The 56,762-nt window shown below is 62.2% G+C and carries 50 protein-coding genes and 1 pseudogene (1 of these 51 running past the window's edge); 23 read left to right on the top strand and 28 right to left on the bottom strand.

The genetic code is table 11. The features are described 5' to 3' along the window. The 6 genes from ACFC3J_RS06275 to ACFC3J_RS06250 all read right to left on the bottom strand — a co-directional run. Positions 1–1,248, bottom strand: the 5' portion of a protein-coding gene (locus tag ACFC3J_RS06275) for a von Willebrand factor type A domain-containing protein (protein ID WP_375195344.1). It extends 462 nt beyond the left edge of the window; only the first 1,248 of its 1,710 coding nucleotides appear in the window; its start codon is at positions 1,246–1,248; its stop codon lies beyond the left edge, outside the window. Between the two features lie 97 nt (positions 1,249–1,345). After that, positions 1,346–1,879 carry an RNA polymerase sigma factor gene (locus ACFC3J_RS06270; RefSeq protein WP_375195343.1) on the bottom strand — a complete coding sequence of 178 codons (534 nt, stop codon included), beginning with the start codon at positions 1,877–1,879 and terminating at the stop codon, positions 1,346–1,348. 156 nt (positions 1,880–2,035) lie between these two features. Beyond that, a complete protein-coding gene (locus ACFC3J_RS06265; RefSeq protein ID WP_375195342.1) occupies positions 2,036–4,048 on the bottom strand; it encodes an ATP-binding protein in 2,013 nt (670 codons plus the stop codon). Further along, positions 4,045–5,535 (bottom strand): ATPase domain-containing protein, encoded by a 1,491-nt coding sequence (locus ACFC3J_RS06260; RefSeq protein ID WP_375195341.1) that lies wholly within the window; start codon positions 5,533–5,535, stop codon positions 4,045–4,047. Before ACFC3J_RS06260 ends, ACFC3J_RS06265 begins: the two co-directional genes overlap by 4 nt. An 87-nt stretch (positions 5,536–5,622) precedes the next feature. Continuing rightward, positions 5,623–5,820 (bottom strand): hypothetical protein, encoded by a 198-nt coding sequence (locus ACFC3J_RS06255; RefSeq protein WP_375195340.1) that lies wholly within the window; start codon positions 5,818–5,820, stop codon positions 5,623–5,625. A 59-nt stretch (positions 5,821–5,879) separates the two neighbouring features. Beyond that, a complete protein-coding gene (locus tag ACFC3J_RS06250) occupies positions 5,880–6,479 on the bottom strand; it encodes a Crp/Fnr family transcriptional regulator (protein ID WP_375195339.1) in 600 nt (199 codons plus the stop codon). Here ACFC3J_RS06250 and ACFC3J_RS06245 point away from each other — a divergent pair. From ACFC3J_RS06245 to ACFC3J_RS06225, 5 genes are all read left to right on the top strand, one after another. Continuing rightward, positions 6,468–6,839, top strand: coding sequence for a hypothetical protein (locus ACFC3J_RS06245; RefSeq protein WP_375195338.1), 372 nt, complete (start codon positions 6,468–6,470; stop codon positions 6,837–6,839). The two genes, ACFC3J_RS06250 and ACFC3J_RS06245, sit on opposite strands and share 12 nt — an antisense overlap. Further along, complete coding sequence (locus ACFC3J_RS06240; RefSeq protein WP_375195337.1) at positions 6,839–7,330, top strand: Lrp/AsnC family transcriptional regulator; 492 nt, start codon at positions 6,839–6,841, stop codon at positions 7,328–7,330. The genes ACFC3J_RS06245 and ACFC3J_RS06240 overlap by 1 nt, the downstream gene beginning before the upstream one ends. A 320-nt stretch (positions 7,331–7,650) precedes the next feature. Beyond that, positions 7,651–10,545 (top strand): TonB-dependent receptor domain-containing protein, encoded by a 2,895-nt coding sequence (locus ACFC3J_RS06235; protein WP_375195336.1) that lies wholly within the window; start codon positions 7,651–7,653, stop codon positions 10,543–10,545. 29 nt (positions 10,546–10,574) lie between these two features. Then, on the top strand, positions 10,575–12,149 hold the full coding sequence (locus tag ACFC3J_RS06230; RefSeq protein ID WP_375195335.1) for an amidohydrolase: 1,575 nt from the start codon (positions 10,575–10,577) through the stop codon (positions 12,147–12,149). 81 nt (positions 12,150–12,230) lie between these two features. Beyond that, complete coding sequence (locus ACFC3J_RS06225) at positions 12,231–13,766, top strand: amidohydrolase (RefSeq protein WP_375195355.1); 1,536 nt, start codon at positions 12,231–12,233, stop codon at positions 13,764–13,766. Positions 13,767–13,770: 4 nt separating this feature from the next. Here the strand turns inward: ACFC3J_RS06225 and ACFC3J_RS06220 are convergent, their stop codons facing one another. The 4 genes from ACFC3J_RS06220 to ACFC3J_RS06205 are packed head-to-tail and all read right to left on the bottom strand — an operon-like array spanning position 13,771 to position 19,855. Next, entirely contained in the window at positions 13,771–14,619 is an 849-nt protein-coding gene (locus ACFC3J_RS06220) for a metallophosphoesterase (protein ID WP_375195334.1), read from the bottom strand. Between the two features lie 7 nt (positions 14,620–14,626). Next, positions 14,627–16,444 (bottom strand): cytochrome c3 family protein, encoded by a 1,818-nt coding sequence (locus tag ACFC3J_RS06215; RefSeq protein WP_375195333.1) that lies wholly within the window; start codon positions 16,442–16,444, stop codon positions 14,627–14,629. A 4-nt stretch (positions 16,445–16,448) separates the two neighbouring features. Beyond that, the gene (locus ACFC3J_RS06210) at positions 16,449–17,330 is read right to left on the bottom strand and encodes a hypothetical protein (RefSeq protein WP_375195332.1); all 882 of its coding nucleotides are present in this window, start codon (positions 17,328–17,330) and stop codon (positions 16,449–16,451) included. After that, positions 17,330–19,855, bottom strand: coding sequence for a cyclic nucleotide-binding domain-containing protein (locus ACFC3J_RS06205; RefSeq protein WP_375195331.1), 2,526 nt, complete (start codon positions 19,853–19,855; stop codon positions 17,330–17,332). Before ACFC3J_RS06205 ends, ACFC3J_RS06210 begins: the two co-directional genes overlap by 1 nt. Positions 19,856–20,022: 167 nt before the next feature. On the opposite strand from ACFC3J_RS06205, the gene ACFC3J_RS06200 reads away from it, so the two are divergent. Continuing rightward, on the top strand, positions 20,023–20,934 hold the full coding sequence (locus tag ACFC3J_RS06200) for a tetratricopeptide repeat protein (protein ID WP_375195354.1): 912 nt from the start codon (positions 20,023–20,025) through the stop codon (positions 20,932–20,934). On the opposite strand, the gene ACFC3J_RS06195 is transcribed toward ACFC3J_RS06200, so the two are convergent. Together ACFC3J_RS06195 and ACFC3J_RS06190 are read right to left on the bottom strand one after the other, a co-directional pair. After that, entirely contained in the window at positions 20,931–21,536 is a 606-nt protein-coding gene (locus ACFC3J_RS06195) for a class GN sortase (RefSeq protein ID WP_375195330.1), read from the bottom strand. The two genes, ACFC3J_RS06200 and ACFC3J_RS06195, sit on opposite strands and share 4 nt — an antisense overlap. Further along, positions 21,533–23,653 (bottom strand): marine proteobacterial sortase target protein, encoded by a 2,121-nt coding sequence (locus ACFC3J_RS06190; protein WP_375195329.1) that lies wholly within the window; start codon positions 23,651–23,653, stop codon positions 21,533–21,535. Before ACFC3J_RS06190 ends, ACFC3J_RS06195 begins: the two co-directional genes overlap by 4 nt. Before the next feature lie 179 nt (positions 23,654–23,832). Between ACFC3J_RS06190 and ACFC3J_RS06185 the strand changes: the two genes are divergently transcribed. Beyond that, a complete protein-coding gene (locus ACFC3J_RS06185; protein WP_375195328.1) occupies positions 23,833–24,555 on the top strand; it encodes a helix-turn-helix domain-containing protein in 723 nt (240 codons plus the stop codon). Here ACFC3J_RS06185 and ACFC3J_RS06180 read toward each other — a convergent pair whose 3' ends face one another. Beyond that, positions 24,556–25,356: a ThuA domain-containing protein gene (locus tag ACFC3J_RS06180; protein WP_375195327.1), complete on the bottom strand. Its 801-nt coding sequence runs from the start codon at positions 25,354–25,356 to the stop codon at positions 24,556–24,558. Positions 25,357–25,587: 231 nt separating this feature from the next. Then, a complete protein-coding gene (locus ACFC3J_RS06175) occupies positions 25,588–25,854 on the bottom strand; it encodes a hypothetical protein (RefSeq protein WP_375195326.1) in 267 nt (88 codons plus the stop codon). Between the two features lie 517 nt (positions 25,855–26,371). Here ACFC3J_RS06175 and ACFC3J_RS06170 point away from each other — a divergent pair. After that, positions 26,372–26,851, top strand: a complete 480-nt coding sequence (locus ACFC3J_RS06170) for a class I SAM-dependent methyltransferase (protein ID WP_375195325.1) — start codon at positions 26,372–26,374, stop codon at positions 26,849–26,851. Here ACFC3J_RS06170 and ACFC3J_RS06165 read toward each other — a convergent pair. From ACFC3J_RS06165 to cysD, 3 genes are read right to left on the bottom strand one after another with little or no spacing between them, the layout of a single operon-like run. Further along, positions 26,844–27,596 (bottom strand): 3'(2'),5'-bisphosphate nucleotidase CysQ, encoded by a 753-nt coding sequence (locus ACFC3J_RS06165; RefSeq protein ID WP_375195353.1) that lies wholly within the window; start codon positions 27,594–27,596, stop codon positions 26,844–26,846. The two genes, ACFC3J_RS06170 and ACFC3J_RS06165, sit on opposite strands and share 8 nt — an antisense overlap. A 44-nt stretch (positions 27,597–27,640) precedes the next feature. Next, the gene (gene cysN / locus ACFC3J_RS06160) at positions 27,641–29,548 is read right to left on the bottom strand and encodes a sulfate adenylyltransferase subunit CysN (RefSeq protein WP_375195324.1); all 1,908 of its coding nucleotides are present in this window, start codon (positions 29,546–29,548) and stop codon (positions 27,641–27,643) included. Continuing rightward, positions 29,548–30,459 (bottom strand): sulfate adenylyltransferase subunit CysD, encoded by a 912-nt coding sequence (gene cysD / locus ACFC3J_RS06155; RefSeq protein WP_375195323.1) that lies wholly within the window; start codon positions 30,457–30,459, stop codon positions 29,548–29,550. Before cysD ends, cysN begins: the two co-directional genes overlap by 1 nt. 131 nt (positions 30,460–30,590) lie before the next feature. Between cysD and ACFC3J_RS06150 the strand changes: the two genes are divergently transcribed. Further along, entirely contained in the window at positions 30,591–31,634 is a 1,044-nt protein-coding gene (locus ACFC3J_RS06150) for a helix-turn-helix transcriptional regulator (protein WP_375195322.1), read from the top strand. A 23-nt stretch (positions 31,635–31,657) separates the two neighbouring features. On the opposite strand, the pseudogene ACFC3J_RS06145 reads toward ACFC3J_RS06150, so the two are convergent. Further along, a pseudogene (locus ACFC3J_RS06145) lies at positions 31,658–31,973 on the bottom strand (IS21 family transposase); the annotation flags it as partial. A gap of 134 nt (positions 31,974–32,107) precedes the next feature. On the opposite strand from ACFC3J_RS06145, the gene ACFC3J_RS06140 reads away from it, so the two are divergent. Together ACFC3J_RS06140 and ACFC3J_RS06135 are read left to right on the top strand one after the other, a co-directional pair. After that, positions 32,108–33,331, top strand: a complete 1,224-nt coding sequence (locus ACFC3J_RS06140; protein WP_375195321.1) for a dipeptidase — start codon at positions 32,108–32,110, stop codon at positions 33,329–33,331. A gap of 78 nt (positions 33,332–33,409) precedes the next feature. Beyond that, positions 33,410–34,387, top strand: coding sequence for a site-specific integrase (locus ACFC3J_RS06135; protein WP_375195320.1), 978 nt, complete (start codon positions 33,410–33,412; stop codon positions 34,385–34,387). A 7-nt stretch (positions 34,388–34,394) separates the two neighbouring features. Here ACFC3J_RS06135 and ACFC3J_RS06130 read toward each other — a convergent pair whose 3' ends face one another. Further along, positions 34,395–35,030, bottom strand: a complete 636-nt coding sequence (locus ACFC3J_RS06130; RefSeq protein WP_375195319.1) for a TetR/AcrR family transcriptional regulator — start codon at positions 35,028–35,030, stop codon at positions 34,395–34,397. Between the two features lie 296 nt (positions 35,031–35,326). Here ACFC3J_RS06130 and ACFC3J_RS06125 point away from each other — a divergent pair, with 296 nt between their 5' ends. Continuing rightward, the gene (locus ACFC3J_RS06125) at positions 35,327–36,307 is read left to right on the top strand and encodes a sugar phosphate isomerase/epimerase family protein (RefSeq protein ID WP_375195318.1); all 981 of its coding nucleotides are present in this window, start codon (positions 35,327–35,329) and stop codon (positions 36,305–36,307) included. A gap of 12 nt (positions 36,308–36,319) precedes the next feature. Next, a complete protein-coding gene (locus tag ACFC3J_RS06120) occupies positions 36,320–36,694 on the top strand; it encodes a DUF6379 domain-containing protein (protein ID WP_375195317.1) in 375 nt (124 codons plus the stop codon). Between the two features lie 35 nt (positions 36,695–36,729). Here the strand turns inward: ACFC3J_RS06120 and ACFC3J_RS06115 are convergent, their stop codons facing one another. Genes ACFC3J_RS06115 through ACFC3J_RS06100 form a run of 4 tightly spaced genes read right to left on the bottom strand, consistent with a single transcriptional unit; the run spans position 36,730 to position 42,696 of the window. After that, complete coding sequence (locus ACFC3J_RS06115; protein ID WP_375195316.1) at positions 36,730–39,906, bottom strand: efflux RND transporter permease subunit; 3,177 nt, start codon at positions 39,904–39,906, stop codon at positions 36,730–36,732. Between the two features lie 3 nt (positions 39,907–39,909). Next, a complete protein-coding gene (locus ACFC3J_RS06110) occupies positions 39,910–41,055 on the bottom strand; it encodes an efflux RND transporter periplasmic adaptor subunit (protein ID WP_375195315.1) in 1,146 nt (381 codons plus the stop codon). 3 nt (positions 41,056–41,058) lie between these two features. Beyond that, positions 41,059–42,306: a TolC family protein gene (locus tag ACFC3J_RS06105; RefSeq protein ID WP_375195314.1), complete on the bottom strand. Its 1,248-nt coding sequence runs from the start codon at positions 42,304–42,306 to the stop codon at positions 41,059–41,061. Positions 42,307–42,366: 60 nt separating this feature from the next. Next, the gene (locus tag ACFC3J_RS06100; RefSeq protein ID WP_375195313.1) at positions 42,367–42,696 is read right to left on the bottom strand and encodes a hypothetical protein; all 330 of its coding nucleotides are present in this window, start codon (positions 42,694–42,696) and stop codon (positions 42,367–42,369) included. Positions 42,697–42,782: 86 nt separating this feature from the next. Here ACFC3J_RS06100 and ACFC3J_RS06095 point away from each other — a divergent pair, with 86 nt between their 5' ends. Further along, on the top strand, positions 42,783–43,379 hold the full coding sequence (locus ACFC3J_RS06095) for a GNAT family N-acetyltransferase (protein WP_375195312.1): 597 nt from the start codon (positions 42,783–42,785) through the stop codon (positions 43,377–43,379). A gap of 199 nt (positions 43,380–43,578) precedes the next feature. On the opposite strand, the gene ACFC3J_RS06090 is transcribed toward ACFC3J_RS06095, so the two are convergent. The 4 genes from ACFC3J_RS06090 to ACFC3J_RS06075 all read right to left on the bottom strand — a co-directional run bounded on the left by ACFC3J_RS06090 (position 43,579) and on the right by ACFC3J_RS06075 (position 48,275). Continuing rightward, positions 43,579–44,403: a nuclear transport factor 2 family protein gene (locus tag ACFC3J_RS06090; protein ID WP_375195311.1), complete on the bottom strand. Its 825-nt coding sequence runs from the start codon at positions 44,401–44,403 to the stop codon at positions 43,579–43,581. Beyond that, positions 44,400–46,079 (bottom strand): GMC oxidoreductase, encoded by a 1,680-nt coding sequence (locus ACFC3J_RS06085; RefSeq protein WP_375195310.1) that lies wholly within the window; start codon positions 46,077–46,079, stop codon positions 44,400–44,402. The genes ACFC3J_RS06090 and ACFC3J_RS06085 overlap by 4 nt, the downstream gene beginning before the upstream one ends. Then, the gene (locus ACFC3J_RS06080) at positions 46,076–46,723 is read right to left on the bottom strand and encodes a gluconate 2-dehydrogenase subunit 3 family protein (RefSeq protein ID WP_375195309.1); all 648 of its coding nucleotides are present in this window, start codon (positions 46,721–46,723) and stop codon (positions 46,076–46,078) included. Before ACFC3J_RS06080 ends, ACFC3J_RS06085 begins: the two co-directional genes overlap by 4 nt. Positions 46,724–46,790: 67 nt before the next feature. Continuing rightward, complete coding sequence (locus ACFC3J_RS06075) at positions 46,791–48,275, bottom strand: MFS transporter (RefSeq protein WP_375195308.1); 1,485 nt, start codon at positions 48,273–48,275, stop codon at positions 46,791–46,793. A 234-nt stretch (positions 48,276–48,509) separates the two neighbouring features. Between ACFC3J_RS06075 and ACFC3J_RS06070 the strand changes: the two genes are divergently transcribed. The 6 genes from ACFC3J_RS06070 to ACFC3J_RS06045 all read left to right on the top strand — a co-directional run bounded on the left by ACFC3J_RS06070 (position 48,510) and on the right by ACFC3J_RS06045 (position 53,621). Next, on the top strand, positions 48,510–49,493 hold the full coding sequence (locus ACFC3J_RS06070) for a ThuA domain-containing protein (RefSeq protein ID WP_375195307.1): 984 nt from the start codon (positions 48,510–48,512) through the stop codon (positions 49,491–49,493). A 150-nt stretch (positions 49,494–49,643) separates the two neighbouring features. After that, positions 49,644–50,870, top strand: coding sequence for an MFS transporter (locus tag ACFC3J_RS06065; protein WP_375195306.1), 1,227 nt, complete (start codon positions 49,644–49,646; stop codon positions 50,868–50,870). Positions 50,871–50,873: 3 nt separating this feature from the next. After that, positions 50,874–51,884, top strand: coding sequence for a sugar phosphate isomerase/epimerase family protein (locus tag ACFC3J_RS06060; protein WP_375195305.1), 1,011 nt, complete (start codon positions 50,874–50,876; stop codon positions 51,882–51,884). Between the two features lie 12 nt (positions 51,885–51,896). Continuing rightward, positions 51,897–52,289, top strand: coding sequence for a DUF6379 domain-containing protein (locus ACFC3J_RS06055; protein ID WP_375195304.1), 393 nt, complete (start codon positions 51,897–51,899; stop codon positions 52,287–52,289). Between the two features lie 229 nt (positions 52,290–52,518). Further along, positions 52,519–53,130, top strand: a complete 612-nt coding sequence (locus tag ACFC3J_RS06050) for a thioredoxin family protein (protein WP_375195303.1) — start codon at positions 52,519–52,521, stop codon at positions 53,128–53,130. Beyond that, a complete protein-coding gene (locus ACFC3J_RS06045) occupies positions 53,130–53,621 on the top strand; it encodes a hypothetical protein (protein WP_375195302.1) in 492 nt (163 codons plus the stop codon). Before ACFC3J_RS06050 ends, ACFC3J_RS06045 begins: the two co-directional genes overlap by 1 nt. Here the strand turns inward: ACFC3J_RS06045 and ACFC3J_RS06040 are convergent. Then, positions 53,618–54,454 (bottom strand): TetR/AcrR family transcriptional regulator, encoded by an 837-nt coding sequence (locus ACFC3J_RS06040; protein WP_375195301.1) that lies wholly within the window; start codon positions 54,452–54,454, stop codon positions 53,618–53,620. The two genes, ACFC3J_RS06045 and ACFC3J_RS06040, sit on opposite strands and share 4 nt — an antisense overlap. Here ACFC3J_RS06040 and ACFC3J_RS06035 point away from each other — a divergent pair. From ACFC3J_RS06035 to ACFC3J_RS06025, 3 genes are all read left to right on the top strand, one after another. After that, the gene (locus tag ACFC3J_RS06035; RefSeq protein WP_375195300.1) at positions 54,453–55,532 is read left to right on the top strand and encodes an LLM class flavin-dependent oxidoreductase; all 1,080 of its coding nucleotides are present in this window, start codon (positions 54,453–54,455) and stop codon (positions 55,530–55,532) included. The two genes, ACFC3J_RS06040 and ACFC3J_RS06035, sit on opposite strands and share 2 nt — an antisense overlap. Before the next feature lie 61 nt (positions 55,533–55,593). After that, positions 55,594–56,190, top strand: a complete 597-nt coding sequence (locus ACFC3J_RS06030; protein WP_234792110.1) for an NADPH-dependent FMN reductase — start codon at positions 55,594–55,596, stop codon at positions 56,188–56,190. Further along, positions 56,178–56,762, top strand: a 585-nt coding sequence (locus tag ACFC3J_RS06025; protein WP_375195299.1) for a glycoside hydrolase family 3 N-terminal domain-containing protein, incomplete at its 3' end; no start/stop codon positions are given. The genes ACFC3J_RS06030 and ACFC3J_RS06025, both read left to right, overlap by 13 nt.

Here is a 56,762-nt window from a genome sequence, read left to right as displayed (position 1 = left end):
GCGATTGAGCATTCGGGTTTCATAGCCGATCAGGCGATATTCAGCGACGGCGGCGGGGTTGAATTCGACCTGGATCTTCACATCCCTGGCGATCGGAAACAGGGTGGAGCCAGCCTCTTCCACCAGCGTCTTTCGCGCTTCGTTGATCGTGTCGATATAGGCGGCGGCGCCATTGCCGTTCTGCGCCAGCGTCTGCATCAACGCATCATTGTAATTGCCCATGCCGAAACCCAGGACGGAGAGGAAAATGCCCTTGCCCCGTTCCCGTTCGACAAAGCCCTTGAGTTCATCGCTGTTGGTGATGCCGACGTTGAAGTCCCCGTCGGTCGCCAGCATCACGCGATTGACCCCCTGCGGATCCAGATTGGCGGCGGCCAGCGCATAGGCCTGCCGGATGCCTTCCGCGCCCGCCGTGCTGCCGCCCGCGCCGAGCCGCTCGATGACGCTCAAAATCTTCTGCTTCTGACTGGCGGGCGTGGGTTCGAGCGCCGTGCCCGCGCTGCCCGCATAGGTGACGATGGCGACATGGTCATTGGCGTCCAGCTGGTTCACCAGCATGGCGAGCGACTGCTTCACCAGCGGCAGCTTGTTGGGTTCGTTCATCGACCCCGACGTGTCGATCAGAAAGACCAGATTGGCGCGGGGGCGGGCGGCGCGCTGGATCGTGAAGCCGCGAATACCGATGCGGACGAGCTTGCGGCCGGCCGTCCATGGGCTGGGGAACACCGCTATATGAGTGGTGAAGGGTTGGGCGATGCTGCGCGGGGCGGCATAGTCATAGGGGAAATAGTTGATCATCTCCTCGGGCCGGACGGCGGCCGGTTGGGGCAGCACATTGCGATTGAGCGACGCCCGGACAAAGGCATAGGAGGCCGTGTCGACATCGATGGAGAAAGTGGAAACCGGCTGCTCCCTGACGATCTGGAAGCGGTTCTCCTCCTTGTTGGCGAATTTGTCGCGGCCCACGTCATGATAATAGGGCGGCCAGGGCCGCCGCTCGGCGGCAATGATGGACGGCGGCGGCGGAGCGGGCATCGCATAGGCGGGTGCGGCCGGTTCGGCGTAGAACCGCGCGCCGTTCGCGGCTTTGCGCGTGCGGACGTCCTGACTGTCCGCACGCTGGCTGGTGACGACGATCTCCTGCGCGGGCGCATTGGCGGTCGCCATCTCTTGCGTGGCCTGCCCAGCGCAGCCGGCCAGGGCCATGCTCATCAGCCCGGCGGCGATGAAAGGAAGGAAGCGAGGCATAAAAGTCTCCCTATGATGCGACGGTCCGGATCGTCCGTCATTCACTGGGACGCGGCTCGAACGGAAAAGCTTGGGAGGGTCGCGAAATATTTTTAGATCATCCTTCGGCCGAGAGGATGCGACGGATTTCATGCATCCGCCATGCGACGGTGGATTCGCTGACGCCCAGTAAAATGGCAGCCTCGGCATGGGAGAGCTGTTGGCCGACGACCAGGATGGCGGCATCGCGATAGGCCGGTTTCAGTCGCGCAATGGCGCTTTTCAGCCAGATGGCGTCGTGCAGGTCGCGGCCGTCGGGCCGGGGCGTCAATCCGGCAATCACACCCAGCCGCTCGACAAAGCCAGAGAAAGTCCGCTTGCGGCGGCGCAGGTCGCGGCAGGCATTATAGACGATGCCGCAGAGCCAGGTGGTGAACCGGGCCTCCCCGCGAAAGCCGCCGATCTTTTCGACCAGCGCGCAGCATACGTCCTGCGCGATATCGTCGGCGTCCGCGCGCGAGCCGGTCAACTGCCAGGCGAGACCGTGGATTCGGTCATAATGGCGCCGGAGCAAGACCTCCAACGCCTTGCGGTCGCCTGCCTTGGCGGCGGCGACGAGGGCGCTGTCCGGGCTTTGGACGAGATCATCCATGGCTCAGACAGGTCCGCCGGCAACGGAACAAGGCCGCTTTGCGCTCCAGTCGATGCGGACCACCCCCAACATTCCGGCAGAGCTAGCAAACATGGCGCCCATGTGCCACTCGCTCCGCGCAGGATGGTCAGCGGCTTGCGTTTCTCCTCCTCGCGCTCAAAGCGCGGCGAGGCTTTTGGCAAGGTCGATCTGTTTGAACGGCTTGGTCAGCCTTGGCAGGTCCGCCGGAATGCCCGCATTTTCGGCATAGCCCGATATCAGCAGCGTCCGGATTTCCGGTTTCAGCCGCTTGGCCTGCTCGATGAGATCAGTGCCGGTGGTTCCGGGCATGAGATGGTCGGTCACCAGCACATCGACCTTCGGCTCGACCCTGATGATGGCCAGGGCGCGCTCGGCCGAACTGGCCTCCAGCACATTATAGCCCAGTTCGCGCAGCATGTGGACCGTGCTGGCCCGGACCAGATCTTCGTCATCGACCACCAGCGCCGTGCCATGATCGAGCGTGATTGGCACCGCATCCGTGCCCGCCGCGATCTGTCCCGCTTCGCTTTCGCTTGTGGGCAGCCAGAGCGTGATCGTCGTGCCTTCGCCGACCGTGCTTTCGATCGTCAGTCCACCACCCAACTGGGCAGCGAGTCCATGGACCATCGAAAGTCCCAGACCCGTTCCCTGGCCCACCCCCTTGGTCGTGAAAAAGGGTTCGATCGCCTGCCTGATCGTCTCCTTGTCCATGCCGATGCCCGTATCGGCGATCGACAGCCTGATATATTGCCCCGGCTTGAGCTGCCGGTCATCATTCTGCCTCACCATTTCGCAGGCGACGCAAATCTTCAGCGAACCGCCGTCCGGCATGGCATCACGCGCGTTCACCGCCAGATTGAGCAGGGCCATTTCCATCTGATTGGCATCGGCCCTGCCAGCAGGCAGGCCGTCGGCAATCGTCAGTTCGACCTGCACACGCGGCCCTACGGTGCTGACGATAAGTTCGCGCATATCTTCCACAAGTGATCCGATGTCGATCGCCGTCGCCTGAAGCGGTTGTCGCCTCGCAAAGGCCAGCAGACGCTGCACCAATGTCTTGGCCCTGTCGGCAGACTGCATCGCGCCTTCGATGAGGCGCCGTTCCCGTTCGGTTCCCAGACCACGCCGATGTAAAAGATCGAGGCTGCCGACGATCGGTGTCAGCAGATTGTTGAAATCATGGGCAACGCCGCCCGTAAGCTGACCCATGGACTCCAGTTTTTGCGACTGGCGCAAGGCCTCCTGCGCCAGTTCCAGTTCCCGCGATCGCTGTTGAACCCGTTCCTCCAGCGTTTCATTGAGCCGCCGCAACCTGTCCTCGCTCTGACGCAGGGCTGCTTCCATCCGGCGCCGTCCGGTGATGTCATTGAACAGCACCGCGACCTGACGTGCGGCAGGATCACCCACGCGAAAGGCGTAAACCTCATACCAGTAGCCACCCAGAGCGGCGGCCTGATCTTCGAACCGGATAGCCTCGCCGGTCATGGCCACGCGGCCGTAGATATCAAACCAATGCTGTTCATGTGCGGGTACGATGGAACGGATGGTCTTGCCGACGGCATCATTCAGTCCCGTCTGCTGTGCGAAGGCCGGATTGGCTTCAAGGAAAAGATAATCGATCGGTCGGCCGCCCTCATCGAAAATCATCTCGATGATGCAAAATCCGGCCTCGATCGATTCGAACAGCGAGCGGTATTTCTCCGCGCCCCGATGCAGTTCCTCCAGCCTTGAACGTGCCTCATATTGTCGCCGCCTGCCGCGCAGGGCCGACTGGGCTAGGCTGATGAGCGTTGTGGGGTGGAAAGGGCGTTCGAGAAAGGTAACGTTCCCCAGCGTCTCCAGATAGCGGGATGCCGCCGGGTTGCGTTCCAGACCGCCTCCGCGCCGGGTCAGCAGAACGAAGGGAAAATCCGACCATTCCGGCTGGTTCGAAAGCCACTGCGCAAGCGGATGCAAATCGCGATTGTGCAGTGCCTCCTCCGTCACGACCGCAAAGCCCGCCCCATCATCGATACCGCTCAACAGCGCCGGAATATCGCGGCAGATGAGGGATCGCAGTCCGGCCTCTGCCAGCATAGCGGCCGCAATATCCGCATCACGTCCTGTCGGCGCAAGGATCAGCGCCCGTTCGGAAAGGTGCGGGATCACGCTTTGTCATCTTCGAGCAATGCAGGGGCGCTGCCAACGAAGTTGGGAACGCCGCGCAGCACGCCCTGGAAACCGGCAAGCGGTTCGCCCAGCCGGATGCCGTAATGACCGATGCGGAATTCGCGGATCGTGTCTTCATGCATTCCGGTGCGCTTTTTGATGATCGAAATGGCGCGCCGGACCCGGCCCAGCGCTTCGAAATAGCGCAGGAGGATAACCGTATCCGCAAGATAGGTGAGGTCCACGGGCGTCTTCATGTCACCCACCAGCCCGTGCTGGGCTACGGTCAGGAATGTGGTGGCGCCTTGCCGGTTAAGATATTGCAGCAGCTCATGCATGTGCAGCACCAGCGCATTTTCTTCGGGCATGGCCGATTGATAACCGTTCAGGCTGTCGATGACGACCGTCCGGACCTCATGACGTTCGACGCAATTGCGCACGCGCTGGGAAAACTCCCCCGGCGACAATTCGGCCGCGTCGACCTGCTCGACCACCAGCTTTCCCGCATCCGACATGGCCTGCATGTCGATGCCAAGTCCCTTGGCGCGATTGAACAACAGACCGATTTCCTCATCAAAGACGAACATCGCCGCCTTTTCGCCGCGCGCGACGGCCGCGAATATGAAGGTCAACGCCAACAGCGATTTGCCGGTGCCCGCCGGTCCCAGGACGAGTACGCTTGAACCGCGCTCGATGCCGCCGCCCAGCAGCGCATCCAACTCAGCGGACTCGCTTTTGACGACTTCGCGTTTGAAGTCGGATTTATGTTCGGCGGAAACCAGCCGGGGAAATATGCGAACGCCGCCCGTATCGATCACAAAGTCGTGAAATCCGCCGCGGAAACGGCGGCCGCGATATTTGATCACGCGCAGCCGGCGGCGTTCCGGCCCATAGCCGGGGGAAAGCTCCTCAAGGCGAATGACCCCATGGGCGACGCTGTGAACCGTCTTGTCCGCGACCTCCGCGGTCAGATCGTCCAGCATCAGCACCGTAGTCTTCTGCGTAGAGAAGAAATGCTTGAGCGCCAGTATCTGACGCCGGTAGCGCAATGAACTCTGGGCCAGAAGCCGAATTTCCGACAGGCTGTCCAGCACGACCCGATCGGGCTTCACCCTCTCGAACGCTTCGAAGATTCTGCGCGTGGTTTCCCCCAGTTCCAGATCGGAGGAATAAAGCAGGCTTTGCTGTTGCTGCTCGTCCAGCAGGCTTTCGGGCGGGACGAGTTCGAACAGGTCGATGCCGGCCAGGTTCCAGCCATGGGATTGCGCACTTTCACGCAGTTCGTCTTCGGTTTCGGACAGGGTGATGTAGAGGCATCGTTCGCCCTGCGCTGCACCTTCAATCAGGAACTGCGTCGCCACCGTCGTCTTCCCGGTGCCCGGACTTCCTTCGAGCAGGAAGACCCGCCCCCGAGTAAGCCCGCCCGCAAGAACATCGTCCAGACCATCGACGCCGGCAAGTGCTTGTTCGGTCGAATAAGTCGGCACGTCATTCTCCTCTCATGGTACGAACGGGGCGATTTACCATGGGAGAGGGGCAGCCAAAAGCAGTGTCAGACTGACTTCGATCAAGGATCATCGGGCGCCGGGCGGCATGCCCTGATGCTGATTTATCTGCGAACGGGCGTCTGCGGCTGCGCGCAAAAGGGAATAGGCGGTCTTTTCCGCAGCATCCGGCGTCATGCTGATGGCTACCCCGTCCGGTCCATCCAGCATGACCTGCCCCTCTTCGGCATAGGCATCTCCCGCTTCGTCAAACACGCCTTTGGGCATAAGTATTTTTTCTCCTCTTGCCGGTACAAGGACGCGCTATCTTCGATGAGGTTCCCCGGTCATTGATCGATGAAGAGATAGGAGGGGTCAAACTCGCTCAGACGACGCAGGGCGGCCAGATCATGGATCGTCACCTTTCCGCGTTGCACCTGCAACAGCTTTCTCTCCCGCAATTCCCTCAACATGCGGTTGATGTGCACGGAGGTCATGCCGCAGGCTTCACCCAGATCCGCCTGGGTCAGGGGGAAATGATAATGATGGCCGTCGCTCAGACCCACGGCCCGCAATTTCGCTTCGATCTCGCAGAAAAAATGCCCCACTCGCGCAACGGCATCGAGACGGCCGAGACGGAATATCCACTCCCGGTGCATGGCCGCGTCCAGAAGCGTGCTGAACCAAAGCAATTTCGTCAGATTGGGTCGTTCCTTCACCAGCCTGTCCAGCGCCTGATGAGGAACCAGCGCGATCTTGCACGCACCCAGAGTCGCCACGTCGTGGTCAAGCCGACCGAGCGGATAGCCATGAAGATCGACGAAATCTCCTGCCACATGGACCGCCACCAACTGGCGAATGCCGTTGCGATCGTCCATGTAACGGCAGATGAAGCCCTCCATCAAATAGGTGCTCATGCTGATCGGCGCACCGGCATGCGCGATCATCTGCCGGGCAGGCGTTTTCCGGACGTCACTGACGCTCTCTTCGAGCGTGGCAAGGTCGGCGTCGGACAATTGCTCGCGGCGGCGTTGACGAAGGAAGTCGGCAAAGATCATCAGCTTGCTCACCTCCACCACATGGCAAGCTTATGGAAGCTAGCCCGCAATACCGTCCTGTTGCCGGGCTTATCAGCAGTCCGCGACCACGGCCAGACACTTCTTGCCTTCTTTCAACCCGATCATCTCCTGCAAATGCGGCGGGATGAATGGCGGATCGCGCTGCGCGATCCGTTGGGCGTTTTGATCCATTCGGAAGATCGCCGGATCAGCTTTGATGTTTTTCAACAGGATGGAGGTTTTTCTTGATGGATTCCGACCCTCATCAACTGGATCGGACTGACCTGCGCCTGTTGCGGGAAATCGTCGAGGATGGCCGCATTTCCGATGTGGCGCTGGGCGAAAAGGTGCATTTGTCGAGCACGGCCGCCGCCCGCCGCCGCAAGATGCTGGAAGAGCGGGGCATGGTTCCCCGCTATGCCGCCAGTCCCGACCTGATGCGTCTTGGCTATGGGATCGTCGTCCATGTGTCGATCGAACTGGTTTCGCAGACCGAGCAGGTGCTGACCGAGTTTGAGCAGGCCGTCGTCAGATGCCCGTCGATGAGCTATTGCAGCTTTGTTTCCGGCGACACGGACTTCATGATGACCGTCCACGTCCGATCCTTCGATGACTATGACCGGGTCTATCGGAAGGAATTGTCCATCCTTCCTCATGTGGCGAAAATCCGCAGCAGCTTCGTCATGCGGCCGGTAGCGCAGCGAACCGTGCCGCCGGTGCTGTTCGAGGGACTGAAATGAAGGAAACGAATCGCGATGCCGATGGAGCAGCGATGCGCAGGATTCCGGTCCCGAAATGGAGATCCGCGCAGATATCCTCCAATATGAAGCTCTTTCCGTGCCGAGTTTCGTGGGAAGCGGCAGCGTCAACTGTGTAACATCGCATGCAGAGGGTAGGTGAGGCACCCGGAAAGCCGGGGCCGCATACAGGGTAAGTTTCGGGATAAGGACCGCTTTTCGCCGGCATCCGGCGATACCGTGCCGTTGAAGCGCGAACCCTGACTCACGCCCGGAGAGGATGGCGGACGGACCGAGAAGAACGCGCAAACAGGGGACATAAGATGAAGGTTGCAGTTCCGGGAGAAGCAAGTCGCCGTTACAAACAGCGCCGGAGCAGGCTGCTCGCCACGGCCGGCGGTGTTCTGCTGGGGCTTTCGGTCACCGCCGCTGCCGCGCAGGAAGCGGCGGGCGTTCCGCAGCAGGACAGCGGATCCGGCGAAATTGTCGTGACCGGCACCCGCATCGTGCGCGACGGCTATAGCGCGCCAACGCCGGTAGCGGTGATGAGCAGGGCCGACATCGCCGCCCAGGCGCCCGCCAATATCTCGGATTTCGTAAATCAGCTTCCTTCCATTGCCGGCAGCGGCACATCGGGCACGGCATCGGGCGGCCTTTCCAACGCGGCGGCGGGGATCAACTCGATCAGTTTGCGCGGCCTTGGCGTCGGCCGCACGCTCGTTCTGCTGGACGGCCAGCGTTCCGTGGCATCGACCGTGGGCGGCGTAGTCGATATCAACACCATTCCTCAGGATCTGGTCGAACGGGTCGAAGTCGTTACAGGCGGCGCTTCGGCAGCCTATGGCTCCGACGCCGTTGGCGGCGTCGTCAACTTCGTACTCGACAAGGATTATAAGGGTTTTCGCGTCGGGCTGGATCAAGGTATCACCACTTACGGCGACGGCCGGAATTACAAGATCACCGCCAGCGCGGGCCTGTCTCTTCTCGACGACCGGCTGCACATGCTGTTCAACGGCGAATATTTTCATCAGAATGGCGTGGACACGATCGACCGCGACTGGAACGACAGCGGCTATTTCATGATCAACAATCCCGCCTATGACGGGGCGAACGGTCAGCCGCAGCGTCTCGTTGGGTCAGGTTTCGGGCCTTCGGGCTACACGGCCGGCGGGCTGATCGGTTCCGGACCGCTCAGGGGCACCTATTTTCTGGGGGCGGGGCAGACCGGCCAGCTCACTTATGGATCGACGCTCAGCCCATGGATGATCGGCGGCGACACGGATGTGACGCTGGCGGGGCATCTGGGCAGCAACTCGCTGATCCCGCATGATGAGCGGCTGAGCTTCTTCAACCGGACGGCCTTCGATCTGACACCGGATATTACGGTCTTCGGCCAATTTTCCTATAATCGCTCGACCAGCCTCAGCTATTATCAGCAGACGCCCAGCACCGGCGTCGTCATTCAACGCGACAATGCCTATCTCCAGACCTATTATCCCCAGGTTGCAGCGCAGATGGCGACGCAGGGACTGAGCTCTTTCACCATGGGAACCAGCAATGCAGGATTCCCGGTGCCAGGCAGCAATATCAAGCGCGAAGTCTATCGCTTCGTCGGTGGTGCGGAGGGCAAATTCGGCCTGTTCGACCGCAATTGGGAATGGAATGCCTATTATCAGCATGGCGTGACCAAGGCGCATGAGGAACTGATCAACACCTGGAACAATGGCCGCATGGCGATGGCTCAGGATGCCGTGTTCGCGCCCGACGGCAGTATCGTTTGCCGCTCGACCCTTGCCAGCCCCGGCAATGGCTGCGTGCCCATCAACCGGCTTGGGACATCGGGGCCGTCGCAGGCCGCGCTGGATTATATTTACGGTGATGAGCAGCCCCAACGCGACCAGACCATCAGGCAGAATGTCGCCGCCGCAAGCATCAGCGGCGAAGTGTTCGACCTGCCCGGAGGCTCCGCCGCGGTCGCCTTCGGCGCGGAATGGCGCAAGGAACAGATCAGCGGCAAGGTCGATCCACAGTTCAACTCCGGCTGGCTTTACGGCAATTTTCTGGTCAACCGCGGCGAATATAATGTGAAGGAAGCCTTTCTTGAGGTCGACCTGCCGGTGGTAAAGGGCCTCAACGTCAATGCGGCAGGCCGTTTCACCGATTATTCCACGTCCGGTTCGGTGCAGACATGGAAGGTCGGCGCGACATTCCAGCCGATCCCCGACATCCGGTTTCGCGGCAACATCAGTCATGACATCCGGGCGCCCAATCTTCAGGAACTGTTCGCGGCCGGGACTGCACGCACCAACACTGTCATCATCCCGTCCGGCGCCAATGCCCCTGCCACCGGATCGCTCCAGTTCGTGCAGAACCAGATCGGCAACCCCAATCTGAAGCCCGAAGTGGCCGATAGCTGGACGTTGGGCACGGTGCTGACTCCCGGCTTCCTGCCGGGCTTTACCGCATCCTTCGATTATTATTCGATCAAAATCGACAAGGCCATCGGCAATGTCACCGCTCAGGACACAGTGGATCTTTGCTATGCAGATGGCGTGTCATCCTATTGCAGTAACATCATCTTCAACGGGAACACGCTGACCAGCATCGTCCTCCAGCCGATCAATTTTGCCAAGCAGACTGCCAAGGGCTTTGACATAGAGGCAAGCTACCGCCTGCCACTGTCGAATATCGCTGATAATCTGCCGGGGACTTTCTCGATCCATGGTGCGCTGACGCATTATATCAAGAATGTCATCGACAACGGCATCAGCTTCCCGATCGATTATGCCGGAGTGAATGGCGGATCGCTTGCAGGCACCTATTCCTCGCCAAGCTGGGTCTATCGCATCAGCGCCTTCTACGAAGCCGATCCCGTCACCTTCAATCTGGTGGCGCGGGGATTCAGCGACGGTGTCTATGGCAATGACTATATTGAATGTACGACCAATTGCCCGGCATCGACGACGCAATATCGGACGATCAATAATAATCATATCGACGGCGCCACCTATTTCGACGCCTCGGTCGGCTTCAAATTCAATGCTTATGGCGGCAAGGGTACGCTGACCTTCATCGTCAACAACCTGTTCAACAAGGACCCGGTGCTGATCGGCAATGGTCCAGACGGCAACAACGTGCCAGCCTATGCCCAAACCAGCCGAAGCCTCTACGATGTGATTGGCCGCGTCTTCCGCGTCTCCGCGAAGATGCAATTCTGAAAACCCCGAAAGAAGGACTTATGACCGCCATGAAGAAAGTCGCAGCCGCCCTTGCTCTTGCCTCCACCCTGCTCACGCCGGTCGCTCAGGCGGCAGCGCCCAAGGCAATGAAGACCGCCGCAGCCGCCGCAGTCGATGCGCAGGCCAAACAGGTCCAGGTGATGGTCGATCAGGTCTTCAGCTATGCCGAGCCGGGCTTTCAGGAGGTGAAGACGTCCGAATATCTGACGAAGATACTGGAAGAGAATGGTTTTACCGTGAATCGCGGGGTGGCGGGCATCCCGACCGCCTTCACCGCAAGCTGGGGCAGCGGTGGCCCGCTGATCGCCCTGGGGAGTGACATCGACGATGTTCTGGGCGTGTCGCAAATTCCCGGCATTCCGAATATCAAGCCGCTGCTGGAAGGCGCGCCGGGCCATGGCGAGGGGCATAATGCCGGTATGCCGCTGGTCATCGCTGCCGCCATTGCGGTCAAACAGGTGATGGAAAAGAACAGGATTCCTGGCCGCCTGATGCTCTGGCCGGGCGTGGCGGAAGAATTGCTGGCGACCAAGGCCTATTATGTCCGCGACGGGCTGTTCAAGGATGTCGATGCCTGCATTTTCACTCATGTCAGCAGCGACTTTTCAACCGGCTATGGCGAAATGGGCAATAATGGCATGGTGTCGGTGGAATATACCTTCCACGGCAAGACCGCCCATGCCGGCGGCATGCCGTGGGAAGGGCGCAGCGCGCTGGATGGCGTGGAACTGATGGATGTGGCATGGAACTTCCGGCGCGAACATCTTCCGCTGACGCAACGCTCGCACTCGGTCATCACCAATGGCGGCGGCCAGCCCAATGTAGTGCCCGACACGGCATCGGTCTGGTATTATTTCCGCGAGCGCAGCTTCAAGTCGATCCGTGACCTTTACGGCACCGGCAATGAGATTGCGGATGCCGCCGCCAAAGCGACCGGCACGACGGTCACGAAACAGATATTGGGCTATGCTGCACCGAATTTCGGCAACAAGCCGATGGCCGAGGCAGCCTATGCCAATATCGTCGCCGTCGGCATGCCAAAATGGAGCGCTGATGATCAGGCCTTTGCCAAGGCAGTGCAGGAAACCAACAAGCGCAAGGTCGAGCCGCTGAAGGACAAGGTCGCCGAACTGTCGACGCCGGAGAACCGCAAGCCTTCCATGGGCGGCGGGTCGGACGATATCGGCGACATCATGTGGACGGTGCCGACCATCACCATTCGCTTCCCCTCCAACATTCCCAATATGATCGGCCATAACGTCACTTCCGCCATCGCCATGGCGACGCCGATCGCCCACAAGGGCGCGGTGGCCGGGGCAAAGGCGCTGGCGATGACGGTGCTGGATCTGATGACCACGCCAAAGCTGCTTGCCGACGCCAAGGCCTATTTCAAGGACGTGCAGCTCAAGACCGACAGCTATGATCCGGTCATAACCGCGTCGGACAGGCCCGCCATCTGGCTCAATGAAAAGACAATGACGCTGCTGCGGCCGCAGATGGAAAAATATTATTACGATCCGGCCAAATATCCGACCTATCTGGATCAGCTGGGCATCAAATATCCGACCGTCACGCCGCAATAAGCCGCTCTCCATCATCATAAAAGGATAAAGCCTTTGGGTCGCCCCCTTGTTCTCATCGCGGCATTGTTGTCGAGCGCCACGATGCCTTCCGTCGCTGTCGCGGCAACGCCCAAGGCCCTGAAGGCCGAGGCGGCCGCAGGCGTCGAGGCGCAAGCCAAACAGGTCCAGGTCATGGTGGATCAGGTTTTCAGCTTCGCCGAGCCGGGCTTTCAGGAAGTCCGCACCTCCGACTATCTGGCGAAGATATTGGAGCAGAACGGTTTCACCGTGACGCGCGGGGTGGCGGGCATTCCGACCGCCTTCACCGCGACCTGGGGCAGCGGCGGCCCGCTGATCGCGCTCGGCAGCGACATTGACGGACTGTTGGGCGTGTCGCAGACGCCGGGAACGGCCGCCGTCAAACCGATGATCGAAGGCGCGCCGGGGCATGGCGAGGGTCATAATAGCGGCATGCCAATGATGATCGCAGCGGCGATCGCGGTCAAACAGGTGATGGAGAAGAACCATATTCCCGGCCGCCTGATGCTCTGGCCCGGCGTGGCGGAGGAGTTGCTGGCGACCAAGGCCTTCTATGTGCGCTCGGGCATGTTCAGGGACGTCGATGCCTGCATTTTCGGCCATGTGAATACCGGCTTCGGCACGGCCTATGGCGACCTGGGCCTTAACGGAATGGTATCGGTCGAATATGCGTTCACCGGCAAGACCGCTCATGCAGGGGCCATGCCGTGGGAAGGCCGTAGCGCCCTGGATGCCGTCGAGTTCATGGATGTCGCCTGGAGTTTCCGCCGCGAACATCTGCCGCTCAGTCAACGGTCGCATGACGTCATCACCAATGGCGGCGGCCAGCCCAACGTCGTGCCGGACAAGGCGTCGGTCTGGTATTATTTCCGCGAAAGGGATTTCGCCTCCGTCCGCGCGCTGTTCGAAACGGGGAATGAGATTGCGGAGGCGGCCGCGCAGGCCACCGGCACCCAGGTTACGCGCCACCTGCTGGGCTATGCCGCGCCCAATTTCGGCAACAGGCCGATGGCTGAGGCCGCCCAGGCCAATATCGCCGCCGTCGGTATGCCCAAATGGACCGAGGCCGACCAGAGCTTTGCCCGGTCGGTGCAGCAGGCCAACAGGCTCAAGGTCCAGCCGCTGGGAACGACGGTGACGCCGCTATCCACCCCCGAAACGCGCGGATCGGCCAATTTCGGCGGATCGGACGATATTGGCGATGTGATGTGGGCGGTGCCGACCATCACCATCGGTTATCCGGCGAACATTCCCAATGTCATTTTCCATCACGCGACGGCGGCCATGGCGATGGCGACGCCCATCGCGCACAAGGGCACGGTCGCGGGAGCCAAAGCGGTGGCGATGACGGTGCTGGATCTGATGACCAGCCCGAAGCTGATGGCCGACGCCAAGGCCTATTTCCGCGACGTCCAGCTCAAGACGCAAAGCTACGATCCCGTCCTCAGCCCGACCGACCAGCCGGCCATCCACCTCAATGAAAAGGCGATGAAGCAGATGCGGCCGGCGCAGGAGAAATATTATTATGATCCGGCCAGATATGGCAGCTATCTCGAACAGCTCGGCATAGCCTGGCCGGGCACGGGCGCGCCGCAATAGCTTTTCAGGCAGGCCGCTCGTCGATCAACATGCGGACGAGCGGCTGCATCGTTGCATCGAACTTCGCCAGCATGACATGATCGTCCGCCGTTTCGAAATGCGTGATCAGGCCATGTTCGGTCCAGCGATGCAGCGCATAAGCGGGCGGATCGGCGACGATCATCGGGCGGTTGTCGGGCGTCTCCGGGTCCATCGGGCGTAGATCCAGTCCCAGTTGCGGCGCCGTGGAGGAGCAGATCGCAATCGTCGTGCCATGCCAGGGCGCGGTGACGGCGCGATGGATATGGCCGCACAGGATCGCTTCGATATTGGGCCGGTTCACAATGGTTGCGGCGAAACGCTGGACCCAGGGTTCTTCCGGATGGGTGTTCATCCAGTCGATGCCGACTTCGACCGGCGGATGGTGCATCACGATCAGCGTGGGCGTTGCGCTGTCCTCATCCAGCCGGTCGGCGAGCCAGGCCGCCCGACGCTCGCAAAAGGCGCCGCCGTGCCGCCCCGGTTCCAGAGTATCGAGCATGATGATGCGCTTTTCCGGCAGCGGAATGACATATTGAACGAAGCCTGCCTCCTGCGGGACGTGCGGAAAATGGATCGCGAAATTGGCGCGGTCGTCATGATTGCCCATGCAGGGCCAGACGGGGAAATCGCATTGACTGAATGCATTGGCCAGCCGCCGGTAGCTGTCCGCGTCGCCATGGTCGGTGAGGTCTCCGGTCGCCAGCAGCAGATCGGGGCGGTTCGGGCCGTCGTTCAGCGCGCGCAGCACCTGATCCAGCCGCTTGCGGTTGAACTCGGCGGGATTGTCCGGATCGAAGCCCAGATGAATGTCCGTGACCTGTGCGATCAACATGGCCTCATTACCCCTTATTTTTTTCCCTTATATTTCTTGGCCGGTCTGCATCGTCCCTTTTGACGCCGCGGGCCGTGGGTGTCCACGGCGCGCCGTCGTCGACATGATAGCTGTGGCAAATAGCGCAGCCCGACGGCACGGCAGCCTTCGATTTCTCACCGCCATGGCAGGTGCGGCAACTGTCAATGCCGGGTAGCAGCAACTCTTTCGCATCGCGCGATTTGAGCGCGGCATGACAGCTCTCGCATTTTTCGGTGCGGTGTGCGGCATGGTCGAACCAGCCGTTCATCATGTAGCGCATCGACTGATGGACCGGCAGTACCTGCCAGTTCGCATTGCCGCCGGCGCCCGGCGGCGTGACCGTATGACAGTCATAGCAGGCGCCGCCCTTGGAGAAGACCGCGCGAATGGCATCGTCAGCGCGTGATGGACGCGCCGCCACCGCGCCGAAATAGGCATGGTAGACTTGCCCCTGCGCATAGTCGCCTGGCCGCCGTCGCGCCATGGCGCTGAGGGCCGAAGGCCGGGCCGGGTCGGTCGAGCGATAATAAGCGCGCAGGTCCGCAATTACCTGATCGGGTTGGCCGTGACGGAGCGTTCTGACCGTGCCGCCGATCGTTTCGAAGGCGAGACTATGGCACATCTGACAGTCGCGCTCCATCTGCACGGGCTGGAAACGCACGCCGTCCGCCGTCGGCTTGTGGCAATCCTTGCAGGCAAGCGCATCCCCAAAGCCATATTGCGCCTTCATCGTCCGCGCCATTCTCGCGACGCCGCCGGTCGCGGACAGGTGGAGATCGTGCGGGAATTTGAGGCCGCTATCGTCCTTCGGCCCGGCGCTCAGGGATGCGCGGATAAAGCGCGGATATTTGCCGGGCATGGTCTGGACCAGCGGCATGAACTCGGGATGGCTGCTGCCAAAATCGCCTGCATTGCCGAGCTTCGTGTCCTGGAGCCGATCCTTCAGCGTGCCGTGGCAATCGGTGCAGAAGGCCTGCGGGGTAGGCTGCATGGGTCCAGCGCCTTCATGCTCGCGGTGGCAGTCTACGCAGGCGCCTTCAGGCGGCTTGCCGAATGCGGCGGCGATACGGCCAAGAAACTGGCCGCCAAGTCCCGGTTCTGCCCGCGCCATGGCGATGCGGGCGGCAGGGGCATGGTCATGAACGTCCTTGTGACAGGTCTGGCAGGCGGAATCCCGGACCGACACGAAGGCCTTCTGGTGACAGCTTTCGCAGCGGCCTTCAAGCGCGTGATGCGCCTGGCTCAAGGGACCGGACGACCATGCTTTGTCGCCCACCATCCTGTAGATGTTCCGGCTGTCGTTCGGCGGGCGGCTGGCGTAGCTCCAGATGGGTATCGCAAGGAAGCCGATCAGGATCGCAAGCGCCATGGCCCACGCGGTCAACCGCTTGCCGGGAAGCAGGCCGCGGAGGGAAAAAACCTTGATCTCCTCCATTTCTTCCGAAGCCTGCGACACCGCGTCGACGCGCCGGATCGAGAGGATGACGGCGCCATCCTCATCGCGGGAAACCGTGACACGGTGACCGCCGAAGCGCAGTTCCGCGCCCTTGGCGGTGTCGATTTCGGCGTGCAGAACGGTGCGGCCATCAAGGCCAAAGCCAAGCGTGCCGGTGGCGCGGACGCGAATGATGCGCTCGTCGATCCGCTCGATCCGGGCATGATCCGGCTCCAGAGCGAGATCGGACAGGTGGATGTCATTTTCCGCAGCCCGCCCGAGCGAGAGCTGCGGCTTTTCCAGCGTGGCGGCGCGGACGATCTCGCGGCCATCGGCGGTGAGGCTGATCTGACGGACAAGGAAGCTCATGCGCTCACCAATAGAAGAAGACGCTGACGATATGCGCGGTCAGCGCGGCCAGCAGGGCAAAGGTGGCGGGCACATGGACGTAGAGCCAGATTTCCAGCAACGCCTTGAGCTTGAGGTGTCGGCGTAAACGCGCCAACATCGCCTGCTTGCGCTCGAGCAGGGCGTCGATCCTTTCCAGCGGATCGTTTCCGGTGTCGGGCTGGTCCGCGGTCCACTGACGCAGCGCTCCCTGCGCCCTTGCCGTGGCGCAGCGCAGGTAGCGGCCTGACAGGCGATTGAGCAGGCTGCCGCCAAATGGGTCCTGCTCCAGCGACTGGCGGACCAGAGCCGCCCTGTCGTGCGGCAGGGGTTGAGCGGCGTCATGCAGTTGCCGGTCGATGGCGCGCACGGCGTCCAGCATCTGCAGCTGCGTCATTTCGGCGCGGTTGTTGCTGAGGGCGGCGGGCAGCGTTGCATACACGGCGATGCCGAACATGCCCGACAGGATCACCAGCATCATCAGCGCGTAGGCCAGCGTATGGACGTTCCAGCCAAGCTGAAATCCGGTGTGCAACGTGGCGATTACGATCAGACTGAGGCCTAGATAGACATGAGCCGAGGTCCAGGCCTTGAGCGACCAGCGCCCTCGCGTCATGGCCCGCTTGCGCAGGCCCAGCAGCGTCAGCCACAGGATCAGCAGCACGCCGATCGTGCCCATGGTATAGCCATACCAGCTGCCGCCATTATGATGCGGCGTGACGTCGATCAACATGTAGCTCGCAATCGACAGCACGCAGATCAACGTGGCGATCTTCAGCCAGCGGAAACCGGCATGACGCAGAAATCCGTCATGCAGCACTTCGCCCCTGACGCGGCGGTTGCGGGAGGGGGCTGCTCTGGTCGCCATCAATTCGCCTCCCGGTCGAGGCGGGCGACGGTCAGGAAATCCTCCGGCGCTACGCGGATGGCGGCGCCGGTCGGGCAGGCGCGCACGCAAGCCGGGCCGCCCTCAATGCCGGAGCACATGTCGCATTTGATCGCCTTTTTGGGTTTTTCGATGCCGGGTTCGGCATTTTTGTAGCGCCATTTCTTCGACGGTTCGCCCGGTCCCGGTCCCGCGCCGAAAAACATCCAGCTGAGCAGCCCCGGCTTCTTTGGCGGCACGCTGTCCATCCGGATCACGCCATAGGGGCAGTTGCGCTGGCAGTTCCCGCAGCCAATGCAGGTCTCATCGATGAACACTTCGCCATCGGGGCCGCGATGGATGGCGTTGGGCGGGCAGTCGGCCATGCAGTGCGGATGCTCGCAATGGCGGCAGCTGGTCGGCACGTGGAGATGGGCGTAGGTCCGTCCGGCTTCCCGGTCGAGGCGGGAGAGACCATCATGGCTGTCCGCGCAGGCCTTTTCGCAGTTGTCGCATCCCACGCAGAGATGCTCGTCGATCAGCAGCACGTCGGTCGCTTCGCCAATGCCGTTGTCGACCAGGAATTTGGCCGTTTCCGAATACATGTCGACGACGGTGGAAAAGCTGTCCTTGCGGCTTTCGATGAAGGCGTTGACGTCCTGCCGCGCGGCCATGTCACGGCGGGCGCGCTCCAGCAGGGCGGGCTTGGCCTCCATCAGCCGGGCGAAGGCGTCCCCCCGCAATTTGATGACTTCGGATTTGACCGTCGCCTTGACCGTTGCGGTGCGCGGGCCGCCCGCGATCAACGCCATTTCGCCGACATAGCTGCCTGCTGGAAGATAGGAGAGGAAGACGTTCTTTCCGCCGATCTTCTTCTCCACGATCATAGATCCGACACGGATCACATAGATGTCGTTGCCATGATCGCCTTCGGCAATGATAGGCTCGCCCGCCTTGACGGTCTGGATTTCCGCCGTGTCCAGCACGTCGGCCAAGTCCGCGCCGGTCAACCCCGCGCCGAACAGTTGCAGCAATTGCCGCTCGGTCGAGATGCGGGTGATGGCCCGCTTGGCTGGCGGGTTGGAGGACATGAGCTTGAGCGCCGCCGTGCGCGACACCTCCACCATGATCGAGTCCGCGCCCGCCCGCACCGTCGCCCCGCGGCGGCGGCCGGAGATGAGGCCGACCTCTCCGAAGATCGAACCCTGATCGATGAGGACATCCGCGCCGGGGCCGACTTCGACCAATGCCTGTCCCCGCGCCACGCCGAAAAGCGAGGAACCCGGATCATATTTTTCGAAGATCACCTCGTCCTTGCGATAGGCGCGCACTTCGCTGTCCAGCATGAATTCGCGCATCTGGAGCGGCGAAAGGCCTTCGAGGATCGAGACGTTGGCGCGCAGATACTCCAGCCAGTCGGCAACGCTTCTCTTCTCCGGCAGGCCTGCGAATTTGGCCGCGAGGATCGGTTCGTCGGCTGGTTTCAGGTCGCGATTGCCGTTGATATATTCAACGACGTCATAGCCCTGATTCATGCAGTGCTTGATCAGCGGATAGCCCGCCAGCGCGCCGATCACGAATATGCCGGGCGCCGTGCTTTCGAACACCGGGGACAGTTTGGGAAAGGCGAGGCGATCGCCGCTGGTGAACTCTATCCCGCAGCTTTCGACGAAGGCGCGCGGCGGCGCGGAGCCCATGCGGGCGATGATCCGGTCGCATTTCTGCTTCACCTCGCCATCGCGGCCGTCGAGCGTGATGAAGCCCGGCTCGATCTTCGCCGTGGTCGTCTCGGTCATGATGGTGAGGCGGCCTGCCTCCGCCGCCGCCATCAGCGCCTTGACGTTCGCGGCCTTGGCGCTCGCAAATTCGGTCGATCGGTTGAGGATGGTGACGGCATTGCCCTGCGCCTCGTCGGCGGCGAGGCCCAGCGCATTTTCGATGCCCGCATCGCCCGTGCCGACGACGAAGATATGCTCGTCATTATAGGCGGCCGGGTCGTCCAGCTGATATTGCACATGGGGCAGGTCCGCGCCCGCAACGCGCATCAGATTGGGATTGCCCTGCGTCCCGATGGCCATGATGACGGCGTCGGCAATCACCTCCCGCCCGTCGCTCAGCGTCAGACGATAGGGCGGGGCCAGACGCTGGATTTCCTTCGTTTCGCTGGAGCCGTCGCGTTTGCGCTCGACGATTTTCTGGACGCTGCCGGATATGGGATCGCCCGTGCCCGCGATCGCCGTCACCTCCGCATTATAGGCGACATTGACGCCCTGCTGCGCCGCCTGCGCGTTCCAGCGGTCGAGAATCGATTCGCGCTTCCCCGCCTCGAAATCGCAATCGGACCGCAGCACGAGCTGGCTGGGCGTCGCCATCACATGCTTGCCCTTCTGATATTTGAAGATGGTGTCGGACAGATGGTCCGTCTTCTCTATCAGCAGGTGCGAAAGCCCCAGTTGCGCGGCGCGCGCGGCCGCACTCAGTCCCGCCGGTCCCGATCCGACGATCGCGATGCGCACGCGCTCAGACACTCGATAACCCCCTGAAAATACCCCATGCTCCGGATCTTTTATCGACCGGATGCCTGTCCCCGGCGGCACTCTATCATTTCCGCAGCGTCACGCTAGAGAGGAGTTGCATTGGCACAGGGGCGGGGAAGCAAGAGACGATGAGCTGGAGCATGGGGCGCATCCTGCTGATGGGAGCGGTCGGCATAGCCACCGTTTCCATCGGCTATAATCTGGCGCGCGCGCCGGAAAAGGCGGCGGACAAGGCGCTGGGCAGCGCGCCGCTCGCCCCCGATATGCAGCAATCCGGCAATCCCGAAGCAGTCATTCGCGAGCTTCAGGACCGGGTCGGCGCCAATCCCAACGATGCGGAAGGTTGGCAGATGCTGGGCTGGGCCTATTTCGAGAGCGGGCGCCATGCTGATGCCGTGCGGGCCTATCGCCATGCCACGAAGCTGGTGCCGGGCAATGCGACCTTCTGGTCCTCGCTGGGCGAGGCGGCGGTGATGGCGAGCGAGCATGATCCGATGCCAAGGGAAGCCGCAGACGCTTTCGACAAGGCCATCGCGCTTGATCCCAGGGACCCCCGTGCCCGCTATTTCCTGGCCGTGCGCAAGGATCTGGCGAAGGATCATGAAGGCGCGATCCGCGACTGGCTGGCGCTGCTGGCCGACACGCCGCCCGGCGCGCCGTGGGAAGCCGACCTGCGCCGGACCATCGAGCAGGTGGGCAAGATCAACCGGATCGACGTTGCCGGGCGGCTGGCGGCGGTGAAGCCCAGCGCGCCGCATCCCGCCATGGGCGGCCTGTCCGTCGCGACCGCCGCCATTCCGGGCCCCAGCCGCGAACAGATGCAGGCGGCGGCCACGCTGCCCAAGGGCCAGCAGGATGCCATGGTGGAAGGGATGGTTTCCAGTCTGGAAGCCAAGCTGAAGGCCAATCCCGCGAATGTCGACGGCTGGATCATGCTGATGCGCAGCCGGATGACTCTGGGCGAAACAGCGAAGGCGACGGCGGCCTATCGGTCTGCGAAGGCCGCCAATCCGGCGCAGGCCGGGCGTTTGCGGGACGAAGCGAAGATATTGGGCGTGCCGGGGATTTAGGTTTCCTCCGCCCATGCGACATAGCGCAGCGGCCCGTGCCCCGTTGCGCCGAAGGGATAGCAGGTGGTGAGTGCCAGCAACGGTCGGGCCGGATCGCGAGGATAGGCGAAACGGTCCCAGCGGACGATCTGAAATCCGGTGATGCGATAGCGCCGCGTCCGCCCGTCGATGGATTGCACATCGATCGCGTCGCCCTTCTTCGCCTGTTTCATGAAGGCGAAATGCGTGTCGCGATGGGCCGCCATGATGCTGACGCGGCTCTGGCGGCCCATGGGAAGGAGCGTCGGGCCAAAGGCCATGGCCTGTCCCGACCCGCCGGACAGCACAATGTCGCTGACGCCAAGGCGGGGCAGGCTGATCCGGGCGATTGGCGCCGTATCGGCCCAGAACCAGGGCTTTACCGGGTGATGCTGCGAGAGGCTCTCACCAAAGGCGCGGTGGAGCAGGATTTGCGCGACCCACGCCTTGGCAGGGATGATCGCTCCTTTCGCCATGAGCATCAGGCCAAACAGGCAGAGGCCGAACAGTGCGGCATGGGAAAGGACGCGCCCGGCGGCGCGCCCTCCCTTGCGGCTGGTCCCGATGATCGAGGCGGCGGTCATGCCAGCCCCTCCCGGCGCGAGGCGCGGCGGCGAAGGGCAAGGCCGCCAAGGCCCAGAGCGAGCAGCGCCATGCCCTGCCCGATCAGCCCCGCATAGCCGGTTGCGGTCTGCGGCAGGTCCATCGCCTCCGCCTCTCCGGCAGGCTGCATCTCGCCCATCGCCGCGGTTTTGGCCGCCTGACCGCCAAAGAGAATATCGAAATCCCAACCCGCGGGCAGCAGCAGCGGCAGTTCCTCGCGGGTCAGCGTCGCGCCTTCCGGACGGGCCGGGGTTTCATCGACCGCGACCAGACTGGTCTGGCTGGTGACGAGGCTGTAGGCGAGGCCGATCCGGGCGATCGCTTCGTCGGCGGTGGCATCGTCGGTTTCGGCCGCCCAGCGCGCAGCCTCGACGTCGGCTATGCGGCGGCTGGCCCACAGTTTGGCGACGGCGGGGCTGTCCTTGGCGGAACCAAGGTCCACGCTCTGCGACCAGTGCTTGTCGCCAATGAGGCCGGAGACGGTGAGCCTGCCCGTCAGCGCCTCACCCTTGCCCAGCAGCACCAGCGGCTCCCCGGCATAGAGATCGGGCAGGTGGCGGGGCGTCAGGTCGAGCAAAGCGCCCTCCATCTTCACCTTCAGGTCACGCACGGCAGGGGCGGCCAGACGGTCGAGCAGGGCGGTCATCTTCGCGGCGACCTCCCCGCCCGTGCCGACATTGGTGAAGGTGCCGCGCCCCGCCTCCGCCATGCGGCGCATCAGATATTCATTGGGCGCGGAACCGATGCCGCTCATGAATAGCCGGCTGCGGCCGCCCTTGGCCGCGATGGTGGCCATCATCTCCTTTTCGTTGGAAATGTTGCCGTCCGTCAGGAACAATATCTGCCGGACGAAGCGGCTCTCCTGCGGCGTCCGGTCCTCCAGCGCGGCATTGAGGGCGGGCAGCATTTCAGTGCCGCCATCCGCTTCGAGGCCTTCGGTAAAGCGCCGCGCCAGCGCGACCTGTTCAGGCGAAGCGGCGACGCTTTCTTCAAACAATTTGGTCATGCTGTCGTCGAAGCGGATGACATTGAACCGATCCTGCGGGCGCAGCGTGCCCAGCGCATAGAGGAGGCTGGCCTTGGCGGCCTCCATCGATTCGCCGCCCATGGAGCCGCTATTGTCGATGACGAAGGTCATGTCGCGGGGCGGGACCGGGCCAGCGGGGTCGCGGACGGGCGGGGTGATCGCGGCCATCAGATAGGCGTCACCGTCCAGCGTCTGACGGAACAGGCCGATCGTCGGGTCGGCGCTGGCCGACCGCCAGCGCAGTTCGAAATCGCGATCCGCCGGAACTTCGCCGTCGGCGAGGCGGATGGTTTCGGCTTCCGCACCGTCATGCTGGACGGCGATGCGGTGATAGGGGCTGATGAGGTTGGCGGACCTGAAGCCGGGGGCGAGGTGGACGGTGATCGACACCGGGTTCAGGTCCTTGCCCAGCTTCGGGTGCGCGATCGGCGCCGTTACATTGGCCGCGTCGGCGGCGGGGGTCTGGGCAGGCGTGTAGCGCAGGCCAGCAACCAGCGGCAGACGCAGGGCATATTCGCCGCCCAGCTGGCGCACCGGCGCCTGATATTCGATCGCGATCAGCACGGTTTCGCCCGGCCCGACATTGGCGACGCTGTTGCGGAACAGATTGGGACGTTCGGATTCGACCAGACCCGCCTTTTTGCCTTCGTCGCGGGCCTTTTCGTAGATGGCGCGGGCTTCCTCGCGACGCTTGATGTGGCCGATGATGACGCGCTGGCCGACCACCATCTTCAGACTGTCGACCGCGCCGTCGTCGGGCAGGGGATAGAGATAGGTCGCCTCCATCCACTGGTTCCCGGTGTTGCGGAAGGCCTGCGTCACCCGGACGCGGGCGACCTGGCCGCTCACCGTAACATTCATGTCGGTGCCAAGACGCATGGCGGGCATGGCGTCGGCGACGCCCTTGCCGCGCAGCATCAGCGTGCCGCTGCCGATAGCATCGGGATCGCCCTCCGCATCGGAGGCGGAAAGGCGACTTGAAAGGAAGATCGGGGCAAGCAGCGTTGCCAGAATGAACAGGCCCAGCAGCAGGCGGCGGCGCGAACTGCTGGGGAGGGGGAGGGTGGGCATGGCTTTCACTCCAACGAAGGGAGCCATTCCAATAGGCAGCCGCCATGCCGGACAGCCATCGGCAAGCCATGCCAAACACTGCCGAAAGGCGCGCCATTGTGCGCAACGATGCAATGTCGCTTGACGGCGTGTCCGGTTTTGTGCGGAATTGTCCGGTCTTGGTTGAGTAGGGGCGAAATATGTCGGAACAGGGGGTCGCGGATCGGCTGCGCGAGGAACTGGCGCGACGGCGCATGTCGCGTCAGGCGCTGGCGGACATGGCGCGGATCAGCCTGTCGACCCTGGAAAAGGCGCTGTCCGGCAGCAGGCCCTTCACTCTCGCCACCATCGTACGGATCGAGGAGGTGCTGGGCGCGCCCCTGCGCGCCAACGCTGCGCAGGCGGGCGCGGGCGGGAAGGACCTCGCGCCTGAGCATATGGGTGCCTATGCGCGGGCTGCGGTGCACTGGATCGAGCAGGATTATGTGACGCTGCGCGCCAGTTTCGGAACGCCGGGCGCGGTCATTGCCTATCGCACGCGGATCGGGTGGGATGAAGAGGCAGGACATCTGGTCTTTGCGGAATCCGACCGGGCGGACGGCGCCTTTGCCCAGTCGGGCCATGTGTCGATGCCCAACCTGTCGGGGCATATCTATCTTGCCACCAATGAATCCGGGCAGCACCGGTTGATCATCCTGGGTCGGCCGACGCGAGACGGGCAGATGTTTGGATTGCTGACGACGCTGCAGGTGGGCGCAGGGTCGCAACTGGTGCCGGTGGCCTGTCCCGTCGCCTTCGTGCCGCAGGCGCAGCTTGCAGGTCTCGCCATGGGCGTGACGGCGGAGGGCGCCCCGATGTTCGAGGCCTGCAAGGCGATCCTCGACCGCGCCTTGCAGGATGATTTCTGCCGCTGGCGGCAATGATTATCTTTTGGCCGCCCAGCGGATCGCGTTGGTCAGTATCAGCCGGTAATTGGGATCGTCATAGGCTTCGGGCGTGTGGCCCAATGCCGAATAGACCACCCGCCCGCGCGTCCGCGAATTGATCCAGATGACCGGATGGTCGGCGCCCATGGCGATCTTGCCGGGGCGGTAGCTTTGTTCGTCGATGCGGGCGAGCACCGTCATCCCCTTTGCCGCGGGACTGGTCGCGAAGCTGTACCATTCGTCGCGGGGCGCCCAGGGAAGCTGGACGCCCGCCATGACGGGATGCGTGGGATCGGCAATGGTGACCGCAGCGGGTTGGAACTGGTCGCGACCGAGCGGATGGCCGATGAAGCGGGTGCCGATGATCGTGTCGACATACCAGGGCGCGACATGGCTGCTGTCCCCCGCGGCGTGGAGCGCGACAACGCCGCCACCCCGCGCGACGAAGCGGGCGAAGGCCTCGCGCTGACCGGCGGTCAGGAAATCGCCGCTGGCGCTGTTCAGCACGACGACCGAGAAACGGCGCAACTGAGCGTCGTTGAACACCGCCGCATTTTCGGTGACGAAACTCTGCCGGCCAAGGCTTGCCGAAATCTGGCTCAACACATCGTTGGAGTGCGGAATATGCTCGATATGGCGGAAGGCGTTGGTCTTGGAAACGATCAGCACGGCCTTGTGCAATCTGGCCGGCAGGACAGGCGGCACCGTGTCATGGGTGGGTGTGGGAAGATAGGGACTATTAGCCACTGCCTGCGTTGACAACAGCAATAGCGCCAGGCCCAGTATACGCAGCATCATTCGTCCCTCTCCGGTCCAGTTCTTTCTCTTAGACTGGCTGCGCGTTATTTGCCCAGCGTCAATCGGCCGCCTGCTCAGGTCACTGGCTTCAGATTCATGAAGTGCTACGGCAGGCTGGAAGAGCGCGGGCCGATCCAGTTCCCCGCGTCGGACGATGCCGGCTATGCGACGGGCAGCGTCCTGCCGTTCGCGGGTGGAAATCCCGGCTAAAGTCTGGCGCGGTTCGGAAAATCAGCCGCGGGACAGCCGCCGCCGATTCTTGCCGACTTCCTTGCGGTAATGGGATGTCGATGCATGCATCATTGAAAGCGGAGTCGCGCCCAGTGCGCCCGTCATCGCCTTCCATTGCAAAATGGCGGCGGCTTCGATCTTTTCGGTCACCATCTTCTGCGCTTCGGCAAAGGCGGCTGGGTTGCCCGCCATCAATTTCGGCACGCGCAGGTTGATGACCATCGCCGCTTCCACGCCGAGCTTCCAATAATCCAGCGCAATCGTCATGGGATGGGCGTGTCGCATGGTCGTCCTTGCCTCCTGCATTCGATTGTGTCGTCATGATGCTATAATGCGGCGCTTGTCGACTGCGTTTGTGACTTTCGATCCGCTTTGCGACGAATGGTGATCCATGGCGCGGCCCGATCGTTCAAGCCTCTGTCATGAAGATCATGGCATGCCCGATTATCCGCATTTGCGCGAGTTGATGGTGGCAGTCAGCTTCGTCCCGCTTGTCAGCGGATCGGACGAAGAGCAGGATGGAAATGGTTGATCCAGGTCAGGCCTTTTTTTGAGGAACTTGCCGCTGAAGGAACGGGTTTCTCTTAATGCCTGTCCACCGGGCATAAGAAAAAAGTCGGAGAGTGAAGCAATCGTGGCATCATCTTTCGGTCATGGCTCTGCGCAGCGAATAGAGAGCGGCCTACGCAGGCCCGGATTTTCGAGCCTCGCCCTGCGGGAGTTCCTCCGCAGTCCATTGTCCGTCGGCTCAGCTTTTCCCGCGTCCCGCTTTCTGGTGGAGAGCATGTTGGCTCCGGTCGACTGGAGCCACATTCATTGCGTTGTGGAATATGGGCCCGGCACCGGCATCTTTACCCACGCCTTGCTTGATCGTCTTCCCTGCCATGCACGGCTGTTGGCCATCGACACAAGTGCCGCCTTTATCGATCACCTCCGCGAGGCTACCCCTGACGGACGGCTCATCGCGGTGAGCGGATCAGCGGATCATGTCCGGCGCATCATGGCCGAGCATGACCTGGGCCAAGCAGACTGCATCATTTCAGGCCTGCCCTTTTCCACGCTGTCGCCCGAAAAGGCGGTTCGATTGATGGACGTCAGCCGCCGTTCACTGACGCCGCAGGGCATGTTTCTGGCCTATCAGATGCGCAAGGCTGTGGCGCCGCTGCTTTCCCGCAATTTTGCGACCGTCGAAACGGGGTTCGAGTGGCGCAACATGCCGCCTTGCCATCTTTATTGGGCCAGCAGTCCGCTCGGCTTCAGCTGACGGGGCGAGCCGAGACCTCCGCGATCAGGGCCAGCACCGTGCCGGCATGTTCCCTGCGGCAGATGAGCAGGTCGGGAAGGTAAACGTCGCTCTGGTTATAGACGAGCGGCGATCCATCGATGCGCGAGCAGTGGAGACCGTGCGCCATCGCCACCGCGACCGGAGCCATGGAGTCCCACTCATATTGCCCACCCGAATGCAGATAGATGTCGGCTTGCCCCAGGATCACCGCCATCGCCTTCGCGCCTGCCGATCCCATCGGCACCAGTTCCGCACCCAGCGCTTCAGCGACGGCGACCGCTTCGGCCGCCGGCCGGGTGCGGCTGATCACCATGCGCAGCTTTTCGGGCGCAGGCGGCAGGTCGCGCGGCTGATCGGAACGCAGCACCGTGCCGCCATCCAGCCCCGGCAGCGCCACCGCGCCGATGCTGGGCTGGCCGTCGATCGCCAGACCCACATGCACCGCCCAGTCGGCCCGCGCCTCGCCATATTCGCGGGTGCCGTCGACCGGGTCGACGATCCACACCCGGCTCATGGCGAGCCGCTCGGCATTGTCCTTCTCTTCCTCCGAGAGCAACCCGTCCTCGCCCCGCACTTCGCGCAGTGCAGCCACAAGGAACTGGTTCGCGGTCTGATCCCCGGCCTTGCCCAGCGCCTTGGCGCCGAACAGGCCGGAATCCCGGACGTTGATGAGGATGCGTCCGGCAACCTCGGCCAGATGAGCGGCGAGATCGGCGTCGGTCATCGCCTTGGGATCAAGTGCCCCGCTTGCCTTTGCAGTCGCTTCGCTCATGGAATCAGCCTCGCGATGATGGCGTCTGCCGCTTCCTCGGCGGTCATCGCGGTGGTGTCGATGCGGATCTCCGGATCCTCCGGCGCCTCATAGGGGCTGTCGATGCCGGTGAAGTTCTTCAGCTCTCCGGACCGCGCCTTCTTGTAAAGGCCCTTGACGTCGCGCGCTTCCGCATCGGCCAGCGGCGTGTCGATATGCACTTCGACAAACTCGCCCGGCTGCATCATCTGGCGCACCATCTCGCGCTCAGCGCGGAAGGGCGAGATGAAGGCGGTGATCACGATCAGCCCCGCATCGGTCATCAGCTTGGCCACTTCGCCCACGCGGCGGATATTCTCCACCCGGTCGGCATCGGTAAAGCCCAGATCCTTGTTCAGCCCATGGCGCACATTGTCGCCGTCGAGCAGGAAGGTATGGCGGTTCATCCGGGCGAGCTTCTTCTCGACCAGATTGGCGATGGTCGACTTGCCCGCGCCCGACAGCCCCGTGAACCACAGCACGGCCGGCTTCTGGTTCTTGAGATTGGCGTGGAAGTCGCGGGACACGTCGGTCGCCTGCCAGTGGACGTTCTGCGCCCGCCGCAGCGAGAAGTGCAGCATCCCCGCCGCCACCGTGGCGTTGGTGATCTTGTCGATCAGGATGAAGCCGCCGAGCGTCCGGTTCGCCTCATAGGGTTCGAACACGATCTGCCTGTCGGTCGACAGGTTGGCGACGCCGATGGCGTTCAGGTCCAGCGTCTTGGCCGCCAGATGCTCCATCGTGTTGACGTTGACCTGATATTTCGGATGCTGGACCGTCGCGGTGACGGTCTGGGTGCCGATCTTGAGCCAATAGGGACGACCCGGCAGCATTTCCTCGTCCGCCATCCAGACGATGGTGGCCTCGAACTGGTCGGCGGTCTGGGGCGGACTGTCCGACGCCGCGATCACATCGCCGCGCGAGCAGTCGACCTCGTCGGCAAAGCAGATCGTCACCGACTGGCCCGCCACCGCCTCTTCCAGATCGCCGTCGAGCGTCACGATCCGGCTGATGGTGCTGGTCTTGCCGGAGGGCAGGACACGGATGGCGTCGCCCTTGCGCGCCGTGCCGGTCGCGATCTGGCCGGAAAAGCCACGGAAATCGAGGTTCGGGCGATTGACCCACTGCACCGCCATGCGGAACGGCTTTTCCTGATCGGAGACCTGATCGACCTCGACCGTCTCCAGATGCTCGATCAGCGCAGGCCCCTTGTACCAGGGCGTATTTTCCGACGGGCCGGTGATGTTGTCGCCCTTGAAGCCGGAAATGGGCATGGCCGTGAAGGCCTTGATGCCGATGCTGTTCGCAAACTCGGTATAATCCTTGACGATGGCGTCGTAGACCGCCTGGTCATAGTCAACCAGATCCATCTTGTTGATGGCGAGTACGATATTCTTGATGCCGATCAGATGCGCCAGATAGCTATGGCGGCGGGTCTGCGTCAGCACGCCCTTGCGCGCATCGATCAGGATGACGGCAAGATCGGCGGTCGAGGCGCCGGTCACCATGTTGCGCGTATATTGTTCATGGCCGGGCGTGTCGGCAACGATGAACTTGCGCTTTTCGGTGGCAAAGAAGCGATAGGCGACGTCGATGGTGATGCCCTGTTCGCGCTCGGCGGCAAGGCCGTCGACCAGCAGGGCGAAATCGATCTCCTGCCCCTGCGTGCCCACGCGCTTGCTGTCGGCTTCCAGTGCGGCGAGCTGATCCTCGAAGATCATCTTGCTGTCATAGAGCAGGCGGCCGATCAGCGTGGACTTGCCATCGTCCACCGATCCGCAGGTGATGAAGCGCAGCATCGTCTTGTGCTCGTGCACCTTCAGATACTGGTCGATGTCCTGCGCGATCAGGGCGTCGGTCTTGTAGATGACATCTGCGTCCGACATCAGAAATACCCCTCCTGCTTCTTCTTTTCCATGCCGGCGCCGCCGGCGTCCTTGTCGATGGCGCGGCCCTGTCGTTCCGATGTGGTGGTCAGCAGCGTTTCCTGAATGACCTCCGGAAGCGTCTTGGCCCTGCTCTCGACCGCGCCGGTCAGCGGATAGCAGCCCAGCGTGCGGAAGCGGATCGAGCGCATTACCGGCTGCTCCCCTTCCTTCAAGGGAAAGCGGTCGTCATCGACCATCAGCAGCATGCCGTTGCGCTCCACGGTTGGGCGCTCTTCGGCGAAATAGAGCGGCACAATCGGCACGTCGTTCAGGTGGATGTACTGCCAGATGTCCAGCTCCGTCCAGTTGCTGATCGGGAAGACGCGGATGCTTTCACCCTTGTTCTTCTTGGCGTTGTAGAGGTTCCACAATTCCGGCCGCTGGTTCTTTGGGTCCCAGCCGTGCGAGGCGGTGCGAAAGGAGAAGATGCGTTCCTTGGCGCGGCTTTTTTCCTCATCACGCCGCGCGCCGCCAAAGGCCGCGTCGAAACCGTAAAGGTTAAGCGCCTGCTTCAACCCTTCCGTCTTCCACATGTCCGTGTGCAGCGGGCCATGGTCGAAGGGGTTGATCCCTCGTTCCTGCGCTTCGGGATTATGGTAGACGAGCAGTTCCATGCCTGACTCCCGCGCCATGCGGTCGCGCAGTTCATACATCGCCTGGAACTTCCAGGTCGTGTCGACATGCAGCAGAGGGAAGGGCGGCGGCGAGGGGTAGAAGGCCTTGCGCGCCAGATGCAGCATCACGGCGGAATCCTTGCCGACACTATAGAGCATCACGGGCTTCTCGGCTTCCGCCACGACCTCCCGCAAAATATGGATGCTCTCCGCTTCAAGACGCTCCAGATGCGTCAGCCTCTTCGAATCGATCATCGTTCACCCACTTTCTCTTATGGGTGCCTGATGGCAGAAGGCACGAAAGACTGGACCTCCCATATGGGAGGATATACATATTAGCCATGCGGCTTGACGATGGCGGATTATTGGCGGCTCTCCATGAGGGTATGTTTGAGCAACCCCTTTGGCACGGGTTTCTCGAAAGGTTGCGCGCCCGAACAGGCGCAACCTATGTGAGCCTCGCTTTTCGGCCGATCGATGAGGAAAGGATCGTCGAACTTTATTCGGGTCCGCCCATGTCCCGGCAGATGGGGCGGCTGTTCGATGAAAAATATGTGCGTGACCCCTTGCCTTACCGACAGATGCGGGAGGGGCGCATTTATACGATGGAAGAATTGCTCAACACGGCGGACGCATTTCAGCAGGCCTATCGTGATGAGTTTCTGAAAGGCATCGGCGTCACCAACATGCGCCTGATGCGCGTCAGCGAACCAAGCGGTATCGACGCCTGGCTGAGCTGCGCGGGGGGGCGGGAAATAGGCTCGGCGGTGAGCGCTCTTTTGACTGCGCTTGCCTCGCATCTGCGCATTGCCTTGCGCACCTTTGTTGCGTTCGAACGGGAAAAATTCCGGTCGTCGGTGACGTCCGAGGCTTTCGGCCGGCTCAATTTCGGCTGGCTGACGCTGGACGCCCAATGTCGCATCATCGACATGACGCCCAATCTTGAACAGATCTTCCAGCGATCCAGCGTCTTGCGGCGCGGCAGATATGACCGTCTGATGCCAGCTTCTCCTGCCATCGACCGGGAGCTGAGTACACTGGTCAAGAGCTTTGCGGCCGATGCGGAGGGAAAGCCAAGGGCGATCAACCTCAGCCGGGATCCGTTGATCGACATGCTGATCCGTCCTGTTCAGGACCGTTCTCTGTCGGCCCAGTCGCTGCCGGTTGCCATTGCCTATATCAGCGGCGACCGCTGGTCGCAGGCAGACCGCTGCGATCAGCTGGTCGATCTTTTCGGCCTGCTGCCCAGCGAAGCCCGATTCGCCTGGGCCATCGCCCAAGGGATGACTATAGCCGAAGCCGCGGAGGATCTGGGGCTGACGGTCGAAACAGCGCGCAACTATTCGAAAAAAATCTACGCGAAAACCGGCTCGCGGGGGCAGGCCGAACTGGTGCGCAATATATTGACCAGCGTGCTGGCGCTGGCCTGACCCATCTTTATCCAGGGCTTTGGGATCGAGACCTGAATGTGCGTCCGGCGCGAGTAACCCAGCGTCGCGACGAACAGATGGTATGAGCCATCTCCTCTCCGACCCACAACCTGCACTCGCGGAAACCAATCTGAAGCCGATGGCCCGGCGGTATCTCGAACCGAACTGTAGCCCGTTTCTGAGGCCGCGGCTCGCCGCCAGCGCTGGAACCCGGCGCTAGACCGGCCGTAGTCCGATTACGATCCCTTGCTCGCTCACCAACTCCTGGCGCAATATGTCAGCGCGGAGATATCGTCGCACCATATTGCGAATACAGCCGGGCTCCCTCGACAGCCGCTTCCCGGATCATGGTTCCTCCAACGGAGCCGCTGCAGAGCGATGAAGCGGTTTATGGTGGATTTTCTGCCGGCATCCGTTTCAATAGACGGCAATTGCATGTCATGCGTCCTGATTTACCATTCCATGGAGAATTGATGCGATCGATGCTGCTCATGGGAACGGCCCTTACCGTTCTTCTTGCGGGTCCGGCTCAGGCGCAACAGATTCCCAAGGCGGTCATGCAACTGCATCAGCGCCTGATCACGCTCGACAGCCATCTCGACACGCCCGCCTCGCTCGATCTGCCGGGCTGGTCGATCGAGAAAGAACATGACTTTCATGGCGATTATACGCAGGTCGACCTGCCGCGCATGAAAAAGGGCGGTTTGGACGGGGGTTTCTGGGCCATCTATACGCCGCAGGGACCTTTGACCCAGGAAGGCTTCCGCAAGGCACGCGATTTTGCGATCATGCGTGGCGTATCGATCAGGGAGATGGTCGCATCCGACCCTGTGAACTTCCAGCTTGCGCTGGAGGCGAAGGACGCCGCATCCATCGCGGCGGCACGGAAGCGGATCGTCTATATGTCGATCGAAAACTCCTATCCGCTGGGTGAGGACGTATCGCTGCTCAAAACCTTCTACGACATGGGCGTGCGGGTGTCGGGCTTTGCCCATTTCGCGCATAATCAATTTGCCGACAGTTCCACCGATCCGTCAAAAAAGCCGCGCTATGGCGGCCTCAGCCCACTGGGCAAGGAACTGCTGAAGGAAATGAACCGTCTGGGCGTCGTGCCCGACGCATCACATAGCAGCGATCAGGTGCTGGACGATCTGCTGACGCTTTCTACCACGCCGGTCCTTTTGACGCATTCAGGTTGCAAGGCGATCTATGACCATCCGCGCAATATCGACGATGATCATCTGCGGGCATTGGCGGCCAGGGGCGGGGTCATTCAGATGAACGCCTATGGCGGTTATCTGCGCGCATCAAAGCCCAATCCGCAGCGGCAGGAGGCGCTCAAGGCGCTGAACGGTCCAATGCGCGAAGACGTCAGGCTGACGGCCGAGAAGCGCGCAGAACTGCTGGCGAAGCGACAGGAAATCGATCGGCTTTATCCCGAAACGGACAGGCCGGACTTCGATGACTTCATGGCCCATATGCTTCATGCGTTGAAGGTCGCCGGGGCGGATCACGTCGGCATCGGGCTGGATTGGGATGGCGGCGGCGGCGTCGTAGGGATGGAAGATGTGGTCGATATTCCCAGGATCACGGCCGCCTTGTTGAATGCAGGGTATGGCGAAAGCGACATTCAGAAAATCTGGTCGGGCAATGTGCTGCGCGTACTCGCGGCGGCTGAAACGGCGAAAGGTAAATAGACCACTCCTCTATCTTGTGTCCGATAAATTATATTCTCGGACATTGATTTATGTGGTTGAAAGCCCCATGAAGTTCCCATGGTCCAACGTCTTCCGGTTCCCGCCGATCAGGGCATATTGCCCGACATCTTGCGCGCAGAGGTCGAGCGCGCCGCCGATTATGCGCGAGCCTCGCGCTCGGCCGCGACGCAGCGGGCCTATGCGTCCGACTGGCGGATCTTTCAGGGCTGGTGCGAAAGCCGCGGACTGCAAAGCCTGCCGGCGACGCCCGCCATCGTGGCGACCTTCCTTGCAAGCGAAGCGGATTCCGGCGTGAAGACACCGACGATCACGCGCCGCCTGGCTGCGATCGGCTATCATCATCGTCAGGCCGGGTTCGATCCGCCGCAACAGCAACCCGGCGCGGGCGCGCTCAAGGAAGTCGTCGCGGGTATCCGCAAGGCCATCGGCACGCGCAAGGATCGCAAGAAGCCCGCCGATGCCGATGCGCTGCGCGACATGCTTCGCACGATCGAGGGTGATGATCTCCGGGCCTCCCGTGACCGGGCCGTGCTGGCAATTGGCATGGCCGCTGCGCTTCGCCGTTCGGAGCTGGTGGCGCTGGCTGTGAACGACGTCGAACTGACGCCCGACGGCCTGCGTCTGCTTATCGGCCATTCCAAGACCGATCAGACGGGCGAAGGCGCCGTGATAGCCATTCCCGAAGGGCGCCGCATCCGGCCCAAGGGGCTGCTTCTCTCCTGGATGAGCGCCGCCGGGCATGATGATGGTCCGCTTTTTCGCCGCCTGACGCGGTCGGGTGAGTTGACCGGCGATCCCATGTCCGATCGCGCCGTTGCCCGGCTGGTGCAACGCTGCGCTGGAGATGCCGGGCTGGATCCGTCGAAATTTGCGGGGCATTCGCTGCGCTCCGGCTTTCTTACCGAAGCGGCGCGACAAGGTGCCAGCATTTTCAAGATGCGCGACGTCAGCCGTCACAAATCGGTTCAGGTCCTCTCTGAATATGTGCGCGACTCTGAATTGTTTCGCGATCATGCTGGCGATCGCTTCCTGTAGAGCCGCTCTATTCCGTCGATAGCAGGAAGGCCGCGCACATTTTGCCGAGGTCGCGCTTCAATATCTCCCAATTTCCTTCCCACGCGGCGCTCATGGCCGAACCAAAGCCCAGGTAGCGCGCGATCGCGGCATAGACGATCCGATAGGCCGAACGGACAGCCTGTTCCGGATCGGGCTGACGAATTTCGTGGCGGTATCCGAGCATGGCGGAACGCGCCCGGTCGGCCAGCTCGGCATAGCTGGCCTTGCCAGCCGCTGCGACGAGCGGATCGTTGGTGGAACGCAGCATCATCGGCCGCATCAGTTCGGCATGGTGGCGCAGCGTGTTCGCGATCCCCTCCACCATCAGCATGACCAGTTCACGCAGATTGCCGGCTTTTTCTTCGGCTTCCGCAATGACGCGCAACTGTTCCCGGTTGACCGCTTCCAGCACGCGGGCTTGCACAGCGCGGATCAGTTCATCCTTGCTGTCGAACCGGCAATAGATCGATCCGATCGATACCTTGCCCAGCTTGCCAACTTCCTGGAGCGTGAAATCATCATTTCCCCGTTCACGCAGCAATTGCTCGGCAGCAGCGATCATCCGCTCGAAGGACGCCTGGCTCCGCTGCTGCCGGGGTACCCGCGCGGGAGTGGCGCTCATTGATGAAGCTAAATCGGTCACGCCCCTCTTCAGTCCCTGCCTGTCGCCAGCCTGTCAAGAACTGGTTCCAGCCTGTCAAGCAAAAGACATCGCGTCATGCTCCTCATGGAACGATATCCGTGTTGGCATAGATCCGCTCGTCCGTGAAATTGCGGACAAGACTTGCTCTTCCAGCGGCCCACGGGTCGACGAAGCTCATTTGGGGAGAACGTGATTCCGACGGAAGGTGATTGACCGCTGCGGCAACCGCTATATAAGAACAAACATTCTAATATCAATGGCCGGAGCGGAGTTCCATGTTCAAACGCGGCGTCAGCCTTTACAGCTTTCAGGAAGAATTATTCCTCGGGACAATGACGGTCGAGGATTGCGTGGCCTTTGCCGCGTCCATCGGCGCCAACGGAATCGAAATCCTGCCCGAACAGAATATGCCGGGATTTCCCAACATCGATGACGCAACCATCGATCACTGGCTGGCGATGATGGACAAATATGGAACCATGCTGACCTGCTACGACATGTTCCTAGATACCAAGCGGCGCAAGGACCGCCTGATGACCGATGAGGAACAGGTGGAGTCCATTGTCCGCGATCTGAGGCTTTGCAACCGGTTGGGCATCAGGAACATGCGCGTGCTGGTGTTCGTGCGGCCGGACATTCTGGAACGCTGCGTGCCCTATGCCGAGCAATATGACATCCATATGGGCGTCGAGGTTCACGCGCCCTGGAGCCTGGACCATGCCTGGATTCTCCGCACGGTGGAAGTGGCCGATCGTCTCAACACCAAGCATCTGGGTATCCTGCCCGACATGGGCATTTTCATGAAACATTATCCGCCCGAATTCCGCGACCGCTTTTTGCGTCAGGGCGCGACGCCCGCAATCGTCGACTTCATCATCGACCAGCATGAACAGAAGATCATGGCGGAATATACGATCTATGAGGTGGCAGTGAAGATGGACGGGAACAAGGCTGACATCGCCATGGCCGAAACACTGCGCCACGCCCCTTATTCCAACCCGAAGCGGATTCGCGATTTCATCCCCTATTTCCGCCATATCCAGGCGAAATTCTATGGAATGGCGGAGGACTGCACCGATCCCGCCATCGCCTATGACGATGTGATCCCGGAACTGATCGCAGGCGGTTGGGACGGGTATCTCTCGTCCGAATATGAGGGCAATCGCTGGGTGCAGGATGCGGGGCCGGTCGACAGCCGCGAACAGGTTCGCCGCCAGCATGTCATGTTCCAGACCCTCGCCAACAAAGCCGCCTGAAGGAAATCGCCCATGTTCGACAAATATCTCATCATGGAAGACAGCCTGCGGGCAACCTCAAGCGGTTTCGCCTTCGATGCGCGGCTCGGCTATTATCGGGGCATCGGCCTTTCGATGATCGAGGATCTTGCTGTCACGCTCGACGGCGAAGCCCAACCGCGCCAGTCCGTCTTCTTCGAACAGAATGGCAGGAGCTGGAGTCTCGACGCCATCGAGGAGGCGTATGATGACCGTTGGGAATTCGGCTCCGTCGCGACCATCCGGATCGAGCGCGACGGTGACCTGGCGCCTGGTAGACACAGCCTGTCCCTCAAGGAAAAACTGCGCATTTCCTACCTGCCTTTCCCCCTCTTTGCCGAGGACAGCAAGGACATGCAGGTCGAATGAATGATGAAGGGAGGGGGCGTTCCCCCTCCCCAATGTCAAGCCTGCACCCGCCGCCCGTAGCGGGCATAAAGCGTGGGCAGGACGAACAGCGTCAATAGCGTAGCCGATATCAGCCCGCCAATTACGACCGTTGCCAGCGGCTTCTGCACCTCGGCCCCGGCGCCGGTGCCCAGCGCCATCGGCACGAAGCCCAGACTCGCCACCAGAGCCGTCATCACCACTGGCCGCAATCGCTGCAATGCGCCGTTCCGCGCCGCTTCGGCCCGGTCCATGCCCGTCCGCATCAATTCCTGAATGGAAGACAGCATCACCAGCCCGTTCAGCACCGCAATGCCGGATAGCGCGATAAAGCCGACCGCCGCCGAGACGGAAAAGTCCATCCCCCGCAGCAACAGCGCCAACACGCCCCCCACCAGCGCCAGGGGCACGCCGGTAAATACGATCGCGGCATCCCGCACCGATCCCAAAGCGCCGTAGAGCAAAAACAGGATCAGCGCAAAGCAGGCCGGGATCACCAGTTGAAGTCGCTCCCTCGCAGAGGCGAGATTTTCCAACTGCCCTCCCCAGACCAGATAGCTGCCAGCCGGAAGCCTGACGTCCTTCGCAATGGCGGCCTGCGCGTCCTCTACCACGCTGGCAATGTCCCGCCCGCGCACATTGGCCTGCACCACGACGCGCCTCTTGCCATTTTCGCGGCTGATCTGGTTCGGTCCATCGACGATGCGGATATCCGCAACGCTGGCCAGCGGCACGAACTGCCCGTCGGGCGTGGGCACCTGCACCTGTTCCAGCATGGCAAAATCCGCCCGCTGCGCGTCGGACAGGCGGATTACCACCGGAAAGCGCCGGTCGCCCTCGAAGATCATCCCGGATTGCCGCCCGCCGATCGTCGCGGTGACGACATCCTGAACATCCTGCGCGGTGACGCCCAACCGGGCCATCCCGTCGCGATTGACGCGAATGTCCAGCATCGGAAGCCCGGCCGTCTGCTCGACCTTCACATCCGCCGCACCCTCCGTCCGGCGCAACACGCCTGCGATCTTCTCAGCGGTGGCGGTCATGGCGGCAAAGTCGTCGCCGAACACCTTGACCGCAATGTCGCCGCGGACGCCCGCGATCAGCTCATTGAAGCGCATCTGGATCGGCTGGGTGATCTCATAGGCGTTGCCGGGAAACCGCCCCAGTTGCTGCTCCAGCCGCTTGACCAGTTCGGCCTTGCTCAATCGCGGATCGGGCCATTGCGCACGCGGTTTCAGAATGACGAACATATCAGTGGCATTGGGCGGCATGGGGTCGGATGCCAGCTCGGCCGTCCCGGTCTTGGAAAAGACGAACTTCACCTCTGGCTGGCGCGCCATCATCTGCTCGATCGGCGCCTGCATCGCCTGGCTCTGCTGCACTGAGGTCGCCGGAATACGCAGCGCCTGAATCAGCAGGTCGCCCTCGTCCAGCTGCGGCAGGAATACCTGTCCCAAAGCAGTAAAGGCCAGCGCCGCTACAGCAAGGCTGCCCACAGCTGCGCCGATCGTCAGCCCCGGCCGTTTCATCGCCCGGTCAAGCCCCGGCTCATATCGAGCCTTCAGCCAGCCCATGATCCGCCCTTCCTTCTCCTCGATCCGCTTCGACAGCCACAGTGCAATGGCCGCCGGCACGAAGGTCAGCGACAGAATAAATGCGCAGCCCAGCGCAATGATTACCGTCACCGCCATCGGCACGAAGGTCTTGCCTTCCACTCCGCTCAACGTCAGCAACGGTACATAGACCAGCATGATGATCGCCTGCCCATAGACCGATGGCCGGATCATCTCCCGCGCGGCCGCGGCTACACAGTCGAGCCGCTCCTCCTGGCCCAACAGGCGCCCCTGACGGTGCTGCAACTCGGTCATCCGCCGCAATGCATTCTCGACGATGATGACCGCGCCGTCGACGATAAGTCCGAAATCCAGCGCGCCCAGGCTCATCAGGTTCGCCGACACGCCGATGTGCAGCATGCCGAAGCCGGTCATCAACATGGTGATCGGAATCACCATCGCCGCGATCAGCGCCGCCCGGAAATTGCCGAGCAGCAGGAACAGCACGACAATGACCAGCAGCGCACCCTCCCCCAGATTCTTCGCGACCGTGCCGATGGTGCTGTTGACCAGATCGGTTCGATCCAGCACCGGCTGAACGATGACGTCCGGCGGCAGGGAGGCGTTGATCGCCTTCAGCCGGTCCGCAACCGCCGTGGCGACCGTGCGGCTATTCTCCCCGATCCGCATGATCGCGGTGCCGACCACGACCTCCGTGCCGTTTTCGGAGGCTGAACCCATGCGCACCGCCTGCCCAGTGCGTACGCTGGCGACCTGTGCCAAAGTGACCGGCACACCTTCACGAGTGGCGATAACGATGCGCGACAACTCGTTGGCATTGCGGATCAGGGCGTCCGCCCTGACGGCCAGCCCCTCGCCATTGCGTTCGACAAAGCCGCCACCGACGCTGCCGTTGTTCCGCTCCAGCGCAATGCCCAGATCGGACAGGCTGATCTTCATCGCCGCCAGTTGCTGCACATTGGGCACGACCAGATATTGCTTGGCATAGCCGCCAATGGAATCGATCCCCGCCAGGCCAGGCACATTCTTCAGCAGCGGCGCCACGATCCAGTCCTGCGCGGTGCGCAAATAGGTCGCCTTGTCGGTCTCGCTGGTCAGCCGTTCGCCTTCGGGTGTGATATAGCTGCCGTCGGGCTGCATCCCCGGCTCGCCGGGAAGATGCCGGTCGTCACCGCGATGCTCCAGACGCACGGTCCACATAGTGACCTCGCCCAGCCCGGTCGCTATCGGTCCCATTTCCGGGTTGACGCCATCGGGCAGATTTTCGGCGATCCCGGCCAGCCGCTCGCCCACCTGCTGGCGCGCGAAATAAATGTCGGTGGCTTCGGTGAAGACCGCCGTAACCTGCGCAAAACCGTTGCGGCTTAAAGACCGGCTATATTCCAGCCCGGGAATGCCGGCGAGCGCCGTCTCGATCGGAAAGGCCACCTGCTTTTCGACCAGTTCGGGCGACAGAGCGGGTGCGCGGACGTTGATCTGGACCTGATTGTTGGTGATGTCCGGCACCGCGTCGATCGGCAGGCGGTAAAGCGCGACGGCGCCGATCAGCGCCGCGATGGTGGTCAGCAGCAGGACAAGCCAGCGCTTCCTGACCGCCCAGTTCACGATAGGAGCGATCATGGTTCAATGATCCTCGTGGCTGGCTTCGCCCTTGCCCAGTTCGGCCTTGAGCGTGAAGCTGTTGACGGTGGCGATCTGTTCTCGCCCGCTCAGGCCCGATCTGACGATGACGAACGCGCCCGATCGGTCACCGGTGACGACCGGCATGGCATCGAACCCCTTCTGGCTCCGCACGAAAACGACCGTCCGGCCCTCCACGGTCTGCACCGCCGTCGAGGGAACGCGCACTGCCCCTTGCCCGCTGCCGTCTGCCAGCGTGACAGAGGCGGTCACCGGCTCCCCGACGCGCCATTGTCCGGCCCTATTGTCCATCATGGCAATCACCGGCACCAGCCGGGTATCGGGATCAAGGGCGGGCGACACGAAACTTATGCGCGCGCTTCCCTGCCGCCCCGGTGCGATCACGGTAACGCTGGCGCCCGGCTTCACCCGCCCGGCATCGGCCGGTTGCAGGTTCAGCGACAAGGAGACGCTCGACAGATTGGCGATGCGATACAGTTCCGCATCAGCCGCCACGGTCTGGCCCAGTATGACGCTGCGTCCGATCACCTGTCCCGAAAGCGGTGCGATAATGCCCAGCCGGTTGAGGGCTCCGCCTCCGCCGCCCGCCGCCGCAACCTGTTGCTGCGCCTGGGCATGGGCGATGCGCGCCTCGGTCGCCGCCGTCCGGGCCGCAATCAGATCCTGTTCTGCTGAAACCCGCTGGGTGAAGAGCCGCTGTTCCCGCGCCAGATTGGAATTGGCCAGCGCCAGCCGCGCCCGTGATGCTTCAACCTCTCCCTTCAAAAGCGCGGCTTCCCGGCTCTCGATGATGGCCAGCGTCTGCCCTCGCTGAACGGCCTCTCCCAGATTGCGATGGAGCGCAACCACCCGGCCGCCGATCGCCGCCGAAACCACCTGCGTACCTTGCGGATCGCCATCGATGGTCGCGGGCAGTTCGATGGTTGCAGCGCCGCCGACGGAGGGGCGCTCCAGCTGAATCCCTGCCGCCGCAATCTGATCGTCGCTCAGGATGATCTTGCTTTCGTCAGCATGATCCTCGCCCTCAGCATGTTCCTCTGCAGGAGCTTCCTCAGCCGCCTCGCGCCCGCATGCCGCCAACAGCATCGTCAGCGTCAGCGTCGCTCTAAAAAAAATACCAGATTTCATCGATCAATTCCCCTGAACAGGCGCGCGAGCGGTCAGACGCTCCAACCGGGCCTTGGCATTTTGGTAGGCGGCCAGCGCATCGACGGCGGCAACACGCATCTCGGCCAGCGTGCGTTCGGCATCGAGCAGGTCGAGCTGGCCGAACTTGCCCTCGCGATAGCCGATCCGGGCAATGCGGGCGGCCTCCTGCGCGGCCGCGAGTGCGGGTCCGCTGGCGTTGCGCGCGGTCACCGCCGCATTGGCGGCTTCCGCATCGGCATCGGTGATCGCCTGCTCGACGTCCAGAGCCGTCAGCCGCCGCTGGGCATCGGCGCGGGTTCGTTCGGCCTGCGCCTGCGCGACCGCCCACCGCCCGGCATTGAAGACGGGAATAGGCATGGAGACGCTGAACACCGCCGCCATATCATTGGTCGCCTCCAGCCGCCGGACGCCGGGACCGAAGGTCAAATCCGGCGTCCGCTGCGACCGGGCGAGCCGCACCCCGGCATCAGCGACCGCCAGCTCGGCTTGCGCCGCCGCCAGCGCGAGCGTGCCCGCGGCCGCCATCGGTTCCACCGGTCCCTGAACGCCGGAGGGCAAGCGATCCAGCATGTCGCCATCAAGCACCCCCAGAGCTTCCAGCCCAATACGCCGCGCCAGATTGAGGCGCGCCGCCTGCGCGAGCCGCGCGGCCCGCTGGACCCCGGCCTCGGCATTCAGGCGCGCTACATCCGCCCGCTGCTCCTCCAGCGGGGAGGCTCGCCCCGCCTGCACCCTGATCCGTGCCGCCCGTGCCACATCGGCCGCAATTCCCGACTGGTCGCGGGCGATCGAAAGCCGCCGCTCCGCCGCGACCGCCTCGACATAAAGCTGCGTCACCTGTTGGCGGACATCAGCCTCGGCGATGGCCACGCCTAACAAGGCCCGGCTGATCTGGGCGTCGGCGACTCCCACCCGCGCCTGCCGCTTGCCGCCCAGTTCCAGCGGAATAGACAGGGCCACGGTGGTTTCCGCACTCTGGAACGCACCATAAGGTCCGCTCCCCGCGACATTCTCCAGCTCGGTCTGGACGCTGGGATTAGGCCGCAGACCCGCGATCCTGCGCACCGCCTGCGCCGCACCGACTTCCGCCTGAGACACGGCTGCGGCAGGCGCGCTGCCCCCGGCCGCCCGGATCGCCTGTTCCAACGTCAGATTCTCGCCTGGCGGCGATATCTGCGCCAAGGCAAGACACGGCGCGGCAGCCAGCATGGCTGCAATCAATTTTTGCATGAAATTCGTCCTGATCCTGTTGCATCATTCCACCCGAAAAGGAGGCGGAGCGGCAAAAGATCAGGCGATCGGCGGCCTCAGATCAGGCCCGGTCTGCCAGCGCGCCAACACCGGCGCAGCATCGAACGGCGCAGCATCGCTCAGCAGATCGGGCGGGCCGGAACCGTCGGCGACGACAGGCAGACAGGCGGAGCCGCCATGGCAGCTGCCGTGATGATGCGGCATCAGGCTGTCCCTGTCGCCGGTCGACTGGTCCGCATCGCCTTCGCTATGCACGACGCCCGAACATTCGATGGTAGGCGCATTGGGCCTTTCCTGCGCATGCACGGTTGCCGCCGCGACCAGCGACGACATCAGCAGGCATAGAAAGAGGACTCCCCGGCGCAACATTGCGCGGTGCATAGCCCATCGCGTCCGGCTTGTCACCGCTTGCCCGACAATCTTGCGCACGGCCTGCCGAAGGGTATCATCGGTGCATGACTCTCGCCATTCGTCCCGCCGCGCCAGAGGATGCAGAAGCGATCGCGGCGATTTACGCCCATCATGTTCTGCATGGCACGGCGACCTATGAGATCGTGCCGCCCGGCCCGGCCGAAACGCAGGACAAGATCCGCCACATCACCGGCCGGGGCTGGCCCTATCTCGTCGCATGCGAGGAGCACGAGCTGCTCGGCTACTGCTATGCCACCCAGTTCCGGGATCGCCCCGCTTACGCCTATGCCTGCGAGGACAGCATCTACATCGCGCAGGACAGGCGCGGACAGGGCATTGGCAAAGCCCTGCTGACCGCGCTTCTTTCGGCTGCGGAGGATGCCGGTTTCCGCCAGATGATCGCGGTCGTGGGCGGTGCGGAACCCGCGTCCATCGCCCTTCACGCCGCCTGCGGCTTCGTCGAGGCAGGACGGCTTGCCGCCATGGGTTGGAAGCATCAGCGCTGGCTGGACAATGTTTATATGCAGATTGCGCTGGGCGAGGGCGCCGCCAGTTCGCCCGATGCGGGATTTCCTTCTGGACCGTGCCCGCCCATGCGCTGGGTGGCCAGCCGTCCGGCGAGGCCCACGAACGGCGACTGATTGCAATGTTCCACAATGTCGGCAATCAGAGCGTGCCGCTGCTTGCCTCGGCACCTATGGTCTGGCGCGGAGGATTGAGCGCAGTGCTACGCCAACCGGCCACACTTCGCTCGTGCAGGACGCCCCTCGGCTATGGCGCGCCTTGATCTTTCTGCTCCCTTTTCTGGGCGGCATGCCTCCCATCGGTCACCGACATGCCCTAAAACATGGGATGATCGTTTCGCGAACTTTCCGGCAACGGCTGGAAAATGTCCCAATGCTCGACGATCTTTCCTTTCTGGAAGCGGAAAATCTCGACCACGGCCGCACCCCGATCGTCAGCCGACAGTTTGCCGCGATAATGCACTGCCGCCAGATTGCCATCGACCAGTACCCGCTGCACGTCAAAGCTTGCTCCAGGCGCCGCTCGCAACTCCCTGATCGCGGCAAGCGCCGCATCCCGGCCCTGCCCCATGCGGTTGTTATGCTGGATCAGGTCCCTCGCGACGAACCGCCGATAGGCTTCATAGGTTTTCCCCTTGCGGAACAGCAGGTCGATAAATTGCAAAAAGGCCTGCCGATTATGCGCGCTATTGTCGCCGTCTGCGCTGACCGGTGCCATCGCAAGTGGCTCGCTCCCCGGCGCTATGGGTTGCAGCACATCCCAATGCTCGACGACCTTGCCGTCCTTCAGCCGATAAAGATCGGCCACCGCACCGCCCGGCGTGCCGGGCTTACCCCGTCCGTAAAGATGCACCAGCGCCAGATTGCCATCGACCAGCAAATGCTTCAGCTCAAAGCGCGAACCCGGCGCGGCGAACATCGGCGCCAATGCTTCAACGGCGGCTTTTGGTCCGTCGGGCAAACCCGGATTATGCTGCACATAATCAGGTGCGACATGCGCCGCAAACGCCCCTGCCACGTCCCGCTTCGCGTAAAAGCGCTCGACAAAGTCGGAGACCACAGCCCGATTGTCGCAGGTCTTCGCGGAGGCAGGCGTGAGCGCGAGCATCAACGCGCAGAGCGGCCCTGCAGCCAGCCTCATAGCGCGCCTTCCTTCATCAGCGACACGGCATGATCGCAGGCCCGCGCCGTCAGCGCCATATAGGTTAGCGACGGATTCTGGCATGCCGAAGAACTCATCTGTGCGCCGTCGGTGACGAACAGATTGGCGACCTCATGCGCCTGGCTCCATTTGTTGAGCACCGATGTCGCCGGATCAAGACCCATGCGCGCCCCGCCCATCTCATGGATCGCGGAGCCGCCCGCGCCCGGTTCATCAAAGCCCATGATGACATGGCCGCCCGCCGCTTCCATCATCGCGGCGGCTTCCCGCTTGGCATCGGCCAGCGCCCTGCGCTCATTCTCGCCATGTTCGAAATGCACCTTGAGCATCGGCAATCCCTGCGGATCGAGCTTCACCCCGTCCAGCGTCAGCCGGTTGGTGGCTCTCGGCAGGCTTTCGGCAAAGCCGACGAACACCATCCGCCACGGCCCGATTTTCCGGTTCTGCTCCTTATAGGTCTTGCCGATCCCCGCCGACCGCTTGGCCGCCGTCCACCCGCTCTGGAGCGCGCCTCCCTGAAAGCTGTAGCCGCGCAGAAAGTCGCCATCCTTCCGGTCAAGATTGCGGAAGCGTGGAATGACCACGCCGGTCGGACGGTTGCCGAAGGTGGTGCGATCCTCAAAGCCGGGGATCAGCGCCATGGTCGACAGCGTCGTTGCATGGTCCATGACATGGGTTCCCAGCACGCCGCTGCCATTGGCAAGCCCGTTTGGAAACACCTCCGACCGCGACCGCAGCATGATATGCACGCTGTTGAAGGCCCCGGCGTTCAGGAAAACGATGCGTGACGTATGACGGCTCCGTTCGCCAGTCTTGACGTTGATGACCCTTACGCCCGTCACGCGCTTTGTCGCCGGATCATGGTCCACCGCTTCGACCAGGGAGTCGGTCAGGACCGTCAGCCGCCCGGTCTTTTGCGCCGCGGGCAAGGTCGAACTCTGAGTGCTGAAATAGGCGCCATAGGAACAGCCCCGAGCGCAGATGGAGCGGTTCTGGCATTTGGACCTGCCCTCCTTCTCCTCCGTCAGATTGGCGGTTCGGCCAATGGTCAGACGCCGATCCGGCCAGCGCTGGGAAATGACCTGGCGGACATGTCGTTCCACCACGTTCAGGGCCATCGGCGGCTGGAAATTCCCGTCCGGCAGCGAGGGAAGGCCCTCGGCCGCGCCAGCGACGCCAACAAAACCCTCCACATAATCATACCATGGGGCCAGATCGGCATAGCGGATCGGCCAATCCGTGCCGTAACCGTCAGCCTTGTTCGCGCCGAAATCATAGTCCGACCAGCGATAGCATTGCCGACCCCAGGTCAGCGATCGTCCGCCCAGCTGATAGCTGCGCCACCAGTTGAACTGCGTGCCTTCTGTCAGAGCGTAAGGATTGTCCTTATCGTTGACGAAGTGATTTTGCGTAAACTCGGTGAAATGGCGGTTAAGGCGCTGCACCGGATATTCGCGGGCGTAAAGCTCCGCATCGCCCTCGCCCCGGAACTCCATTTCCCAGGGCGCCTTCATCTCGGTCGGATAATCGCCGTGCTCGATCAGGCGTCCTCGCTCGATCATCAGCACTTTCAGGCCCTTTTCGGTCAGTTCCTTTGCAGCCCACCCGCCGGTGATGCCAGAACCCACAACGATCGCGTCGAAATCCATGCTCATCCGAAATCCACCGCCGTCCAATCGCTGGACCAGGACCTGTTATCCGCCGGGATCGGCAGATCGGGGTCGAAACGCCCCGGCACCAGTTCATAATGCAGTTCCCTGGCTGCCCCGATTTCCGAGGTGTAATAGCCGGTCAGGATCAGCGCCTTGATTTTGCGCCAGGGATGCGTTCCCTGATCGAGCGCGAAAGCCGCCGCATCATAGGCCGCCAGCACGCCGAACTGGCGCCCGGCGGGCAGGCCTGAGAAATCGCCCCCGGCGCGGCGGTTGAGGTCGCGTCCCACTTCGTCCAGCAGTGGCAACCCGCCCTGCCCCGCCGCCATGCGGATATGCGCCGCCGCTTCAGGCGCCGTATCCTCCAGCCCATGGCGCAACGCCAGTTCGACAAAGGCAGGCACGCCCGCGCCAAGTGCGCCGAGTGTATCGGTCGCCGGGATGACCAGATCGGAGAGCCGTTCCAGCAAGCGTTTCTGGGCTTGCGTCGCCCCGCCCTCTTCCCCTGCCCGCGCCCTGTTCCACAAGGCCAGCGGCGTGCCCGCCAGCGCGCCCAGCATCAGCGCGCCTCCCAATATCTGCCTGCGATCAGCCCTCGCAGCGCTCCAGTCCGATGCGGGCGGGCTTTGCGGCATATCAGTGCCCATCAGCGATCCTTCTCCTGCGACGCCAGGGCGTCGCTTAAATGGAATTGTCATTTTATTTCTACACAGATCATTCTTCGCCTGCAAGGGGGCCAGCGCCCCTGATCCGCAACTGCCGCGGTATGGCAAAGGCAATCACGGCCGCGATCAGCAGAATGACCGCGATGACCCCCGCAGACAGGCTGAACGCCTCGATCGCCTGCTCGCCGCTGCCGCTATCGTCCGGCTGGACCGCGAAAAACAGCGTACCGATCGCCGCAGCACCGATGGCCGACCCTAACTGCTGCGTCGCCTTGAGCAGCCCCGACGCGGACCCGGCGTGACCCACATCGACTTCCGATAAGGTGCAGGGCGGCAGCGGTCCGGCGGCCAACCCCATGCCCAAGCCCATGGTCAGCAATGGGGGTGCCAACATAAGGGGATGCCCGGCCGCCGCGCCCGGCCATTCGAGCAACATGGCCAGCGCAACCAGCGATACCGCCATTAACAGTGCGCCCCAACTGATGATTACCGGGCCCAATCGCGGCAGGGCCTTGCGCGACAGCATGCCGATCGCGAACGACGCACCAAAAGCATAGGGAACATGCGCCAGACCGACCTGGGCTGCGGTGAAGCCCATCCCCCGCTGCAAAGCCAGCGCCAGTGTGAATAGAAGGCCCCCGGTCGCCATCTGAAAGGCAAGGGTAGTGAGCAAGCCGATGGTGAACGCACGCATAAGGAACAGTTCCGGCACGATAAGCGGCGATCCATCATGCCGCATCCGCGCTTGACTGTGCCGTGCGAGGACGATGCCGAGCGGCAGGCTCATCGCCATCAGTCCGAAGCCCCATAGTGGCCAGCCGTAATCGCGCCCCTGAATCAGCGGAAAAATCAGTGAAAACAGGAGGAGCACGACCAGTCCGGTGCCTTTCATGTCCAATCGGGGTCGCCGATCGGAACGGCCTGAGGGGAGAATGCGAGCAGCGAAAAAGACAGCGATGAGGCCGACTGGCAGGTTGACCAGAAAGATTGGCCGCCATCCGAGGTCGAAGAGGTTCATGCTGATCAGCGCGCCGCCAACGACCGGGCCCAGCACCGCTGCGATACCCCCCAATATCCCGAACAATCCCAAGGCGGCCATGCGCTCATGCGGCGCATACATGATCTGGGTGAGCGACATGACTTGCGGCAACATGATCGCGGCAGCCCCGCCCTGCAACAGCCGCGCGACCACCAGTTGATCCGGTGTTGCTGCCAGGCCGCAAAGCAGGGATGTCAGCGTGAATCCGGCAACGCCAGCCAGAAAGGCTCGCTTATATCCATAAATGTCGCCCAGCCGCCCCCCGGTAATCAGCAACAGCGAAAAGATGGTGGAATAGCCCGCAACCATCCATTGAACCTGCGCGTCGCTTGCACGCAATTGGGCCTGCAGGGTTGGAACCGCGACATTGACAATAGTCATGTCAACGAGGTCAAGGACCATCGCCGTCGCCACTATGGCCAGCGCCATGCTGCGCCGTCGCCCGGACAGTGCGGCCGCAGCCGCCAAGGCGCTGTCCGACATTTCCTTCTGCATCCTTGATTGCAGCATCCTCTCCCCCAAAATGCATGACTATTCGGCGCGCCATCCTATATGCGAACCAATATTCTAGTATTGGAATAGTCGGATTCCGAGGCGGCCGTCAAGCCGTACGATACGCCATACGCGCTTTCATATTGCTATACAGAACGGCCTGCTGCATGATTATACGAATAAATATTATGATTTTATCATTGGCTACGCACAGACGGCGGCAGGAGGAGAGGGAAAATGAAACAACGACATGGAAAGCTGGTCGGCGCGGTGTTGGGCCTTGTGATTGCGGGAGCGGCAACGGCACAGGTTATCGTGCAGTCGCCCTATCGTCCTCCGGAAACCGTGCAGCCTGTTGCAGTTCCCCTATCGCCGTCACAGCAGCGGCTGAATCTGCTCATCATCAGTGGCCGCAGCAGCTATGAACATGACTGGACAGGCGTCAACAATCTGTTGCGCAAGCAATTACAGGATAGCGGGCGCTTCGATGTTCGCATCGTCGAGGATTTCGACCATGGCAGCGCGGAACTGCTGAAGTCTTACGATGTGGTGTTACTCAATTATCTCGGCCGATGGAATTATACAGACCCCCTCGAAAAGCGCTGGAGTCCCGCTGCCGAAAAGGCGCTGTTCGATTATGTCCGCAATGGCGGGGGCATTGTCGTTTATCACGCCTCTTTCAACATGGGTTCGCCCGGTTGGCCGGAATTTGAAAAACTGGCGGGCGGGGTGATGCGTCCGCAGGCCAAGAGCCGCCGCTCGCCGCCGGGAGGATTCCTGATCCATATCACCGATCGCGACCATCCAGTTACGCGGGGAATGCGCGAATATTTCTGGACCTTCAATGATGACATGTACACCAACATGCAGTTCGATCCGGACGTGAAAATTCATGTTCTGGCGACCGCGCATGACTCATCGGCGGGCTACGCTCCGGAAAAGGCCGGCCCCAAATATCCGGCCTACGCCTACACTCCTGCGAAGCTGAAACAGATGAAAGGCATGGATGCCGATCATCCTCAGGCGTGGACTGCGGATTACGGCAATGGCCGGGTTTTCGCTATCCCGCTCGGACATGGCCCTGACACGCTGCAATATCCGGGTGTACGCGGCCTGATTGCCCGAGGTGCTGAGTGGGCGGCAACAGGGAAGGTTACGATCCCCGTCGAAACCGATATCCGCGATTTTCCGATTGAACGCGATGAGCCGACAGCCAAGTGAAACGGAGGCATCGATCGGGGGGGCTTGGGTGATTCCCCTGATCGCCGACCACTTGCTTGATTGACAGGCCATGGCCCACCCAATAAAAAGAATGATAGTTCTAATTAGAGGCGCTGAATGAGTCGCCCGCAGTAGAGGAGCCGAAGGCTGGTGCGTTCCCTGATCGCTTTTTTTCGACGCCTGTCGCTGGTGCCTCAGGGTATCACCATCGTTACAGCTGGTTTCCTTCCGATTTTCGCGATCGTTTCGATGTTCCCAGCCGTCCCGGCCATCATCGATCATTTCGCTGCCGATCCCGATGCTCGATGGAAAGTGCCGATGATGGTTTCGGCCCCCGGTCTCACGATCGCCCTATTCGCGCCTTTTGCCGGCTTTTTCGTCGACCGGTTTGGGCGCCGTCCACTGCTTGTCGGGGCAACGCTGCTATACGGCGTCGTTGGCACGGCACCCTTTTTTCTGGACAGTCTGAACATGCTGATCGCCTGCCGGCTTGGGCTGGGTGTTGCGGAAGCGGCGATCCTCACCATCGTGAACACGCTGATCGCGGATTATTGGGACGATCAGGGGCGCAAGGACTGGCTGTTCCTTCAGGGCATCTGTGGCCCCTTCTTCGCATCCGGCGTGATCCTGCTGTCAGGGGTTGCCTCGGCCGTGCGCTGGAACGGCATTTTCCTGGTCTATGCGGTCGCCTTCCCGATCTTCGTTGCCATGCTCGCCTGGATGTTCGAGCCGCGCCGCGCCGATGGCGCCACTATTGCTGAAATCAGCCATGGCGAGAGGAAAACTGCGCCCTTTCCAACCGCATCGATTGCGCTGATCGGCGGGGTCACGCTGATCGCTTCCGCGCTCTATTATGTTTTTATCATCAGCGGATCGCTAGCCTGGCGAGAGGTTGGAGTCATGGACCCGGCCCGCATCGGCCAACTCACCGCTATCCCCAGCCTCTTCGTCATGCTCGGGGCGCTGATCTTCCGCCTGATGGGCGGGAGGCCGCATGCGGTGCAACTCGCAACTTTCTTCCTGCTGCTGGGTGTCGGCCTTTCAGGCATGGGGCTTGCGCCCGACTGGCGCTGGATGACTGCGGCTCTCATCATACAGCAAACGGGCGCCGGCATGGCAGTCCCCACCGTGATCGCCTGGGCGCAGACCAAGCTGCCCTTTGAACATCGCGGCCGGGGGATGGGCGTGTGGACCGCCTGCTTCTTCTTCGGTCAGTTTTCCAGCCCCTGGCTGGTGCATCAGACCGAAACGCTGGTGGGGTCCATGCAGGGCGCATTCCTCGCGGCGGGCCTCGCAGGCGTCATCGCCGCCGCCCTGGTCGCCAGCTTTGCGCGCGGTTCGCGCGCACCGGCCCCCTCTATCGCCGTTGCGGAGTAACTTATGACAAGCGATATAAAACGGGGCGTGAGCCTCTACAGTTTCCAGCACGAAACCTTTCAGGGGAAAATGACCCTGGAGGACTGTTTCAAGGTCTGCGCCGACATGGGTGCGCTGGGTATCGAAATCATCGGCGAGCAGACCTTCTGGGGATGGCCCGAAGCCACGGTCGATGACGCCCGGATCGCGGAATGGCACGCTCTCATCAGCAAATATAACGCCACCGCAGTCAGCCATGACTTCATGCTCGATTATAAGCGTTACAAGGGCCGGGCCATGCCCTTTGACGAGCAGGTCGCCAGCGTGAAGAAGGATATCGACTTCGGCGCGCGGTTGGGCATGAAATATATCCGCGCGCTTGTGTCGATCGCGCCTGAGGTTCTTGTCGCTGCCGCCCCTTATGCCGAAGAAAAGAACATCAGGATTCTGATCGAAGTGCATGCACCGTTGCATTTCGATCATCCCTGGATCATTCGCCATGCCGAAGCTTTTGAAAAGTCGGGATCAGATGCGTTGGGTTTCCTGCCCGACATGGGCATGTTCCTGTTCAAATTCCCGCCGGTCTGGAAGGAACGCTTCATCCGCAACGGGGTGCCGCAGAACATCGCGGATTATATTGAGAAGGCCTATGAGGATCGCGTCCTCAGCGAATATGTCATTCTCAATGTCCGCGAAATGGGTGGTGAAGGCCCGGCGCTGGGCATGGCAGAAACGCTCCGCCACAATGCCGCGTTCGAACCCAGGCGGATGCTGGATTACATGCACCGCATTCACAATATTCACGGCAAATTCTATCAGATGGACGAGGACCTGGTCGAACCATCCATTCCCTATGACGAGATCGTCCGGGTGCTCAAGCAGGGCGGATACAAGGGCTACATCTGCTCGGAATATGAGGGGAACCGCTGGATCGAGGATGCCCATGAAGTGGACTCGGTCGAACAGGTGCGCCGCCAGCAGAAAATGCTTGAACAAATGATCGGCGAGCCCACCCCAACTGCGCTCGCAGCCTGAGGAGAAGCAGACATGTTCGACAAGATGATGCTCTGCGACGAGGGCTTTGAGAATGTCGTGGAAAGAGGCGGGGTCGTCGGTTTCGCGCTGCTCGCCCGCCTGCCCTATTATCGGGGCCTGGGCCTGTCGATGATCGAGGATATCGGTCTTACCATCGATGGCGAGCCGATTGAACGGGGAGATATCCGCTTCTCGGTTCGTGAGCGGAGCTGGACGCTGGACGAGATGGAAAGCGTCTATGACGATCGCTGGAACTTCGGCGAAAAAGCCAAGGTTACGGTGTTGCGCTCCGGCGGCCTGACCCCCGGCGCGCATAAGGTAGAAATCGCGATCAGGATGCGCGTTTCCTACCTGCCCTTCGTGCCGACGACGAAGACCGGGCGCGAACTGCAACTCGCTGCCTGAATACTGGTTGGCATGGCGACTTTGGAGCGGCCATGCCAACCATCCGGCCCGTCAAAAGAGGCCGGAGGAACAGGATGTTAGGAGAGAAATGGCTTGCCGATCACGGCATTGCGGCCTTCCTCTGAAATATCGGACGCTGCCGACGCCAGCCGATTTCACGGTCTCGTCACCTGGCAACGAGCCACTGATCTGCTCTGATTACCGATCTCTTCATTGAGGAAAGCATAAGATGCTGCGCACGTCGCAAATGGAAGGACTTGGTGCGCCCGCAATGCCCTTCGCTTTGCCGGCTGCCGAAGGCAGGATCGTCACGCTGAACGATTTCTCTGCTTCCCCTGCCTTGCTGGTTGCCTTCATCTGCAACCATCGTCCGTTCGTCCTCCATCTCATTGATCAGTTCGCCGCGTTTGCGACGGTCTATGCGGCAAAAGGATTGGCGACCGTTGCGATCTCTTCAAACGACCCGACCGATTATCCGGAAAATGATGCCGCCCGCATGACCAGATTCGCCCTGAATCACGACCTGACTTTCCCCTATCTTCATGACGAGATGCAGGAGGTCGCTCTTGATTATGGCGCCGTATGCACACCCGTCTTCTTCCCATTCGGACCGGATCGCGCCCCGTTCTATGCCGGTCAGTTTAATTCCAGCCGTCCGAAGATCAACCGTCCTCCCGTACCGGAACTCCCGCCGCAATGCACTGATCTGCCGGTGACAGGGGATGGCATGCGGACGGCCGTGGACGCGCTGCTCTCCGGACGACCCACGCCCCTGCCCCAGCGTCCCAGCGCCGGGTGCAGCATCAAATGGCGCGCCGATCGCGAACCGACATGGGCGTGATGCACGAAATCTGGCTCGCTCCTGCCGCCGTCCAATTGCAGGAAATTGGTCCCGACTGGCTCGATATCGTGGATGAGAAGGATTGGACCACGGGCTTCGGCTTTCATCGCGGCTTTTCGTCCAGCTTCCGTGTCCGTCCAGGTCGACAGGTCTGGTTTCACTTCCCTTTCCAGCTCCAGAGCGGTATCAGGGTGGATCAGGCCTCGCTTCTCTGGGAAACGGAAGAGGCGGCCCGGATCAGTTGGGTGTGCGTGCATCATGGCGGCATGCAGCGCCAGCATCTGTGCGAACCGAACGTTCCGCTCACCGGCACACCGGCGCCCTTTGATCCGCCGGCGGAGTGGCGCCAATTCTACCCGCCCTCCAATCGACTGCGCACGGATCTGCCTGTCGAGCCAGCGATCACCACATGCTATGGCATGCAGCTCTGCGTGCTGGTCGACGGACCGGGCATCATCCGCTTTTACGGCGCAGCTCTGCGGCTCACCTAACGCGCCGGTGCACGGAGGAAAGCAGCGCACATGATCGACAGATCTTCCTTCAATTCGTCCCAGTCCCCCTGATGTGCCGCTTCGAGCGAGGATCCCAGGCCCAGCAGGCGCGCCAGCGTATTGTAGATCATCTTGAATGCATTGCCGACGAGCCGCTGATGATCGGGTCGTCCGAACTCGGCGGAAAAGCGCAGCAATTGCCGCTCCGCTTCATTGCTCAGCCGTTCTGCCGACTGACGGCCGAGCTGCGAGATATTCTGGTCGTAAATGGCGCGAAACATGATCGGACGCAGCACCGGAGCATAGGATTTGAGCAGCTCGGCATAGGCGTCGACGAAAAGCGCAGAAAAATCGTCCAGCGTCGCCGCCTTGCCAACGATCTTCGCCATCATGGCATCCTGATCCTCCTCGATCCGCGCCAGGACCCGGGCGTGCACTGCGTGGATCATATCGTCCTTGCTGTTGAAGCGCAGGTAGATGGACCCGATGGACACCTTGCCAACCTTCGCAACCTCGGTCAGCGTGAAATCGTCATTTCCATTCTTCACCATCAGCTTTTCGGCGGCCGCGAGCATCCGTTCATAAGAAGCGCGGCTGCGGCCCTGCTGCGGCACGCGGCTAGCCTCTCCCACAACAGAAATAGAATCCTTCTTCGACTTCGCAGTTGACACCGGCGGCATATTCATCCAATCAGTAATAAGAACATTGGTTCTAATTATGATTCCATTGTGACGGCTTAAAGCGTCAATGTAAATAAGCCGGCGCAAGTCGCGCTCGAGGGCGCTGTGTGGAGGGGATATGCGTTTTTCCGTTTTTCTGAATGCCCGGTCCATGGCTGCGGACGAGGATCGCAGGCTGATCGAGGACCTGACCGGCCACGCGGTGCGGGCGTCGGAGTTGGGCTTTGACGCCATCTTTCTCCCCGACCATCATTTCAACGGCTATATGCCCGTTGCGTCGGACAGCTTCATGTTCGCTTCCTATCTCGCAGCGAAGATGCCCCATATGCATTTCGGCTTTTCGGTAGTGTCCGTTCCGCTGCACCATCCGGTGCGGTTCGTCGAACGCATCAACATTCTAGATCAGCTCACCGACGGCAAGCTGCTCGTCGGCGTCGGCAGCGGAACCACACCGGAAGAAATGATCGGCTTTGGTGTGAGCTACAAGGATGCCGGGGCGGTTTCCGACAACAACCTTGCCATTGCGGAGCAGCTCTGGGCGAAGCGGATGGAAGATCCCGCGATCGACATTGACAATGGTCCGCACAAGGGCCGCGTGCTTCAGCGGATCGCGCCCGCGCCCTATTCGACGGGCCACGCCCGCCTGATGCCTGTCGCCATGAAAGAAGCAAGCGCGCGCCGCGCCGCCGAAAATGGCTGGCCCGCCTTCATCCCCGCCTTCACCCCGCCGCAGATCGGCGGCACCGAGCCGATGAAGCATGTCGCCAAATATTTCGGCGTCTATCGCCAGATGCTGGACGAAGCAGGCCATTCGCAGGAAGCCATCGCCCGAGCGCTGGATTGGACCACCCACACCTATCAGGTCGTGCATGTCGCCGAAACCGACGAGCAGGCGCGCGAGGAACTGGAAATCATCCTGCGCTCCTATCAGGATGCGATCGAGCGCGAGGCCGCTTTCAACGCCCGCGCGGAATCGGATTCGGCCAACAAGAAGACCGATCGCACCCCCAATGCGCTGACCGAGGACTGGATCGGCACATGGTGCCTCTATGGCTCGCCCGAAACCGTCATCGAGCATCTCAAACCCTATGAGGAACTGGGCATCGGCAACATCCTGTGCGGCACCACCACCGGTCCGCTGACCGAGGAGCGGCTGCGCCTGGGCAACCAGACGCTGCGCCTGCTGTCGGACAAGGTCATGCCCGCCTTCAAGGCGAAGGTCGACGCCTGAACCCCAATGCACTGATGAGCGCGGCCCGCAAGAAGGCCGCGCCATTTCGAGGAGTATGGACATGTCCGGTCATCATGGCGCCCGCCCGAAGCGGATCGTCGGCCTAGGCGGCACATTCCGCCAGGCATCTTCCAGCGAGCGGATCGTGCGTGCGATCCTGAAGGAATGCGAGCATCTGGGCGCCGAGACGACGATGTTCGACGGCCCGGCCCTCGCCCGCCTGCCCCATTTCAATCCCGAGCATCCCGACCGCACGGCCGAGGAACGCGCGCTGGTCGATGCCATCCGTTCCGCCGATGGCATCGTCATCGGCAGTCCGGGCTATCATGGTGGCTATTCCGGGCTGGTGAAGAATGCGATCGACCTGCTGGAAGATCTGCGCGGCGACAGCCGTGTCTATTTCGATGGTCGTCCGGTCGGCCTGGTCGTCACGGCGGCCGGCTGGCAGGCCTGCGGCACCACCCTGTCGGCGCTGCGCGATGTCATCCATGCGATGCGCGGCTGGCCGACGCCGGTCGGGGTTGCGGTCAACTCGGTCGAGCAGCGCCCCTTCGATGCCGACGGCGCGCTGTGTGATGAAGGCATCGCCAATGCGGTCCGCGCCCAGGCGCGACAGATCATGCACTTCGCCATGGAGGGCGCCGCATGTCCGGCCTGACGATCGACCAGCAACTGGCGATGAGCGCCGGCGCCACCATGTGGACGACGGTCGGCTATGCTGAAGCGGGCATCCCTTCGCTGGCGATGGCAGACGGGCCGATGGGCATTGCCAGCGGACGCGTGGACGAACGCGACATTGCCTTGCTCACCCCCTGCCCGACCGCGCTGGGCGCCAGCTGGGACATCGACCTCAACATGCGCGTCGGTGCGCTGGTCGGTGGCGAGGCGATCCGCATGGGCGTCGACATGGTTCTTGCCCCCAATGTCAATCTGGCGCGCAGCCCGCTCGCCGGCCGGGCGTTCGAATATTATTCGGAGGAGCCGCTGCTCGCCGGCCTGTTGGGCGCCGCCTGGGCCAGCGGCCTGCAAAGCACTGGCACCGCATCGGTCGCCAAGCATCTGGTCTGCAACGACAGCGAGACCGATCGCGACCGGATGAACGCGGTGGTCAGCGAACGCACCTTGCGCGAAATCTATCTGCTCCCCTTCGAACTGTGCGCCGAGGCGGGCGTCGGCGGCATGCTGACCGCCTATAACCGGCTGAACGGCCAATGGTGCGCCGAGCATCAT

Origin of the sequence: Sphingobium sp. (assembly GCF_041987595.1) — a bacterium.
In the GTDB taxonomy this organism is placed as follows: domain Bacteria; phylum Pseudomonadota; class Alphaproteobacteria; order Sphingomonadales; family Sphingomonadaceae; genus Sphingobium.
Note: the sequence above shows the minus strand (reverse complement) of the source record. Positions and strands in the feature narration are given on the sequence as shown.

Excerpts from the sequence above, each read along its gene's own strand:
- ACFC3J_RS06120 (WP_375195317.1), top strand. The coding sequence starts at position 36,320 with ATGTTCGACAAATATCTCATCATGGAAGACAGCCTGCGGGCAACCTCA.
- ACFC3J_RS06125 (WP_375195318.1), top strand. The coding sequence starts at position 35,327 with ATGTTCAAACGCGGCGTCAGCCTTTACAGCTTTCAGGAAGAATTATTC.
- ACFC3J_RS06080 (WP_375195309.1), bottom strand. The coding sequence starts at position 46,723 with ATGGGCACTGATATGCCGCAAAGCCCGCCCGCATCGGACTGGAGCGCT.
- ACFC3J_RS06195 (WP_375195330.1), bottom strand. The coding sequence starts at position 21,536 with ATGACCGCCGCCTCGATCATCGGGACCAGCCGCAAGGGAGGGCGCGCC.
- ACFC3J_RS06075 (WP_375195308.1), bottom strand. The coding sequence starts at position 48,275 with ATGCAGAAGGAAATGTCGGACAGCGCCTTGGCGGCTGCGGCCGCACTG.
- ACFC3J_RS06230 (WP_375195335.1), top strand. The coding sequence starts at position 10,575 with ATGAAGAAAGTCGCAGCCGCCCTTGCTCTTGCCTCCACCCTGCTCACG.
- ACFC3J_RS06115 (WP_375195316.1), bottom strand. The coding sequence starts at position 39,906 with ATGATCGCTCCTATCGTGAACTGGGCGGTCAGGAAGCGCTGGCTTGTC.
- ACFC3J_RS06270 (WP_375195343.1), bottom strand. The coding sequence starts at position 1,879 with ATGGATGATCTCGTCCAAAGCCCGGACAGCGCCCTCGTCGCCGCCGCC.
- ACFC3J_RS06240 (WP_375195337.1), top strand. The coding sequence starts at position 6,839 with ATGGATTCCGACCCTCATCAACTGGATCGGACTGACCTGCGCCTGTTG.
- ACFC3J_RS06045 (WP_375195302.1), top strand. The coding sequence starts at position 53,130 with ATGCACGAAATCTGGCTCGCTCCTGCCGCCGTCCAATTGCAGGAAATT.
- ACFC3J_RS06110 (WP_375195315.1), bottom strand. The coding sequence starts at position 41,055 with ATGAAATCTGGTATTTTTTTTAGAGCGACGCTGACGCTGACGATGCTG.
- ACFC3J_RS06100 (WP_375195313.1), bottom strand. The coding sequence starts at position 42,696 with ATGTTGCGCCGGGGAGTCCTCTTTCTATGCCTGCTGATGTCGTCGCTG.
- ACFC3J_RS06050 (WP_375195303.1), top strand. The coding sequence starts at position 52,519 with ATGCTGCGCACGTCGCAAATGGAAGGACTTGGTGCGCCCGCAATGCCC.
- ACFC3J_RS06070 (WP_375195307.1), top strand. The coding sequence starts at position 48,510 with ATGAAACAACGACATGGAAAGCTGGTCGGCGCGGTGTTGGGCCTTGTG.
- ACFC3J_RS06130 (WP_375195319.1), bottom strand. The coding sequence starts at position 35,030 with ATGAGCGCCACTCCCGCGCGGGTACCCCGGCAGCAGCGGAGCCAGGCG.
- ACFC3J_RS06170 (WP_375195325.1), top strand. The coding sequence starts at position 26,372 with ATGTTGGCTCCGGTCGACTGGAGCCACATTCATTGCGTTGTGGAATAT.
- ACFC3J_RS06055 (WP_375195304.1), top strand. The coding sequence starts at position 51,897 with ATGTTCGACAAGATGATGCTCTGCGACGAGGGCTTTGAGAATGTCGTG.
- ACFC3J_RS06035 (WP_375195300.1), top strand. The coding sequence starts at position 54,453 with ATGGCTGCGGACGAGGATCGCAGGCTGATCGAGGACCTGACCGGCCAC.
- ACFC3J_RS06040 (WP_375195301.1), bottom strand. The coding sequence starts at position 54,454 with ATGGACCGGGCATTCAGAAAAACGGAAAAACGCATATCCCCTCCACAC.
- cysN (WP_375195324.1), bottom strand. The coding sequence starts at position 29,548 with ATGTCGGACGCAGATGTCATCTACAAGACCGACGCCCTGATCGCGCAG.
- ACFC3J_RS06255 (WP_375195340.1), bottom strand. The coding sequence starts at position 5,820 with ATGCCCAAAGGCGTGTTTGACGAAGCGGGAGATGCCTATGCCGAAGAG.
- ACFC3J_RS06200 (WP_375195354.1), top strand. The coding sequence starts at position 20,023 with ATGGGAGCGGTCGGCATAGCCACCGTTTCCATCGGCTATAATCTGGCG.
- ACFC3J_RS06085 (WP_375195310.1), bottom strand. The coding sequence starts at position 46,079 with ATGAGCATGGATTTCGACGCGATCGTTGTGGGTTCTGGCATCACCGGC.
- ACFC3J_RS06210 (WP_375195332.1), bottom strand. The coding sequence starts at position 17,330 with ATGGCGACCAGAGCAGCCCCCTCCCGCAACCGCCGCGTCAGGGGCGAA.
- ACFC3J_RS06245 (WP_375195338.1), top strand. The coding sequence starts at position 6,468 with ATGCGCGATCATCTGCCGGGCAGGCGTTTTCCGGACGTCACTGACGCT.
- ACFC3J_RS06060 (WP_375195305.1), top strand. The coding sequence starts at position 50,874 with ATGACAAGCGATATAAAACGGGGCGTGAGCCTCTACAGTTTCCAGCAC.
- ACFC3J_RS06215 (WP_375195333.1), bottom strand. The coding sequence starts at position 16,444 with ATGAGCTTCCTTGTCCGTCAGATCAGCCTCACCGCCGATGGCCGCGAG.
- ACFC3J_RS06105 (WP_375195314.1), bottom strand. The coding sequence starts at position 42,306 with ATGCAAAAATTGATTGCAGCCATGCTGGCTGCCGCGCCGTGTCTTGCC.
- ACFC3J_RS06140 (WP_375195321.1), top strand. The coding sequence starts at position 32,108 with ATGCGATCGATGCTGCTCATGGGAACGGCCCTTACCGTTCTTCTTGCG.
- ACFC3J_RS06095 (WP_375195312.1), top strand. The coding sequence starts at position 42,783 with ATGACTCTCGCCATTCGTCCCGCCGCGCCAGAGGATGCAGAAGCGATC.
- ACFC3J_RS06030 (WP_234792110.1), top strand. The coding sequence starts at position 55,594 with ATGTCCGGTCATCATGGCGCCCGCCCGAAGCGGATCGTCGGCCTAGGC.
- ACFC3J_RS06135 (WP_375195320.1), top strand. The coding sequence starts at position 33,410 with ATGGTCCAACGTCTTCCGGTTCCCGCCGATCAGGGCATATTGCCCGAC.
- cysD (WP_375195323.1), bottom strand. The coding sequence starts at position 30,459 with ATGATCGATTCGAAGAGGCTGACGCATCTGGAGCGTCTTGAAGCGGAG.
- ACFC3J_RS06250 (WP_375195339.1), bottom strand. The coding sequence starts at position 6,479 with ATGATCGCGCATGCCGGTGCGCCGATCAGCATGAGCACCTATTTGATG.
- ACFC3J_RS06175 (WP_375195326.1), bottom strand. The coding sequence starts at position 25,854 with ATGACGATTGCGCTGGATTATTGGAAGCTCGGCGTGGAAGCGGCGATG.
- ACFC3J_RS06180 (WP_375195327.1), bottom strand. The coding sequence starts at position 25,356 with ATGATGCTGCGTATACTGGGCCTGGCGCTATTGCTGTTGTCAACGCAG.
- ACFC3J_RS06165 (WP_375195353.1), bottom strand. The coding sequence starts at position 27,596 with ATGACCGACGCCGATCTCGCCGCTCATCTGGCCGAGGTTGCCGGACGC.
- ACFC3J_RS06150 (WP_375195322.1), top strand. The coding sequence starts at position 30,591 with ATGTTTGAGCAACCCCTTTGGCACGGGTTTCTCGAAAGGTTGCGCGCC.
- ACFC3J_RS06090 (WP_375195311.1), bottom strand. The coding sequence starts at position 44,403 with ATGAGGCTGGCTGCAGGGCCGCTCTGCGCGTTGATGCTCGCGCTCACG.
- ACFC3J_RS06220 (WP_375195334.1), bottom strand. The coding sequence starts at position 14,619 with ATGTTGATCGCACAGGTCACGGACATTCATCTGGGCTTCGATCCGGAC.
- ACFC3J_RS06190 (WP_375195329.1), bottom strand. The coding sequence starts at position 23,653 with ATGCCCACCCTCCCCCTCCCCAGCAGTTCGCGCCGCCGCCTGCTGCTG.
- ACFC3J_RS06235 (WP_375195336.1), top strand. The coding sequence starts at position 7,651 with ATGAAGGTTGCAGTTCCGGGAGAAGCAAGTCGCCGTTACAAACAGCGC.
- ACFC3J_RS06185 (WP_375195328.1), top strand. The coding sequence starts at position 23,833 with ATGTCGGAACAGGGGGTCGCGGATCGGCTGCGCGAGGAACTGGCGCGA.
- ACFC3J_RS06225 (WP_375195355.1), top strand. The coding sequence starts at position 12,231 with ATGCCTTCCGTCGCTGTCGCGGCAACGCCCAAGGCCCTGAAGGCCGAG.